The sequence below is a fragment of the Roseomonas sp. KE0001 genome, assembly GCF_016107285.1.
GTDB lineage: Bacteria > Pseudomonadota > Alphaproteobacteria > Acetobacterales > Acetobacteraceae > Pseudoroseomonas.
Genome location: NZ_RCVQ01000006.1, coordinates 222,941 through 278,247, shown reverse-complemented (window position 1 = coordinate 278,247; position 55,307 = coordinate 222,941). Strand labels below are relative to the sequence as shown.

At 73.1% G+C, this 55,307-nt stretch carries 53 protein-coding genes (2 of these 53 running past the window's edge); 17 read left to right on the top strand and 36 right to left on the bottom strand.

The window, feature by feature from the left end; all coding sequences use genetic code 11:
- Both D9598_RS14190 and D9598_RS14185 read left to right on the top strand, forming a co-directional pair.
- Positions 1–1,143, top strand: the 3' portion of a protein-coding gene (locus tag D9598_RS14190; RefSeq protein WP_198367179.1) for a CoA transferase. 1,290 nt of this gene lie to the left of the window's left edge; the window shows 1,143 of its 2,433 coding nt (coding positions 1,291–2,433); its start codon lies beyond the left edge, outside the window; it ends in the stop codon at positions 1,141–1,143.
- 38 nt (positions 1,144–1,181) lie between these two features.
- Positions 1,182–2,150 (top strand): tripartite tricarboxylate transporter substrate binding protein, encoded by a 969-nt coding sequence (locus D9598_RS14185; protein ID WP_198367178.1) that lies wholly within the window; start codon positions 1,182–1,184, stop codon positions 2,148–2,150.
- Positions 2,151–2,484: 334 nt separating this feature from the next.
- Here D9598_RS14185 and D9598_RS14180 read toward each other — a convergent pair whose 3' ends face one another.
- From D9598_RS14180 to D9598_RS14170, 3 genes are read right to left on the bottom strand one after another with little or no spacing between them, the layout of a single operon-like run.
- On the bottom strand, positions 2,485–4,098 hold the full coding sequence (locus tag D9598_RS14180; RefSeq protein WP_198367177.1) for a hydantoinase B/oxoprolinase family protein: 1,614 nt from the start codon (positions 4,096–4,098) through the stop codon (positions 2,485–2,487).
- A gap of 11 nt (positions 4,099–4,109) precedes the next feature.
- A complete protein-coding gene (locus tag D9598_RS14175) occupies positions 4,110–6,197 on the bottom strand; it encodes a hydantoinase/oxoprolinase family protein (RefSeq protein WP_198367176.1) in 2,088 nt (695 codons plus the stop codon).
- 36 nt (positions 6,198–6,233) lie between these two features.
- Complete coding sequence (locus D9598_RS14170; protein WP_198367175.1) at positions 6,234–7,217, bottom strand: tripartite tricarboxylate transporter substrate binding protein; 984 nt, start codon at positions 7,215–7,217, stop codon at positions 6,234–6,236.
- A gap of 203 nt (positions 7,218–7,420) precedes the next feature.
- Here D9598_RS14170 and D9598_RS14165 point away from each other — a divergent pair, with 203 nt between their 5' ends.
- Entirely contained in the window at positions 7,421–8,332 is a 912-nt protein-coding gene (locus tag D9598_RS14165) for a LysR substrate-binding domain-containing protein (RefSeq protein WP_198367174.1), read from the top strand.
- A 129-nt stretch (positions 8,333–8,461) separates the two neighbouring features.
- Here D9598_RS14165 and D9598_RS14160 read toward each other — a convergent pair whose 3' ends face one another.
- From D9598_RS14160 to D9598_RS14100, 13 genes are read right to left on the bottom strand one after another with little or no spacing between them, the layout of a single operon-like run.
- Entirely contained in the window at positions 8,462–9,409 is a 948-nt protein-coding gene (locus tag D9598_RS14160; protein WP_198367173.1) for a 2-hydroxyacid dehydrogenase, read from the bottom strand.
- Positions 9,409–10,848 (bottom strand): MFS transporter, encoded by a 1,440-nt coding sequence (locus tag D9598_RS14155; protein ID WP_198367172.1) that lies wholly within the window; start codon positions 10,846–10,848, stop codon positions 9,409–9,411. Before D9598_RS14155 ends, D9598_RS14160 begins: the two co-directional genes overlap by 1 nt.
- Positions 10,849–10,881: 33 nt before the next feature.
- Positions 10,882–11,976 carry an ABC transporter ATP-binding protein gene (locus D9598_RS14150; RefSeq protein ID WP_198367171.1) on the bottom strand — a complete coding sequence of 365 codons (1,095 nt, stop codon included), beginning with the start codon at positions 11,974–11,976 and terminating at the stop codon, positions 10,882–10,884.
- A 4-nt stretch (positions 11,977–11,980) separates the two neighbouring features.
- Positions 11,981–13,063: a PotD/PotF family extracellular solute-binding protein gene (locus D9598_RS14145; RefSeq protein ID WP_198367170.1), complete on the bottom strand. Its 1,083-nt coding sequence runs from the start codon at positions 13,061–13,063 to the stop codon at positions 11,981–11,983.
- Positions 13,064–13,103: 40 nt separating this feature from the next.
- On the bottom strand, positions 13,104–13,907 hold the full coding sequence (locus tag D9598_RS14140) for an ABC transporter permease (protein ID WP_198367169.1): 804 nt from the start codon (positions 13,905–13,907) through the stop codon (positions 13,104–13,106).
- On the bottom strand, positions 13,907–14,842 hold the full coding sequence (locus D9598_RS14135) for an ABC transporter permease (RefSeq protein WP_198367168.1): 936 nt from the start codon (positions 14,840–14,842) through the stop codon (positions 13,907–13,909). The genes D9598_RS14140 and D9598_RS14135 overlap by 1 nt, the downstream gene beginning before the upstream one ends.
- Positions 14,839–16,206: an acetyl-CoA carboxylase biotin carboxylase subunit gene (accC, locus tag D9598_RS14130; protein ID WP_198367167.1), complete on the bottom strand. Its 1,368-nt coding sequence runs from the start codon at positions 16,204–16,206 to the stop codon at positions 14,839–14,841. The genes D9598_RS14135 and accC overlap by 4 nt, the downstream gene beginning before the upstream one ends.
- Before the next feature lie 15 nt (positions 16,207–16,221).
- Positions 16,222–16,989, bottom strand: coding sequence for a LamB/YcsF family protein (locus D9598_RS14125; protein WP_198367166.1), 768 nt, complete (start codon positions 16,987–16,989; stop codon positions 16,222–16,224).
- Between the two features lie 2 nt (positions 16,990–16,991).
- On the bottom strand, positions 16,992–17,414 hold the full coding sequence (locus D9598_RS14120) for a hypothetical protein (RefSeq protein WP_198367165.1): 423 nt from the start codon (positions 17,412–17,414) through the stop codon (positions 16,992–16,994).
- Positions 17,414–18,418, bottom strand: coding sequence for a biotin-dependent carboxyltransferase family protein (locus D9598_RS14115; RefSeq protein WP_198367164.1), 1,005 nt, complete (start codon positions 18,416–18,418; stop codon positions 17,414–17,416). Before D9598_RS14115 ends, D9598_RS14120 begins: the two co-directional genes overlap by 1 nt.
- Positions 18,415–19,116 (bottom strand): allophanate hydrolase subunit 1, encoded by a 702-nt coding sequence (locus D9598_RS14110; RefSeq protein WP_198367163.1) that lies wholly within the window; start codon positions 19,114–19,116, stop codon positions 18,415–18,417. Before D9598_RS14110 ends, D9598_RS14115 begins: the two co-directional genes overlap by 4 nt.
- Positions 19,113–19,571, bottom strand: a complete 459-nt coding sequence (locus tag D9598_RS21165; RefSeq protein ID WP_198367162.1) for an acetyl-CoA carboxylase biotin carboxyl carrier protein subunit — start codon at positions 19,569–19,571, stop codon at positions 19,113–19,115. Before D9598_RS21165 ends, D9598_RS14110 begins: the two co-directional genes overlap by 4 nt.
- A 10-nt stretch (positions 19,572–19,581) precedes the next feature.
- Entirely contained in the window at positions 19,582–20,784 is a 1,203-nt protein-coding gene (locus tag D9598_RS14100; RefSeq protein WP_198367161.1) for a pyridoxal phosphate-dependent aminotransferase, read from the bottom strand.
- A 198-nt stretch (positions 20,785–20,982) separates the two neighbouring features.
- Here D9598_RS14100 and D9598_RS14095 point away from each other — a divergent pair, with 198 nt between their 5' ends.
- Both D9598_RS14095 and D9598_RS14090 read left to right on the top strand, forming a co-directional pair.
- Positions 20,983–22,209: a LysR family transcriptional regulator gene (locus D9598_RS14095; RefSeq protein WP_198367160.1), complete on the top strand. Its 1,227-nt coding sequence runs from the start codon at positions 20,983–20,985 to the stop codon at positions 22,207–22,209.
- 442 nt (positions 22,210–22,651) lie between these two features.
- Positions 22,652–24,091 (top strand): YncE family protein, encoded by a 1,440-nt coding sequence (locus D9598_RS14090; protein WP_198367159.1) that lies wholly within the window; start codon positions 22,652–22,654, stop codon positions 24,089–24,091.
- A 204-nt stretch (positions 24,092–24,295) separates the two neighbouring features.
- Here D9598_RS14090 and fabG read toward each other — a convergent pair whose 3' ends face one another.
- From fabG to D9598_RS14030, 12 genes are all read right to left on the bottom strand, one after another.
- Positions 24,296–25,015 carry a 3-oxoacyl-ACP reductase FabG gene (gene fabG / locus D9598_RS14085; RefSeq protein ID WP_198367158.1) on the bottom strand — a complete coding sequence of 240 codons (720 nt, stop codon included), beginning with the start codon at positions 25,013–25,015 and terminating at the stop codon, positions 24,296–24,298.
- Positions 25,012–25,455, bottom strand: a complete 444-nt coding sequence (locus D9598_RS14080) for a phosphotransferase (protein WP_198367157.1) — start codon at positions 25,453–25,455, stop codon at positions 25,012–25,014. The genes fabG and D9598_RS14080 overlap by 4 nt, the downstream gene beginning before the upstream one ends.
- Entirely contained in the window at positions 25,445–26,248 is an 804-nt protein-coding gene (locus D9598_RS14075) for a beta-ketoacyl synthase chain length factor (RefSeq protein WP_198367156.1), read from the bottom strand. Before D9598_RS14075 ends, D9598_RS14080 begins: the two co-directional genes overlap by 11 nt.
- Positions 26,248–27,474, bottom strand: a complete 1,227-nt coding sequence (locus tag D9598_RS14070; RefSeq protein ID WP_198367155.1) for a beta-ketoacyl-ACP synthase — start codon at positions 27,472–27,474, stop codon at positions 26,248–26,250. Before D9598_RS14070 ends, D9598_RS14075 begins: the two co-directional genes overlap by 1 nt.
- Positions 27,475–27,522: 48 nt before the next feature.
- On the bottom strand, positions 27,523–29,913 hold the full coding sequence (locus tag D9598_RS14065) for an MMPL family transporter (RefSeq protein WP_198367154.1): 2,391 nt from the start codon (positions 29,911–29,913) through the stop codon (positions 27,523–27,525).
- A 37-nt stretch (positions 29,914–29,950) separates the two neighbouring features.
- Entirely contained in the window at positions 29,951–30,553 is a 603-nt protein-coding gene (locus tag D9598_RS14060) for an outer membrane lipoprotein carrier protein LolA (RefSeq protein WP_198367153.1), read from the bottom strand.
- Entirely contained in the window at positions 30,550–31,443 is an 894-nt protein-coding gene (locus D9598_RS14055) for a hypothetical protein (protein ID WP_198367152.1), read from the bottom strand. The genes D9598_RS14060 and D9598_RS14055 overlap by 4 nt, the downstream gene beginning before the upstream one ends.
- Positions 31,440–31,754, bottom strand: coding sequence for a hypothetical protein (locus D9598_RS14050; RefSeq protein ID WP_198367151.1), 315 nt, complete (start codon positions 31,752–31,754; stop codon positions 31,440–31,442). The genes D9598_RS14055 and D9598_RS14050 overlap by 4 nt, the downstream gene beginning before the upstream one ends.
- A complete protein-coding gene (locus tag D9598_RS14045; protein WP_198367150.1) occupies positions 31,751–33,172 on the bottom strand; it encodes an AMP-binding protein in 1,422 nt (473 codons plus the stop codon). Before D9598_RS14045 ends, D9598_RS14050 begins: the two co-directional genes overlap by 4 nt.
- On the bottom strand, positions 33,165–33,797 hold the full coding sequence (locus D9598_RS14040; protein WP_198367149.1) for a hypothetical protein: 633 nt from the start codon (positions 33,795–33,797) through the stop codon (positions 33,165–33,167). The genes D9598_RS14045 and D9598_RS14040 overlap by 8 nt, the downstream gene beginning before the upstream one ends.
- Positions 33,798–33,816: 19 nt before the next feature.
- Positions 33,817–34,113, bottom strand: coding sequence for a phosphopantetheine-binding protein (locus D9598_RS14035; RefSeq protein ID WP_370592032.1), 297 nt, complete (start codon positions 34,111–34,113; stop codon positions 33,817–33,819).
- 186 nt (positions 34,114–34,299) lie between these two features.
- A complete protein-coding gene (locus tag D9598_RS14030) occupies positions 34,300–35,226 on the bottom strand; it encodes a MipA/OmpV family protein (protein ID WP_198367148.1) in 927 nt (308 codons plus the stop codon).
- A 343-nt stretch (positions 35,227–35,569) separates the two neighbouring features.
- Between D9598_RS14030 and D9598_RS14025 the strand changes: the two genes are divergently transcribed.
- A complete protein-coding gene (locus tag D9598_RS14025; RefSeq protein ID WP_198367147.1) occupies positions 35,570–36,568 on the top strand; it encodes a calcium-binding protein in 999 nt (332 codons plus the stop codon).
- 3 nt (positions 36,569–36,571) lie between these two features.
- On the opposite strand, the gene D9598_RS14020 is transcribed toward D9598_RS14025, so the two are convergent.
- On the bottom strand, positions 36,572–37,360 hold the full coding sequence (locus D9598_RS14020) for a class I SAM-dependent methyltransferase (protein ID WP_370592030.1): 789 nt from the start codon (positions 37,358–37,360) through the stop codon (positions 36,572–36,574).
- 279 nt (positions 37,361–37,639) lie between these two features.
- Between D9598_RS14020 and D9598_RS14010 the strand changes: the two genes are divergently transcribed.
- Positions 37,640–38,437: a 1-acyl-sn-glycerol-3-phosphate acyltransferase gene (locus D9598_RS14010; RefSeq protein ID WP_232477246.1), complete on the top strand. Its 798-nt coding sequence runs from the start codon at positions 37,640–37,642 to the stop codon at positions 38,435–38,437.
- Positions 38,438–38,445: 8 nt separating this feature from the next.
- Positions 38,446–39,237: a glycosyltransferase family 2 protein gene (locus D9598_RS14005; protein WP_198367144.1), complete on the top strand. Its 792-nt coding sequence runs from the start codon at positions 38,446–38,448 to the stop codon at positions 39,235–39,237.
- Here the strand turns inward: D9598_RS14005 and D9598_RS14000 are convergent.
- Positions 39,125–40,021 (bottom strand): polysaccharide deacetylase family protein, encoded by an 897-nt coding sequence (locus D9598_RS14000; RefSeq protein ID WP_198367143.1) that lies wholly within the window; start codon positions 40,019–40,021, stop codon positions 39,125–39,127. The genes D9598_RS14005 and D9598_RS14000 overlap by 113 nt on opposite strands.
- Before the next feature lie 162 nt (positions 40,022–40,183).
- On the opposite strand from D9598_RS14000, the gene D9598_RS13995 reads away from it, so the two are divergent.
- From D9598_RS13995 to D9598_RS13965, 7 genes are read left to right on the top strand one after another with little or no spacing between them, the layout of a single operon-like run.
- On the top strand, positions 40,184–41,419 hold the full coding sequence (locus D9598_RS13995; protein WP_198367142.1) for an ABC transporter substrate-binding protein: 1,236 nt from the start codon (positions 40,184–40,186) through the stop codon (positions 41,417–41,419).
- A 46-nt stretch (positions 41,420–41,465) separates the two neighbouring features.
- A complete protein-coding gene (locus D9598_RS13990; protein ID WP_198367141.1) occupies positions 41,466–42,380 on the top strand; it encodes a branched-chain amino acid ABC transporter permease in 915 nt (304 codons plus the stop codon).
- Entirely contained in the window at positions 42,373–43,338 is a 966-nt protein-coding gene (locus tag D9598_RS13985) for a branched-chain amino acid ABC transporter permease (protein WP_198367140.1), read from the top strand. Before D9598_RS13990 ends, D9598_RS13985 begins: the two co-directional genes overlap by 8 nt.
- Positions 43,335–44,093, top strand: coding sequence for an ABC transporter ATP-binding protein (locus D9598_RS13980; RefSeq protein WP_198367139.1), 759 nt, complete (start codon positions 43,335–43,337; stop codon positions 44,091–44,093). The genes D9598_RS13985 and D9598_RS13980 overlap by 4 nt, the downstream gene beginning before the upstream one ends.
- The gene (locus D9598_RS13975; protein ID WP_198367138.1) at positions 44,093–44,794 is read left to right on the top strand and encodes an ABC transporter ATP-binding protein; all 702 of its coding nucleotides are present in this window, start codon (positions 44,093–44,095) and stop codon (positions 44,792–44,794) included. Before D9598_RS13980 ends, D9598_RS13975 begins: the two co-directional genes overlap by 1 nt.
- Positions 44,795–44,835: 41 nt before the next feature.
- The gene (locus D9598_RS13970) at positions 44,836–45,678 is read left to right on the top strand and encodes an alpha/beta hydrolase (protein WP_198367137.1); all 843 of its coding nucleotides are present in this window, start codon (positions 44,836–44,838) and stop codon (positions 45,676–45,678) included.
- Entirely contained in the window at positions 45,678–47,159 is a 1,482-nt protein-coding gene (locus tag D9598_RS13965) for an alpha/beta hydrolase (RefSeq protein WP_198367136.1), read from the top strand. Before D9598_RS13970 ends, D9598_RS13965 begins: the two co-directional genes overlap by 1 nt.
- Before the next feature lie 10 nt (positions 47,160–47,169).
- Here D9598_RS13965 and D9598_RS13960 read toward each other — a convergent pair whose 3' ends face one another.
- Together D9598_RS13960 and D9598_RS13955 are read right to left on the bottom strand one after the other, a co-directional pair.
- Complete coding sequence (locus D9598_RS13960; protein WP_198367135.1) at positions 47,170–47,715, bottom strand: hypothetical protein; 546 nt, start codon at positions 47,713–47,715, stop codon at positions 47,170–47,172.
- Positions 47,712–49,526 carry a transglycosylase domain-containing protein gene (locus tag D9598_RS13955; protein ID WP_198367134.1) on the bottom strand — a complete coding sequence of 605 codons (1,815 nt, stop codon included), beginning with the start codon at positions 49,524–49,526 and terminating at the stop codon, positions 47,712–47,714. Before D9598_RS13955 ends, D9598_RS13960 begins: the two co-directional genes overlap by 4 nt.
- A gap of 114 nt (positions 49,527–49,640) precedes the next feature.
- Between D9598_RS13955 and D9598_RS13950 the strand changes: the two genes are divergently transcribed.
- Entirely contained in the window at positions 49,641–50,969 is a 1,329-nt protein-coding gene (locus D9598_RS13950) for an aspartate aminotransferase family protein (protein WP_198367133.1), read from the top strand.
- Between the two features lie 23 nt (positions 50,970–50,992).
- Here D9598_RS13950 and D9598_RS13945 read toward each other — a convergent pair whose 3' ends face one another.
- Both D9598_RS13945 and D9598_RS21645 read right to left on the bottom strand, forming a co-directional pair.
- Positions 50,993–51,904, bottom strand: a complete 912-nt coding sequence (locus tag D9598_RS13945) for a PhzF family phenazine biosynthesis protein (RefSeq protein WP_198367132.1) — start codon at positions 51,902–51,904, stop codon at positions 50,993–50,995.
- Positions 51,901–52,119 carry a DUF1127 domain-containing protein gene (locus D9598_RS21645; RefSeq protein ID WP_370592029.1) on the bottom strand — a complete coding sequence of 73 codons (219 nt, stop codon included), beginning with the start codon at positions 52,117–52,119 and terminating at the stop codon, positions 51,901–51,903. Before D9598_RS21645 ends, D9598_RS13945 begins: the two co-directional genes overlap by 4 nt.
- Positions 52,120–52,212: 93 nt before the next feature.
- Here D9598_RS21645 and D9598_RS13935 point away from each other — a divergent pair, with 93 nt between their 5' ends.
- Positions 52,213–53,577, top strand: a complete 1,365-nt coding sequence (locus D9598_RS13935) for a PLP-dependent aminotransferase family protein (protein ID WP_198367130.1) — start codon at positions 52,213–52,215, stop codon at positions 53,575–53,577.
- Positions 53,578–53,621: 44 nt separating this feature from the next.
- Here the strand turns inward: D9598_RS13935 and D9598_RS13930 are convergent, their stop codons facing one another.
- Both D9598_RS13930 and D9598_RS13925 read right to left on the bottom strand, forming a co-directional pair.
- Entirely contained in the window at positions 53,622–54,746 is a 1,125-nt protein-coding gene (locus D9598_RS13930) for an aminotransferase class V-fold PLP-dependent enzyme (RefSeq protein WP_198367129.1), read from the bottom strand.
- Between the two features lie 123 nt (positions 54,747–54,869).
- Positions 54,870–55,307 carry the end of an amino acid ABC transporter substrate-binding protein gene (locus D9598_RS13925; protein WP_198367128.1) on the bottom strand. 588 nt of this gene lie beyond the right edge of the window, so the window shows 438 of its 1,026 coding nt (coding positions 589–1,026); its start codon lies beyond the right edge, outside the window; the stop codon is at positions 54,870–54,872.

The following is a 55,307-nucleotide window of genomic DNA, read 5'->3' as shown; positions in this document are numbered from 1 at the left end:
TATCCGGACTGGTGGCGCGGCGTCGATCCGCGGCCGGCCTTCTTCACCGGGCGGCGCTATGAGCACGACCTGCGCTTCTGCGTGCAGAACCGCAACAAGCAGGGCATCACCCTCGACCTGACCACGCCCGAGGGCGCCGGCCTGCTGAAGCGGCTGGTGCGCGGGGCCGATGCGGTGGTCGAGAACTATGCGCGCGAGGTCCTGCCGAAGCTCGGCCTCGACTATCCGGTGCTGGCGGCGGAGCGGCCGGACCTCGTGATGCTGTCGATGCCGGCCTTCGGCGCCGAGGGCCCCTGGCGCGACGCCCGCGCCTATGGCTCGACGCTGGAGCACGCCTCCGGCCTGCCCACCGTCTCCGGCGAGGCCGACTGGCCGCCGACCACTAACCAACTCGCCTATGGCGACCCGATCGGCGGGCTGAACGCCGCCGCCGCCCTGCTCACCGCCCTGCTGCACCGGCAGGCCACCGGCGAGGGCCAGCACATCGACCTGGCGCAGGTGGAATGCATGTTCCCGCTGGTCGCGCCCTGGATCATCGCGCAATCGGCCACCGGCTCGCCCGGCCCGCGCCGGGGCAACCGCCATCCCGGCCAGGTGCCGCATGGCTGCTTCCCCTGCGCCGATGACGAATGGCTGGCCGTCGCCGTCACCGACGACCCCGCCTGGGCGCGGCTCTGCGCGGCCATCGGGCGGCCCGATCTCGGCGCCGATCCCGCCCTGGCGCGGCTGCCCGGCCGCCGTGCGCGCGAGGCGGAGCTGGAGGCGGCGCTGGCCGGCTGGACGCGCCGGCACGGCGCCGAGGCCGCCATGCACGCCCTGCAGGCCGCCGGGGTCGCCGCCGGGGTCGTGGCCTGGCCGACCCGGCTGCGGCGGGACCCCCATCTGGTGGCGCGCCGCTTCTGGCAGGCCACCACGCGCGCCTTCCTCGGCCCGCACGAGCAGCCCTCCGCGCCCTTCCGGCCGGCCGGCGGCGAACCCTTCGCGGTGCGCCGCCCGGCGCCGACGCTGGGCGAGGACAACGACGCCGTCCTGGCCGGGCTGGGCCTGGATGCCGGGGCGCGGGCCCGGCTGGCCGAGGCCGGGGTGATCGGCCGGCGGGCGGTGCCGGTCTCGGAGCGAAGGAAGCGCGCCCCCGCCGCATGAGAAGGGCGCGCCCGCAACAGGATGAGGAGTCCCCGACCATGTCCATGTTCACGCGGCGTGCCGGCCTCGGCGCGGCCCTGGCCGCCCTCCCCCTCCTGCCCCGCGCCCGGGCCGCGGCGGAGGCCTGGCCGGACCGGCCGATCCGCCTCGTCTATCCCTTCGCCCCCGGCGCCGGCGACGTGCTGGCGCGGCTGATCGCCGAGCAGCTTCACCAATCGCTCGGCCAGAGCGTGGTGCTGGAGAACAAGGCGGGCGCCAACACCATGATCGCCGCCGAATCCGTCGCCCGCGCCCCGGCGGACGGCTACACCATCGGCTGGGTGGCGACGAGCACGCTCTCGCTCAACCCGAACCTCTATCCAAAAATCCCCTACCGGCTGGAGGATTTCGCCCCGCTGCTGCGCGTCTATCGCGCGCCGCTCGCCTTCGCCGTCACGGCGAAGCTGCCGATCCACACCGTCGCCCAGGCGCTCGACCACATCAGGAAGAACCCCGACATCGGCTTCGGCAGCGTGGGCAACGGCAGCTCGCCGCATATCGCCATGGAGCTGATGATGGCGCAGGCGAAGGTCCGCATGCAGAACGTCGCCTATCGCGGCGAAGTGCCGATCGTCACCGACATGGGCGAGGGGCGCATCCCCTTCTATGCCGGCTCGGTCTTCTCCCTGCTGCCGCATCTGGAGAGCGGCCGGTTCCGCGTCCTCGCCGTCACCTCCGCCGAGCGCAACGCCGCGCTGCCCGATGTGCCGACCCTGCGCGAGACGGTGCATCCCGACGTCGTCTTCGAGTTCTGGCACGGGTTGGTGGCGCCCGCCGGCGTGCCGGCGCCGATCCTGCAGAAGCTCGCCACGGCGCTGGAGGCGGCGGTGAACAGCGAGGCGGTGCGCAGCCGCGCCACGCCCGACGTCACCCTCGACCCGCTGCCGCTCGACGACTTCGCCGCGCTGGTGCGGCGGGAGCAGGAGGTCTATGGCCGGTTGATCAAGGCGCGCGGCATCGTGTTGTGAAGGGCGAGGCCGGTCCGGCCCAGGTCGGGGACGCATTCAGATCGGCTGCGTGACGGCGGCGATGAAGGCGAGCGTGGCGAGGAAGCCCTGAGCCGGGCGGTCGTGGCGGGTGGCGACGCGCCGCCAGTTCCCGAGGCGGCAGAAAACGCCCAGCAGGTCGCTGCACGCTCCGTTGCAGGGCCGGCCCGCTGGCCCTGCCTGTTGCTAACAGCACGGGCCAGCACCTTCCCTTCCGTTTGCAAACGCCCCGCCATGCCCGCATCCTCCAGCACAATGCCGAACGGACCCGCGGATGGAGCGGCACCCTCCCTCGAGCGTCGAGCAGGCCTACTTCTCAGTACCCGTGCCTGGCGTCGGCCTCCTCCAACGTCCTATCCCGTTCTCCCGCGGATCCATGGCCGCCGCCGCCGGGCGTCGCCATCATGACCGTGTCGCCCGTCTGGAGCACATATTGCCGCTTGGGATCCACGGCCTTCCCGTTGATGTGCAACACGCCCGGCGCGCCGGCCTCGCCGCCTTCGATGCCGAAGGCCGGGAAGAGCGTCCGCTCCGCCAGGAAGGACACGGCGATGGGGCTGTCGGAGCGGCTTTCCATCAGCACCTCCTGCCCCAGTCCGCCGCGATGCCGGCCGCGTCCGCCACTGCCGGGGCGCAGGCGCTTATGGTGCACCCGGAGTGGCGCGATGTGCTCGGTGATCTCGACCGGCGTGGAGGACACGTTGGACGGCCAGGAGAGGCATGAGATCCCGTCGCCGCGCATGTTGGCGCCCATGCCGCCGTTGAAGAAGAACATGTTGGCGTAGGGCTTGCCGGCCGCCGTGACGCCGGATTGGTTCATGCCCCACATCGGCGAGCCGCAGGCGGCCATGACCCGATCCGGCACGATCTGCCCGAGGCAGCCGAAGACGAGCATCGGGATGTAGTGCCCGATCAACATGCGCGATCCGCCCGAGGCGGGGAAGACCGGGTTGACGATGCAGCCCGCCGGCGCCTCGATGCGGATAGGCCGCCAGGCGCCCTCGTTGTTCGGCAGGTTGGGGCTGGTGCAGACCTTCACCCCATACATCGTCATCGCATAGGTGTAGCAGAGCGCGCAGTTGATGGCCCGGTCCACCTGCGGGTCCGTCCCGGTGAAGTCCGCCGTGATCGTGTCGCCCGCGACGGTCATGGCCAGCCGCAGGGTGATCGGCCGGTCCATCAGCCCGTCGGTCTGCAGCGAGCTGGTATAGGTGCCATCCGGAAGCGCCGCGATGGCGGTGCGCATGGCGGCGTCACAGCGCGAATGGATCTCGCCCGCCAGGTCACGCAGATGCGGCAGCCCGGCCTGCTCCATCAACACCAGAAGCCGCTCCTCCATCAGGTCGAGCGCCACCACCTGCGCCCATAGGTCGCCCATGGTCTGGTCGGGCGTGCGGACGTTCTTGCGGATGATCGCGATCAGCGTGTCGTCCTGCTGCCCGGCGCGCAGCAGCTTCATCGGCGGGATCTGCAGGCCCTCCTCGAACACCTCGCGCGGCTCGGGGCTGCGGATCTTGCCGCCGATATCCGGCGCATGCGCGGTCGAGGCGCTGAAGGCGACCAGCCGACCCTGGCGGAAGATCGGCTTGGCCACGGTGATGTCGGGCAGGTGCCCGGTGCCGAGCCAGATGTCGTTGGTGATCAGCACGTCACCCGGCTGCAGCGTCTCCTCCGGGAAGTGGCGGATGAAGTGCTTGACCGTCTCGGGCAGGGTGCCGATGAAGCTCGGGATGCTTTCCGTCGCCTGCACCAGGGACTGGCCCCGGGCATCCGTCACCACGCAGGAGAAGTCGTAGCTCTCCCGCACGAGGGTGGAGAAGCTGGTGCGGACCAGCGCCGCCGCCGCCTCGTCCACCAGCGAGATCAGCCGCCGCCAGAGCAACTCGATCTCCACGGCGTCGAAGCGCCGCACAGCCTGCGTTTCGTTCATGCCCGTTTCGTTCATGCCACGCGCTCCGCCAGGATGGAGCCGTCGGGCAGCACGCCGATGCGCGCGCGGGGGCCGACGACGAAGGTGCTCTCATTCTCCTCGAAGACCGCCGGCCCCTCGAGCACGACGCCCGGCGCCAGGCCGTAACGGTTGTAGACCGGCGTCTCGATCTCTCCCGCATCGGGGAAGTGGACACGGCGATGTCCCTTCAGCGCCTCCCCGCCAGCCTCGCCGCCGCCGATCCGCAGCGTCGCGCCCGCGCCCGGCATCGGCGCGGAGGCGGACAGGCGCAGCGCCACGAACTGCACATTGGCGCCCGGTGGCGTGCGCCCGAACAGCTGCCGGTAGGCGCGTTCGAAGGCAGCCAGCACGCCCCCCGCATCGAGCCGCTCCGGCAGGGCCACGGTGATCTCCGAACCCTGGCCGACATAGCGCATGTCGGCGAGGCGCCGCACCGTGCAACGGGCCAGATCGGCGCCGGTGCCGCCGACGACCTCCAGCGCCTCCCGCTCCAGCGCCTCGAAGGCGGCGGTGATCTCCGCCCAGTCCACCGCCGCCAGCGCTTCGTTGCGGGAGGTGACGCGGTCGATCCGGGCCGGGGCCATAAGCATGCCGATGGTGCTGCCCGCTCCCGCGCCGGGCGGGCAGACGACGCGGGAGACGCCGAGCTTCGTGGCGACGTTCCAGGCATGAACCGGCGCCGCGCCGCCGGTGGCCAGGAGCGCGTAGTCACTCGGGATGCGCCCGCGCTCGGCGATGGCGACGCGCGCGGCGCCGGCCATGTTCTCGTTCACCAGGTCATGGATTCCCGGCGCGGCGCGCCCGGCCTCCAGACCCAGTTGCGAGGACAGGCCTCGCAGCGCGGCGACTGCCGGGCCGGGATCGATGCGCATCGTGCCGCCGAGGAAGAAATCGGGATTCAGGTAGCCCAGCGCCAGATCGCTGTCGGTCACGGTGGGCTCGGTGCCGCCACGGCCGTAGCAGACGGGGCCGGGCTGCGCGCCCGCGCTCTCCGGCCCGACATTGAGCGTGCCGAGTTCGGAGCGGCGCGCGATGGAGCCGCCGCCGGCGCCGATCTCGATCAGCTCCACCGTCGCGATCTGGATCGGAAGGCCAGAGCCGCGCAGGAAGCGCTTGGTGCGCGCCGCCTCGAAGCCCCAGGCCACCAGGGGCTCGCCATCGTCGACCAGGGCGAGCTTGGCGGTGGTTCCACCCATGTCGAAGGCCAGCACACGCTCGAGCCCCGCATGGCGCCCGAACCACGCGCCCGCCAGAGCACCCGCCGCCGGGCCGCTTTCCAGCAGTTGCACCGGCGCGCGCTTGGCCTCGGCCACATGCGTCAGGCCGCCGTTGGAGAGCATGAGGAAGAGGCCGCCCGGAATGCCTGTCTGCTTGAGCGCCGCCTCCAGCGTGTCGAGATAGGTTTCGGCGATGGGGCGGACATAGGCATTGGCGGCGGTGGTGGCCGTGCGAGGATATTCACGGATCTCCGGCGCGATGTCACAGGAGAGCGACAGCGAGAGCCGCGGGAAGCGCGCCGCGATGGCCTCCGCCGCCATCCGCTCATGCACGGGATTGGCGTAGGAATGCAGGAAGCAGATGGCGAGGCTGGTGACGCCCTGCGCCACGAGATCGGCTACCTCGGCGAGCGTCGCCTCGACATCCAGCGGCCGCTCGATGCTGCCATCGGGCGCCAGCCGCTCCTTCGCCTCGCGCCGCCAGGGGCGCGGAACGAGTGGCCTCGGCATTTCCAGGAACAGGTCATAGAGCTCGTACTTCCGCTCGCGCCCGATCTCCAGCACGTCGGCGAAGCCGGCGGTGGTCAGCAGCCCGGTGGGCGCGCCCTTGCGCTCGATCAGCGCATTGGTGAAAAGCGTGGTGGCATGAACCACCCGCCCGATCGCGCCGGCCGCGATCCTGTCGCGCGCCAGAAGCCGCTGCAGCCCGGTGATCGCGCCGCGCGACGGGTCGTCCGGCGTCGTGCTCTCCTTCCAGATGCTGGCCCGACCGTCGGCGGGATCGAGGATGACGAGATCGGTGAAGGTGCCGCCGATGTCGATGCCCAGGGAAAGGGGCGAGGATGAGGATGGCGCTGTCATGGTCTTTCCTGGATACGCGCGGAGCCGGGGCGGAGGTCAGTCCCCGCGGATGTTGTTGGCCTGCACGACCTTCTTCCAGCGCTCTCGGTCCTGCAGGATGCGCTGGCTGAAGGCTTCGCCGAACTCGCCGAGCGGGAGCAGGCCGCGCTCGACGAGGATCCTGGCTGTCTGCGGGTCATGGACGACGTCGCGGAACATCTGGCCGAGCCCGCCGCGGATCTCGGCCGGCAGGTTCGCCGGACCGGCCAGTCCGAACCAGTTGTTGATCTCCATCGCCGGGATGCGGCCGGCCAGCGGGGCGAGCTGCGGCGCCAGCGGCGTCGGCTCCCTGGCCGTCACGCCCAGGCCCTTGAGCTGGTCGGCGGCGATCTGCTGCGCCACCTCGGCGACATTGGCGACCATCATGTCGATCCGGCCGGCGGAGACATCGAGCGTCGCCGGCGCGCCGCCGCGATAGGGCACATGCGTCATCTCCACGCCGGTCGCGCCGCAGAACAGGGCACCGCCAAGATGGTTGATGGAGCCGTTGCCGGAGGAGGCATAGGTCGCCGCGCCCTTGCGCGACCGCGCATACTCGATCAGCCCGTCGATATCGGCGAAGGGCGCGTCCGGCCGCGCCACCAGCGCCATCGGCGTGCCGGCGAGCGCCACCACCGGCGTCAGCTCGCGGTCGAGGTCGAGCGGCACGGGAATGCCGGGGATGGCGGGCAGCACGCTCATCATGCCCATGATGGCGCTGCAGAGCGTGGCGCCATCCGGCGCCGCGCGGGCGGCCGTCTGCGCCGCGATGAAGCCATAGGCGCCACTGCGGGTCTCCGGCACGATCTGCACGCCACGCAGGCGCTGGGCCCCCTCCGCCACCACGCGGATCAGGATGTCCACCGCGCCGCCAGGGGGATAGCCCACCAGCACCTGGATGGGGCGGGGTGGCGCCCAGGAGGCCCTGGCGAGCGGCGGAGACAGCGCGGTGGCCGCGGCGGCGCCGGCGAGGGCGCGGCGCGGAAGGTGGACGAACGGCATCGACCTCACTCCATGGGCATGGCGAGCGAGCTGGCGAGATCTTCCCCGGCCGCGCGGTCCAGTGTCCGAGCGGTCCGCTTCCCGTCGCGGCGGTGCCGTTCTGGCGCCGCGCATCCGGTCGCCTCGCAGGTTCGACAGGATCGGGCTCTCCGGCAACTGAAACTCCGGCATGCGCTCATGACGGAATGGAATAAACTCCGGCGATGCGACGCCATGTCCCGCCGACCGCCGCGCTGCAGGCCTTCGAGGCCTGCGCCCGCCATCTCAGCGTCTCCCGCGCCGCCGAGGAACTGCGGCTGACGCAAAGCGCGGTCAGCCGACAGCTCGCGGGGCTCGAGGCGCTGCTGGGATTGCGGCTCTTCCAGCGGGTCCGCCAGCGCTTGGTGCTGACCCCGGCCGGCAACGCCTATGCCCCGCGCGTGCGCGTCAGCCTCGCCCGGCTGGAAGGCGCGACGCGCGACCTGCTGGCGCATCGCGGCACGGGCGGCACGCTGAACCTCGCCGTCTCGCCCACCTTCGGCACGCGCTGGCTGACGCCGCGCCTGCCCGCCTTCCGCACCGCCTATCCGGGCGTGCTGCTGAACTTCATGAACTACACCACGCGCCTGGCGCCGATGGACTTCGCGGCGGAGGATGTGGATGCCGCCATCATGATGTCCGAGGAGGCCGTTCCTGGCATCCGGCGGCACCCTCTGATGCCGGATGCCCGCCTGCCCGTCTGCACGCCGGCCATCGCGGCGCGGTTGCGCGCGCCGGCCGACCTGGGGCGGGAGATCCTGATCCAGCAGACCACGCGCCCGCGCGGATGGGTGGAATGGCTGGACCAGGCGGGGGTGAAAGGCATGGACGGGCTGCGCGGCCCGCTGATGCAGCACACGGCCATGGTGGCCGAGGCCTGCGCCGCCGGCCTCGGCGTCGCCCTGCTGCCGCGCTTCCTGGTGCAGCAGGAGATCGGCGCCGGGCGGCTGGCGACGCCGTTCCGGCAGACGCTCGGCGGCGAGGCGGCCTATTGCCTGGCCTATCCCGAGGCGGCGGAAGACATCCCTACGCTGCGCGCCTTCCGCGACTGGGTGATGGGACAGGCCATGGCGGCGGCGCGGCGCCCCTCGGCATAGTTGGCGCTGGCGGGGCCTGATCCGGTCTAGGTCGGCGCCGCTGCCACGCCGGAAAGGTTCGCGGACAGCGATCCCTGCGGGCATCGGATCTTCGCGTCCGAAGCGGGCGTCAGGCCCCCGCGCGACCGTTCAGCGTCCCGCCGTCATCTCCGGCACGGGCGTCAGAACGGGCTCACCGGCGAGGAAGCGCAGGATGTTCCGCCGCACGAGATCGGCCGAGGCCTCCAGGATCTCGGGCGCCCAGGAGGCGACATGCGGCGACAGCAGCAGGTTGGGCGCATCCAGAAGGGCCCGCGGCACATGCGGTTCATCCTCGAAGACGTCGAGCGCGGCGCCCTGGATGGTCCGGGCCGCCAGCGCCTCGACCAGCGCCGCGGTATCGACCACGCTGCCGCGGCCGACATTCACCAGGAAGCCCCGCGGCCCCAGGGCCTGCAGCACCTCGCGGCCGACGATGTGCCAGGTGGCCGCGCCGCCGGGCGCGGCGATGACGAGGATGTCGGCCTCCCGAGCCAGGTCCAGCAGGGTGGGCACGAAGCGCCAGGGGACATCCGCCCGCGGCTGGCGCTTATGATAGGCGATCGTCATCTCGAACGCCTCCGCCCGCCGCGCGATCCGCTCCCCGATCGCGCCAAGGCCGACCAGCCCCAGGCGCTTGCCGCCGGGAATCGGCCGGGCCTGCAGCGCCTCGCGCCAGCGCCCCTCGCGCAGGGCGCGGTCGAAGCCGCCGAGATCGCGCATCAGGGCGAGCAGCATGGCCATGGCATGATCGGCGACGGCCGAAGCATTCAGGCCGGAGCCGTGCGTCACCGTCACGCCGCGCTCCAGCGCCGCCCGCACATCGACATTCTCGTAGCCCGTGCCGCTGCAGCAGATCAGTTCCAGGCGTGGCAGGCCGGCGATGACCTCGCGGTCGAGGCCGATGAAGCCGGTCGTCACGGCGACGCGAACCTCCTCGCGCACCGGGGCGGGTGGCGGCGCCTCGCCGGGCGCCATGCGATGCAGGCGGAAACCTTCCGCCTCGAGCGCCGCCTGGATGACCGGCGAGGTCGATCGCAACAGGATGTCGATCGTCATCACGGACTGCTCCTCTGTTCAGCACCGCCGATTCCGGCTTCGGTTACCGCCGCCGCGGAGGCCTGCTTCGGCGCGGCGTGGCGCATGGTGAGCCGGGAGGCACTCGCCAGGGCCGCGCACAGCGCGATGGCGGCGCCGAGGGCCAGCGAGATCTCCAGCGCGAGCGCGACGGGGGCGGCCAGCGCGACCGCCGCCAGCGTGCCGCCCAAGGACTGCCCCACCAGCCGGGCGGTGCCGAGCATGCCGCTCGCCGCCCCGCTGCGTGCCCGGGGCGCGGTCGCCATCAGGACGCGGTTGTTGGGCGACTGGAACAGGCCGAAGCCCAGGCCGCAGAGCGCCATGCGCCACGCGATGCCGACCGTCCCCGTCTCCGCCGTCATGCCGGCGAGGGCCAGCAGCCCGGCGGCGAGCACCGCCAGACCCGCCGTGCCCAGGATGGCGGCGGAAAAGCGGTCCGCGAGGTGGCCCGCCACCACGGCGATGGCCATGGTGCAGGCCGGCCAGATGGCCAGTTCGATGCCCAATCGGGCGGCGTTCATGCCGGTCAGCCGCTCCAGGTGGAAGGGCAGCACGACAAGGGCCAGCATCTGCGCCGCGAAGGATAGGACAGAGGTCAGCACCGAGAGGCGGAACAGCGGAATCCGCAGCAGGTCGAGCGGCATGACGGGCGGCGCCACGCCCTGGCGGCGCAACAGCAGCCTGGCGCCGGCGGCCGCGCTCAACGCCAGGGCACCGACCGTCAGCCAGGCCGGATAGCCATGCGCCAGTCCGTTCGCCGCCGTCAGGAACAGGCCGAGCATGCCCGCGCTGCAGGCGCCGCCGCCGAGGTCGAAGCGATGCGCGGCCAGAGGCGTGCGCGGCACCGAGCGCAGCGCCAGCAAAAGCGCCGCGCTGCCCAGCGGCACATTGACCACGAAGAGCAGCGGCCAGCCGCCGAGTTCCAGCAACAGGGCGCCGACCGGCGGGCCTGCCGTCATCGACACGCCGGCGATCACCGCATTGACGCCGATGCCCCGGCCGAGGTGCGCGGCGGGATAAACGAAACGCAGGATGGCGATGTTGACGCTGAGGATACCCGCCGCGCCCACGCCCTGGGCGATGCGCCAGACCACGAGCGCCGCCAGCGAGCCGGACAGCGCCGCGCCGGTCGAGGCGATCAGGAAGACCACGAGTCCGGCGAGATAGACTCGGCGATAGCCATGGATCTCGCCCAGCGCGGCGAAGGGCAGCAGGCAGACCGCCATGGCGAGCTGGTAGCCGCTGACCAGCCAGGTCGAGCCGCTGGGGCTGGCGCCGAGGTCCCGGGCGATCTCCGGCAGCGCCAGGTTGACGATGCTGGTGCCGAGGCCGCTCAGGGTCACGGCGCAGGCCATGGTGAGAATGGCGAGGAGGCGGCGCGGGAGTGGCAGCCCGTCCTCCCCGTTCACAAGGGGGATCATGGTTGTTCTGGGCGCTTCCCGGAGCGGTCCGGTTCAGGCGTCGGCGATCATGGTGGCACTGGCGCTGGACCAGCTGGCGAGCATGCGGTCACCGGGGCGGAACCCCTGCCGCGGCACCGCCTCGTCGCCATTGGAGAGATAGGCCAGGAAAGATTCGCCATCGTCGAGCCGCAGGTGGATATGCGTGGACTGGCCACGATAGCGAACCTGCTCGACGGTCCCCGGGATGCCGTTCTCGACCGGCGCCTCGGCGGAAGCCGGCTGCAGGCGAACGGCCTCCGGACGGATGGCGATCAGCGGTCCGCCGGGGCCCGCGCCGGCGCGCACCCGCGCCAGCCCGCCGCCGTCGAGCCGCATCACGACTTCGCCGCCCTCCCGGCCCAGCGCGCTGCCGCGCAGGAAGTTGGAGGCGCCGAGAAAGCCTGCGACGAAGCGGTTTGCCGGGTGGCTGTAGACCTCCTCCGGCGTGCCGACCTGCTCCAGCACACCGCCACGCATCACCACGATGCGGTCGGCCATGGTCATGGCCTCTTCCTGGTCATGCGTCACCATGACGGCGGTGATGCCCAGGCGCTTCTGGATGGCACGGATCTCGCCCTGCATGGCCTCGCGCAGGCTCTTGTCGAGGGCCCCGAGCGGCTCGTCGAGCAGCAGCAGGGAGGGTTCGATGACGATGGCGCGCGCCAGCGCCACGCGCTGCTGCTGCCCACCCGAAAGCGCCGAGGGCAGGCGCTCGGCGAAGGGGTCGAGCTGCACCAGGCGCAGGGCCGTGGTAACACGCGAGGCCACTTCGGCCCGTGACACCCGCCGCATCTGCAGACCGAAGGCGACGTTCTGCGCCACCGTCAGATGTGGGAACAGCGCGTAGTTCTGGAACAGCATGCCGATGTTCCGGCGATGCACCGGGATATGCGTGACACGGTAGCCGTCGATCAGCACGTCGCCCGATGTCGGCTGGACCAGGCCGGCCACCATGCGCAGCGTTGTCGTCTTGCCGCAGCCGCTGGGTCCAAGCAGCGCCACCATCTCGCCGGCGGAGATGCGCAGCGTCACATTGTCCACCGCCAGCGTGCCGCCGAAGGACTTGGTCAGGCCGGACAGCGCCAGGTCGGTTGGATTGGCGGTCACGGTCTCAGCCTCCGAAGATCTGATTGAAGCGGTCGACAATCGCGCTGCGCTGCGGATTGATGTGATCCCAGTCCAGCACATAGAGCTTCAGGTCACGCATGCGGCTTTCCGGATAGGGCGCCACCGCCGCGACATCCCTGTTCAGTTCGATGCCGGTGACGGCAGGGGCGGCATAGGTCGCCTCCGCCAACCCTTTCTGCGCCTCGGGCGAGAGGATGCGGTCGATCAGCGCGGCACCCAGATCGGGCTCCGGCGCATCCTTCACCAGGGTCAGGCAGTTGACCCCGGCGAAGGAGCCCTCGGCCGGCTCCATCAGGCGCAGCGGCGCGCGGCGGGCGACATAGGGAAGCACCGATTTGGAGAAGTCCGGGCCGGCGATGTCGCCCTGGCCCTGCTGGATCTGCAGGGCGACGGCACCGACGATCTCGTAGATGGTCTGCACGTTGGGCCTGAGCTCGGCCATCTTGTCCCAGCCCTTCTCCAGCTCGTATTGCGCCTCCAGCACCGGCTTGCCGGTGGCCAGCGAGGCGGCCATCACCAGAAGCTGCACGCTCTGCGTCTGCTTCGGCGTGATCATCATGTAGCGGCCGCGGTAGCGTTCGTGCCAGAGGTCAGCGAAGCTGGCCGGCGGATGCGCCATCTGCGCGTTGAACCAGGGTGCCACCGAGGAGATCGCGAAGGCGGCGCCGTGACTGTCGTTGTAGAGGAAGTTGGGGAAGACCTTCGCCAGGTTCGGGATGCGATCGGCCGGAAGCTTCTCGATCAGCCCCTCGGCCTTGGCGATAGGGATGCCGACGTCGTCCATCATCATGACGGAATAGGCCGGGCTCGCCTTCTGCGTGCGCAGGATGGCGATATTGCCGAGCGTGACGTTCTCCGTCTGCAGCACGCGGCAATCGAAGTCGCGCTGGAACTTGGGCACGATCTGCTTCCGCACGTATTCGCCCTGCACGCCGCGATAGGTGCCGAGCTGCACCGTCTTTCCGGCGGCCCAGGCATTGCGGACGAAGAAGAGCGGAGCGGCCAGCCCGGGGGCGCCGAGCAGGACGCTGCGGCGGGATGCGGCCGGGGGGGCGGTGTCGTCCATGGCGGTCATTGTCCTTTGCGTTGCGGTGTGGGGCTCCCGGTCACACGCCCATCGCCTTGCGCAGGCCGACGAGCTTCTCCAGGGCGAGGACGGCGAGAACGCCGGTCACGATCATCAGGCTCGATGTGGCGGCGACGGAGGGATCGAAGACGCGCTCCATCAGGCTGTGCAGGTAGATCGGCAGCGGCATGGTCTCGACATCCGCCAGCCAGAAGGAGATCGGGAAGTCGTCGAAGGAGATCATGAAGGCGAAGAGGCAGCCGGCGGCGATGCCCGGCAGGATCTGCGGCACGGTGACGCGCCAGAAGACGGTGAAGGGGCTGGCGCCGAGGGTCAGCGCCGCCTCCTCCAGGGAGCGGTCGACCTGCTTCAGGCTGGCGGTGATGGTGCGGATCAGATAGGGCAGCGTGATCAGCACATGGCCGATGAAGAGGTTCACCGAGGCCTCCATCATCCTCATCATCGACATGAACTGCAGCAGCGCCAGGCCGGTGATCAGGATCGGCAGGATCAGCGGCGAGAGCAGCATCGCCTCGATGGCGCCGCCGCCCGGCACGCGCCAGCGATCCAGCGCATAGGCCGCCGGCATGCCGAGCGCGAAGGCGGTGAGCGCCGCGGCCAGCGCCAGGAGGGTGCTGACCAGGAAGGAGTGCTGGAACTCGGGATCGTTCAGCACCGTCTCGTACCAGGAGAAGGTGAAGCCGACAGGCGGGAAGACCGCGAAGGCCGCCTCGGAGAAGGACAGCGCGACCACGACCACCAGCGGCGCCAGCACAAAGAGCAGGATCAGCACGGCCATCGTATAGGTCACGAACCCGCCCAGCCCGGACAGACGTCCCCGCATCATGCCTCTCCCTGCGCGGCCGGGACCGCAGCCCGGCGCCGGTTTAACATCCAGGTCACGCCGATATGCGCTCCGAGGGCGATCACCACCATGAGCGTGGCGATGGCCGAGCCCATGGGCCAGTCGAAGACCGTGGTCACCTGCTGCTCCAGCAGGATGCCCAGCATCAGCCCGCGCGGCCCGCCCAGCATCTGCGGCGTGACATAGGAGGCGGCGGTCAGCGAGAAGACGATGGTCAGACCGACCGCCAGGCCCGGCACGCTGAGTGGCAGCGTGACGCGCAGGAAGGCGCGGAAGGCCGAGGCGCCGAGCATCCGCGCCGCCTCGTTCAGCGACGGGCTGATGCGCGACAGCGAGGTGGCGATGGGCAGCACCATCAGCGGCAGGAAGACATGCACCGAAGCAACGACCACCGCCCATTCGGTGTAGAGGATCTGCAACGAGACCTGGCCCAGGCCGAACAGGCCGAGCGCCCAGTTCACCACGCCGTTCGGCCCGCTGCCGAGCAGCAACTGCCAGCCATAGGTCCGCACCACCACGCTGACCACCAGCGGTGCCACCACCAGCATCATGGTCAACCGGCTGAGCGCCGAATGCCCATAGGCGATCACCATGGCCAGCGGATAGGCCAGCAGCGCCGTGAACAGCGATGTCAGCAGCGCGATCTTCAGGGTGAGCACCGTCACCCGCTGATAGGCGGGTGTCAGCAGCAGGCGGCCATAGCCCGAGACGCTGAAGGGCAGGCCAACATCGCCGGCGGCCGACTGCGTCAGCACCGAGTAGCTGAGCAACGTCAGCGAGGGGATGACCAGGAAGACCACCAGGAAGGCCACCGCCGGCAGCAGGAGGAACAGCCCCACGCTCCAGCGTGGCAGCCGGATCGGTCGCGCCGCCACAGGGGCGTCCAGCGTCGCGGAGGAGCCGGAGGCCATCATGCGCCCTCCTCCGTCGTGAGGCGGTGGGCGAGGCGCCTTTCCAGGTGGTGGATCGTCGTCTTGCCGCGCCGGAAGTCGGGATCGTCCAGGATGAGGCGATGCAGGCCGATATTGGTCGCGACGCCCTCGATGCGGATCTCATTCAGCGCGGTGGACATGCGGCGCAGACTCTCCTCGCGATCCTTGCCATGGGCAATGACCTTGGCGATCAGGGAGTCGTAGTGCGGCGGCACCTCGCTGCCCGGCGCCATGTGGCTGTCGACGCGAATGCCCGGCCCGCCGGGCGCGTGCCATTCCGTCACGCGTCCCGGCGAGGGCAACCCGCTGAACGCATCCTCCGCATTGATGCGGCATTCCAGCGCGTGGCCCTGGATGGCGATGTCGTCCTGATCAAAGGCAAGGCGCTCGCCCATGGCGACGCGGATCTGCTCGCGCAGGATGTCGATCCCGGTGATCGCCTCGGTGACCGGATGCTCCACCTGGATGCGGGTGTTCATCTCGATAAAGGCGAAGAGGCCGTCCTCATAGAGGAACTCGAAGGTACCGGCGCCGCGATAGCCAATGGCGCGGCAGGCCGCGGCGCAGCGCTCCCCGAGTGCTGCGATCTCAGCGCGCGGCAGGCCTGGCGCCGGCGCCTCCTCGACCACCTTCTGATGGCGCCGCTGCAGCGAGCAGTCCCGCTCGCCGAGCCACAGGGCGGCCCCGTGCTGGTCACAGAGCACCTGGATCTCGATATGGCGGGGATGCTCCAGAAATTTCTCGAGGTAGAGCTCGGGATTGCCGAAGGCGCGTCGGGCCTCCTCCCGCGTCATCTTGATGGCCTCGCGGAGCGCCGCGGGCTCGCGCACCACCCGCATGCCGCGCCCGCCGCCACCTCCCGCCGCCTTGACGATGAGCGGATAGCCCGTCGCCTCAGCGATGGCGGCGCAGGCGGCGTGGTCTTCCGGCAGGGCGCCCTCGCTGCCGGGCACGCAGGGGACGCCGGACCGGCGCATGGCCGCCTTGGCCTCGATCTTGTCGCCCATCATGCGGATCACCGGCGCGGTGGGGCCGATGAAGACCAGCCCCGCCCGCTCCACCGCCTCGGCGAAGCCGGCATTCTCCGACAGGAAGCCGTAGCCGGGATGGATGGCCTCGGCGCCGGTGGCATTGGCGGCAAGCAGGATCAGCCCGGGATCGAGATAGCTGGCGGCCGCCGGGCCGGGTCCGATGCACAGCGCCTCGTCGGCCAGCGCCAGATAGGCGGCGCCCGCATCGGCGGCCGAGTGCACGACGATGCTTCGCAGTCCCAGGCTGCGGCAGGCACGGATCACGCGCAGGGCGATTTCCCCGCGATTGGCCACCAGGACGGTGCGAAACGTCATGTGCCGGCGCGCCCGTCAGGAGGCCAGTTCGGTCAGCGGGACGATCTGCCCCCCGCCCTTCTCGACCGTCTCGCGCACCGTGCGGGCGATCTCCACCGAGCCGGCCGTGTCGCTGTGCACCAGCACGCACTGGGCATCGACCTTGATGCGCTTGCCGGACTGCGCCGTGACGGTGCCATCGTCCATGAACTGCAGGATGCGGGCGCGCACCACCTCGAGGTCGGTGATCACCGAGTTCGGCAGCTTGCGGCTCACCAGCTGTGCCTCGTCGTCATAGGCCCGGTCCGCGAAGATCTTGCCGACGGTGCGCAGCCCGATGGACTTGGCGTACTTCTCGCCATGCGTCTTGACCGAGACAGCGACAATCATGTCTCTGTCGAAGGCCTTGTAGATGTCCATCATCAGCTCGGTATAGACTGGGTTGGCGCGCGACATCTCACCGAAGGCGCCATGCGAGCCGGCATGCGTCACTTTCCAGCCGCCGACCTGCGCGATCGCCGCCAGCGCGCCAAGCTGGTAGAGCGCGTGCTTCTGCATGTCGCGCGGATCGATGTTCATCGGCACGCGGCCGAAGCCCAGCAGGTCCGGCAGGCCGATATGCGCGCCCACCGCGACGCCGTTCTCCTTCGCCGCCTCGACCATGCGGGTCATGATCACCGCGTCGCCGGCATGGTAGCCGCAGGCGATATTGGCCGAGGAAATGATCTTCATCAGGGCCTCGTCATCGCCCATCCTCCAGCGGCCGAAGCCCTCGCCGAGATCCGAGTTCAGGTCGATCTTCATGCTCATTCCTTTGTGTCCGCGGCCAGCGGGAGGATGTCGAAAAGCGGCGCGCCGAAGCCCGCGATTTCGCCATCCCGGCCGCGCACGGCCTCGATGGCACCGTTGCAGGGCGCGACGACCGGTTGCAGCAGCGGACCCACGGCCAGGTAGGCGAGAATGTCGCCGCGGGCGACGGTGTCGCCCGCCGCCGGCGGATCGCGCGTCTCCGCCGGATGCCGCAGCAGCAGGATGCCGAAGGCCACCGCATGGACGGTCTCCACGGCAGGGGCCGCGCGCGGCGTCGCCTCCGGAACCGCGCCAGCCAGGGGGCGCGACGGCAGCGAAAGCCGGAGCGCCGTGTCGCCCTCGGCCAGTTCCAGCTCGGTCACGCCTGTGGCGCGCATCAGGGCCAGGAGCCCGGCGAGGCTGCCGGTCAGGTCGCGCATCACGCCGCGCTCCCCAGCTCGCGCCTACCAAGCCCGGCCAGGTGCCGGAGTTCGCCCAGATAGGCCGCCGCAGCGCGCTCCGCCGCCCGCGCCGCGGCGGCATCGCAGGGCGCGAAGCGCAGCGTGGCGCCCGGCGCGGCCTGAGCGATGCGCCAGAGATCCGCCTCGATCACGGCGCCGATCTTGGGATAGCCGCCGGCCGAGTTGCCGTCCTCGAGCTGGATGATCGACTGGCCCGAGGGCGGCACCTGGATCACGCCGGGGACGATGCCGTGCGAGCGCATCTCCACCAATTCGGTGCGCCGTAGCGGCACCGCGCCTTGCAGCCGGTAGCCCATCCGGTTGCTCTGGCTGGTGACCGCCCAGCCCTGCGACCAGAGCAGCGCCTGCGAGGCCGCGTCGAACTGGTCGTATTCGGCCGCGGGGATGACCCGCAGCACGACATCGCCCGGCCCGGCGTCCGGCGCCTCGCCGCCAGGCAGCACGTCACCCGGCGGCCGCGCGCCGAGGCCGGCCGGGTCGCGTGGCGTGAAGGCCGGGGCGTCGCCGAGCGGCAGCCTGTCGCCTTCTGCCAGGGCACGCCCGTCCAACCCGCCGAATCCGGCGCGCAGATGCGTCGTCCGCGAGCCGAAGACGAGGGGCACGTCGATGCCGCTGGCGACGGTGAGGTAGCCGCGCATTCCGCGCCGTGGCGCGCTCAGCACCAGTTCCTGACCGGCGCGGACAGAGACCGCCCACCACGGCGGCATCAGGCGCCCGTCCAGCCGCGGCATGGTATCGGCGCCGGTGAGCGCGATGGCCGTGTCCCGCGTGAAGCGCAGCCTCACGGGGAAGAGCTGGAACTCGATACCGGCCGCGTCCGGCGGGTTACCGAGCAGGGCATTGCCGGCGGCCAGCGCCAGGCGATCCATCGCGCCGGTGCGGGCGATGCCGTGGCACCGGAAGCCGGTGCGGCCCAGGTCCTGAACCATGTTCAGCGGCGGGGTGAGCAGGACCTCGATCATCGGATGACGCGCTCCACCCGGAAGCGGATCCGGTCGCCGAGTTCCAGCAGATTGGGCGGGTCGCGCCCGAGGTCGAAGGGCTCCGGCACCTCCGGCGCCCGGCCGATCACATGCCAGCCGGTCGGCGAGGCGGTCGGGCGGTCGCTGCGGCGCGGGCCGCCGAGATTGGCCTGCGCGCCGCCGATCGAGACGATGCCGCCGGCCTCGCGCATCACCGGCACCGGGCGTCGTGGGGTGAACAGGCGGGGGTCCAGCCCGAAGAGATAGCCGAAGCCCGGCATGACGCTCGGCGCGAAGACGACGTACTCGCCGGCCGCGTGCATGGCGACGATGGTGTCGATCTCCACCCCGTGATGCGCCGCGACGGCAGGCAGATCGCCGCCCCCCTCGCCACCATAGACGACGCCGACCTCGAGCAGCCGCCCGGTGCCGTGGCGCGGCTCGGCGCGCGACCAGGCGGCGAGCAGACGCGCCGCCATCGCCTCGGCATCGGCGGTCAGGGGATTGATCACCACCAGCAGGCTGTTCATGCCTGGCTGCAGGTCGACCACGCCATCCCAACCGCGCACCGCATCGCTGAGGCTCCAGATGCGCTGCTGCGTCGCCAGCGCCAGTGGCCCCTCGGCATCCAGCAGCAGGGCGGCGCTGCCGCAAGGCGTGACCCGTGGCGCCGCCAGTTCCATGACGCCGGAATTCATGCCTCCAGCCCCTCCGGAAGCAGGGTGAACAGACGCTGGCCGGCCGCCACGTCCTGTCCGTCCTCGGCATGAATCTCGCCGATGATGCCATCCGCATCCGCGCGCAGCGCGGTGAAGACCTTCATCGCCTCCAGGATGCAGATCTGCTGCCCGGCCTGAACCTTCGCGCCCGGCGTGACGAAGGGGGCCGCGCCCGGGGCCGGCGCCCGGTGGAAGACGCCGTGCATCGTCGCCAGGATTTCCCGGGCGGGGGTGGCCGGTGCCTCCGCCGGAGGCGGCGCGGGGTGGCGCCGGGGCGCCGATGGCGATGGTTCCAGCGCCGGCCGGGACGCCTCGCCGCGCGGCATCGCCACGCGGATGCGCAGCGGGCCGTCGGTGACCTCCACCTCGCCGCCGCCTGCCTCGGCGACAAGCTGCATCAAGGCGCGGATCGTGTCGAAATGAGACTGGTTCACGGGAATGCGGCTATCGCAGCCGGGCGACGGCATCGGCGATCCGGGCGCAGGCCTCCTCCAGCCGGCCGATCGCCGTGGCGATGGACAGCCGGATGCAGGGCGAGAGGCCATAGGCGGCGCCAGCCACCGTCACCACCCGCGCCGCATCGACGAGATAGGTCGCCACGTCGGCATCGCTCGCCAGCACAACGCCTTCCGGCGTCCGCCTGCCGAACAGCCCTCCGCAATCGACAAAGAGATAGAAGGCGCCCTCCGGCCGGTGGCAGCGCAGCCCTGGGATGCCATCGAGCAGCGGCATCACCCGGTCGCGCCGGGCCTGGAAGTCGGCGGCGCGAGTTGCCAGGAAGTCCTGCGGCCCGGTCAGCGCGGCCACCGCCGCGGCCTGGCTGATCGAGGAGATGCCGCCGAGCGACTGCGACTGCACCTTGCGCATCGAGGCGATCAATTCGGCCGGACCGCCGGCGAAACCGATGCGCCATCCGGTCATGGCATAGGCCTTGGAGACGCCGTTGACGGTCAGCGTGCGGTCCTTGAGATCGGGCGCCACGGCGGCGAAGCTGTGGAAGCGGGTCCCGTCGAACAGCAGATGCTCGTAGATCTCGTCCGACATCATCATGATATGCGGATGGCGGCGGAACACCGCGGCAAGCGCCTCCAGCTCGGCGCGGGTATAGACGGCGCCGGTGGGATTGTTCGGGGTGTTCAGCATTACCCAGCGGGTGCGTGGCGTGATCGCCGCCTCCAGGGTGGCGGCATCGAGCCTGTAGCCGCTGTTGCCGCCGCAGGAGACGACGACCGGGGTGCCGCCCGCCAGCCGTGTCATGTCGGTGTAGGAGACCCAGTGCGGCGCCGGGACGATAACCTCGTCGCCTGGATTCAGGCTGGCGGTCAGCGCCAGGAAGATGACGTTCTTGGCGCCCGCGCTGGCCAGAACCTCGGCCAGGTCATACTCGATCCCATTGTCGCGGCGGAACTTCTCGACAATGGCGCGGCGCAGCGCGGGCGTGCCGCCGACCGGGGTATAGCGCGTCTGGCCGGCCCGCATGGCGGCAATGGCGGCCTCGATGACGTGCGGCGGGGTCTCGAAATCCGGCTCGCCCGTGGCCAGGCTGATGACATCGATCCCCTGCTCGGCGAGTTCGCGCGCGCGGCTGGAGGCGCGCTCGGATGCCGATGGCTTCACAAAGGCCAGACGCTCGGCCGTGAGCTGCATGATGGGCCAACACCTTCCGCTAAAGCTCTTCGGAATGCTGGCCGTGTGGGACGCGAGGTCGCGTCAGTTCTGGAATTCCTGACCGGACATTGCCGGACCACCGGTTGCTTCGTGCCACTCGATGTATTCGATACTTTACACACCGCCGATGCGCATGCGCGATGGAAAAAGGCGATCATGTGATTAGATTTGGCTAATATGCCCTACTTCCTCGACGCCGATGACCGCGACGTGCCGAACCTCAGGCACCTCCGCCTCCTGGCGGCTGTGGCCGCGGGCATGAGCCTGCGCCGGGCCGCGTCGGAGCTGCACATCTCGCAATCCGCAGCGACCCTTAGCCTGACAGCCCTCGAGGCGCGTTACCGGGTGACGCTGTTCGAAAGACGCCCATCTGGCCTGGTGCCGACCAAGCACGGAGTGGCTCTGGCGGCCAGGACGGAGCGTTGCCTGGCCTATCTCGGCGCGGCGCTTCAGCGCCTGGGCGGACGAAGCCAGGGTGTCGGCGTGCCGGCGCAGCGGCTCTCCCTCCTCCGGATGCCGCAGCTTCTCGCCCTGGTCGCGATGGAGGAGGCGGGCGGCTTCACCGCGGCCGCCAGACGGCTTGGCCTGCGCCCACCCTCCATTCACCGGGCCATGGGCGAGCTGGAGGATGCTTTGGGTCTGGAGCTGGTGCTCCGCGGCCAGGGTGGAGCCCGCCTCAACGCTGCGGGGCTGGACATGGCGCGCGGCTGCAGCCTGGCCCTGAGCGAATTGCGCGCGGCGCGGGCGGAATTGCGGGAACTCGATGGAGAGACCTCTGGCCGTGTCGTCGTGGGCGCGGTGCGCCTCACCGCTTCAGGCATCATCCCGCAGGTCATTCAGGAGATGTACCGCCAATGGCCGGGCGCCCGTTTTGCCGTGGTGACCGGAGATTACGAGGACATGGTGCACGGCATCAGGACCGGGCGTATCGACTACCTCTGCACGACCTTGCGGGCAGACATCCCCGATGGCGTCGAGGCGGAGATCATCTTCAGCAGCGCCATCCGGATCGCCTGTCACAAGGCTCATCCCATAGCCGGGTCGGTCGATCCACCCGCGCGGGAACTGGCGCGTTGGCCCTGGGTTGTACCGGCCGCCGGAACGGGAGCCGCGGCACGGTTCAGAACCATCTTCGAAGCCGAAGGGGTCCCACCACCGAATGCGCATGTCACATCCGCCTCCTTCGATCTGACACGAAGCCTGCTTCTGGGCGGCGAGTTCCTGGCGCTGATTGTCGAAGGCGGCTCCGCCACGGACTTTGGTGTCAGCGACCTGCACGTCCTGAGCAAGGCGATCCCCAACGACCGGCGGCCGGTCTACCTCCTGTGGCGTAAGAACTGGAGCCCGACCCGTCTGCAGCAGCAGTTTCGCGCCACTATCCAGAAGGCCAGCCGGCAGGCATAGGAGCGCCTTGGGGCCAAAGCGACTGCGACGAGCAGCGGGATGATCCCGGATGCGCCGGTGTGGATGTCCGCTTGTCGGACGAGGCGTGGACCGCCATCGAGCCACACCTGCCGCGCGGCAGGCCACGCAGGCCTCGCGTGGCTGAACCGGGACATCACGATGATGCCGCCCGCGCCCTGCGCCCGTTGGAGCGATGAACCCGCCGCTGATCGGTTGACAGCACCGCTGCCCTCGGGGGCCAGCGGCCACGTGCGTCAAGGGGCAGGTTTCACCGGGTAACAGCCCCGCTTGCGCATTGACGGATTGTCATGCCTTCGCCATAGATGCGAACGCTTCGCAATAACGTGCGCCCAGGCGCGGTGGGCTGCCTTCGTCTGTGGCCCCGCCTCCCTGCAAGGATGCCGCAAGGCCGCCCTTCACCACTTCAGCCCAGGAAGCAAGCATGACACGCTTCGACCCGAAAATCCGCCGGACCTTCTCCGGCCTCCTGCTCGCCGGCTCGCTCATCTTCAGCGCCGGCATGCCGGGCACCGCGCTGGGCCAGTCCACCTTCGGCGCCCTGGACCAGACGTCCGACGTCCAGCTCCGCTTCTCGGCCGCCGAGCAGAACCGCCCTATCCTCGCGGGCGGCGAAGTGGTGGTGGCCGGCCAGGGCTTCCGGCCCGGTCAGCAGGTGACCCTGCTCTACGGAACGACGCCCCTTCTGGGCAGTGCGCTGGTGGCGGACGGGGAAGGGAAGATCTCCGGGCGGATCACCGTCCCGGCCCAGGCCGTGCCCGGCAACCATCCCATCGTCGTGGTGGCCCAGGGGCCCTACAGCGCCACGGTCGCCCCGCTCAAGGTCTCGCCCCAGATCCCGCTCTCCGGGCAGGAGCGCTTCGAGATCACCGAAGGCCGCGTGGCGCGCGGCCTGTACCAGTCGGCTTTCAGCCCCCGCAACAACGCGCTGTTCGTTACCGCCGCCATCGGCCGCCCGCCGGTGCGGCAGTCGGAGCTGCTGCGGGTGAACCTGGAAACGCTGGCCGTCGTCGCCCGCGTCACGCCACAGGCCGCTCCCGCACCGGCCCCGCGCCCCGGCGCCTCCGCGCCGGCCGATGGTGGCGTCTATGCCGTCTATGGCGTGGGCGTGGACGATGTGAACGACACCGTCTGGGTGACCAACACGCGCCAGAACACCGTCGCCGTCTATCGCCAGGCGGATCTCTCGCTTGTCCGGCAGTTCGAGCCCGGCACGGTGAACCACGCGCGTGACGTCGTCATCGACGCGACACTCGGCAAGGCCTATTCCAGCGCCACCTTCAAGCCGGAAGTCGTGGTCTTCAACACGCGGAACCCAGAAGTGGCATCGCGGATCGGGATCGCGTCGCGCGTGCGGGGCGGCACCTTCTCGGCCGCCAGCCTCTCGCTGAACGCCGAGGCGCATCGCCTCTACGTCGTCAGCAACACCACCAATGAAGTGGCGGTCATCAACACCGAGACCGATCAGGTGGAGAAGATTATCCCGGTTCCGGGCGCCCGCTCCGCCATCGGCGTGTCCCATGACCCGCGCACCAACCGCATCTTCGTGGCCTCCCAGGGCAGCGACAACCTGGTGGTGCTCAACGGCGAAACCGGTGCCGTCGTCGCCGATACGCTGGTCGGCGCGGGCGCGTTGAACGTGGTGTTCGATCCGGTGCGGCGCCGCGCCTATGTCGCCAGCCGCGCCGCGGGCACGGTCACCGTGACTGACGCCGACGGCAAGATCATCGCCAATCTCGGCCCCGCGCCGCTGGCCAACCACGTGGCCGTCGACCGCAACGGCACCGTCTTCGCCGTCGACAAGTCTGCTGCCGCCCGCAATGAGGAAGGCGACACCATCCTGCGGATCCGCCCGCGCTCCTGAGCGCCTGAATTGCGCCGGGCGCCTGCCAGCGAGGCAGGCGCCCGCCTGATTCGGAACGATCCCGGCAGGCTGCCCGGAACGATGGTGGCCACGAGCGCGATCACCGAGGGAAGATCCGCGTGCCGAAGCCAGGGCTATACGCCCGGGCGATGCAGCGACGCGGTATCAATCCGGCACAACCAACAAGTTGCAGGGGATCTCTCCCTAGGCCAGCCCGCCATTGATCGAGATGGTCTGGCCGGTGATGTAGGCGGCGCGGTCGGAGGCCAGGAAAGCGACCAGCTCGGCCACCTCCTCCGGCCTGCCGGCGCGCCGGGCCGGCACCAGGGCGCGCACCTGCTCGGGCGTCATCGCCGCCGCCACCGCCGGGCTCTCGATCACGCCCGGCGCCACCGCGTTCACCGTGACGCCGCGCGGCGCGCATTCCAGCGCCAGCGACCGGACGGCGCCGCCGAGCCCCGCCTTGGCCGCCGCGTAGTTCGCCTGCCCCCGGTTGCCCATGATCGCCGAGACCGAGCTGATGGCCACGATCCTGCCCCAGCGCGTGCCGATCATCGGCAGCAGCAGCGGCTGCGCCGCATGGAAGAAGCCGTTCAGCGAGACGTCGATGACGCCGTGCCACTGCGCCGCGCTCATCCCGGCCATGGGCGCGTCGGCATGGGTGCCGGCATTGTGCACCAGCACCTGCACCGGCCCGCCCTCCAGCACCGCCGCCAGGGCGCCGGCCGTCGCCGCGGCATCGGTGAGGTCGAAGGCCAGCGCCTCGGCCGCGCCGCCCGAGGCCGTGATCTCCGCCGCCAGCGCCGCCACCCCGGCCCGGTTCGCATGGGCGTGCAGCAGCAGGTGCAGCCCCTCCCCGGCCAGACGGCGGGCAATGGCGGCGCCGAGCGGGCTGCCCGCCCCGGTGACGAGAGCCCGCCTCACGCCCCGGCCTCCGGCGGCAGGATGACCGTGGCCTGGCCGGCGAGCAGGGTCCGGCCCCCTTCGGCGATGCTGAAGGCATAGGTGAAGCCGCGCGCCTCGCGCGCCAGGGCGACCGCCTCGATGGCGAGGTCGCCGGCGATGTCGTCCAGCCGGTCCACCGCCAGGTCGAGGCCGCGCAGGCTGGCCAGGTAGCCCGGCCGGCTGGCCCGTGCCCCGCCCTCCGCGTCCCCGCTCAGCGCGCCGTGCAGGGCCATGGCCTGCAGCGCGTATTCGACACCGCACACCGCCGGCAGCAGGCCGCCCCGCCGCAGCGGATGGTCCGCCGCGCGGTGCGAGGCGGCGCAGCAGAGGATGCGGTCCGCCGTCCAGCTCTCCACGCGGTCGAGCAGGCACATGGCGCCCTGGTGCGGCACCAGGGCCAGGATGGCGTCACGCCGCATGGCAGGGCTCCAGGCGCAGGGTGATGGCCAGCCCGTCCAGCAGCGGCCAGCCGATCCGCGCCGGGCGGCCCGCCGCCAGCGCCTCCAGCAGGGGCAGCGCGCGCGCGATCGGGTTGACGCCTTCCAGCGCGCGGCGCAACGGCCCGGGCTGGACCTCCGGCGGCAGCGGCCCGCCATGCGCCACCTCGATGGCGGCCAGGCTGCGCGGCCCGGGCTCCGGCGCCAGGACCAGGGCGGTGGCGAAGGGGATGGCGGTGGGGCGGACGGCGGCCAGGGGCTCCGGCAGCGGCGCGTCATAGCCGCAGAGGAGCAGCGGCCGGCCCCAGGCGGCGACCTGCGCCACCCCCTGCAGCAGCCCGGCCGGCCAGGTGTCGTCATGGCAGCCGATGCTGACCGAGCCGAGCCGCGCCCCGGCGCCGATGCTCCAGTAGCCGGCCGCCGCATTGTGCACGGAGTTGTGGAACTGCGTCGGCGAGACATCGCCGCCCGGCGTGGCGAGCGCCTCCAGGATGGCGCCCACCACACCGCCATCGCCGTTCGAGCTGGCGAAGAGGCTGTCCAGCGCCGCCGCCTCCCGCCCGGCCGCGGCGATCGCCTCCGCCGCCGCCGCCAGGGCGAGCCGCACCACCAGGCTGGCGCGCCGCCGCTCGGTGGCGGCCAGCAGGGCGGGCGGCGGCACCAGGGTCGGCGCCTCCAGCCAGGGCGCCTCGCCCGTCAGGATGGCCCGGCTCGCCGGCCATCCCGGCAGGCCGGGGCCGAGCACGGCCGCCCCCTCGATCCAGCAGCGCGGCATCAGGCGGCCCGCCCGAGCAACAGGCTGCAATTGCTGCCGCCGAAGCCGAAGGAGTTGCTGAGAACGCGCCCGACCGGCCGCCGCCGGTTGTCCGACGCGACATCGGCACGGAAGCCGGGGTCCACCGCCGCCACGCCGAGACAGCCGGGGATCAGCCCCTCCTCGATGCAGAGCAGGGATACCACCGCCTCCAGCGCGCCCGAGGCGCCGAGGGTATGGCCGCTCCAGCCCTTGGTGGAGGAGCAGGGCACGGTGGAGCCGAACAGGGCGGCCACCGCGCGGTCCTCCATGGCGTCGTTGGCGCGGGTGCCGGTGCCGTGCAGGTTGATGTAGTCCACCGCCGCCGGTGGCAGGCCGGCGGTGGCCAGCGCGGCGTGCATGGCGGCCTGGGCACCCAGCCCCTCGGGCTGCGGCGAGGACATGTGATGGCCGTCGCTGCTGGCCCCGGCGCCGAGCAGGGCCAGGGCGCCGGGCGCCGGGGCGCGCTCCAGCAGCAGCAGCCCCGCGGCCTCGCCGATGGTGATGCCGTCGCGGTCGGCGGCGCAGGGGCGGCAAGGGCCGTGCGCCAGCAGGGAGAGGGCGTTGAAGCCCTGCAGCGTCATGCGGCAGAGGGTGTCGACGCCACCCGCCACCACCGCGTCGGCCACGTCCGCGCGCAGCAGGGCCGCCGCCTCCAGCAGGCTGCGCGCGCCCGAGGTGCAGGCGGTGGAGACGGTGAGCGCCGGGCCCCGCAGGCCGAGCCGGGCGCGGAGGTAGCGCGGCAGGGCGTAGAGGTCGTGCGTGCCGCCGAAGTCGAAATCCGCCGGCAGGGCGCCGCCGGCGCGGCGGCGGTAGGCCGCCTCGGTCTGGGCGATGCCGGCGGTGCTGGTGCCGAGCACCACGGCGACACGCGCCGCCCCGTGCCGCGCCCGTGCCGCCGCCACGGCCGCGGCGAAGCCGTCCGCCTGCAGCGCCATCTCGGCCAGGCGGTTGTTGCGGCAGTCGTAGCGCGCGAGGTCGGCCGGCAGGGCGACCAGATCGAGGCCCGGCACCCGGCCGACCCAGATCCCGTCCGGCAGGCCGGCATCCTCCGGGTCCTGCGCCGGCCGCAGTCCCCCCTGCCGCTCCAGCAGGGCCGCCCGGGTGGCGGCGAGGCCATGGCCCATGGCGCTGACCGCCGAGAAGGCGGTGATGGCCAGGGGCGTGAAGCCCGGATCGGGGCGGGAGGTGGTCGTTCGGTCCAGCATCACACCGTCAGATATGGGATTGCGGGCAGATATGGGATCGCGGGCAGTTCAGCGCGCCGGGCGAGGCGCCAGGGCCAGGGAGAGCAGGAAGGCGGCGGTCACGCCGATCGCCACCGTCAGCCCGATGCCGCGCAGCACCGGCGTGGCGCAGAGGGCCAGCAGGCCGAAGGTGAGCAGCGTGGTGACGGCGCAGGTCAGCACCGCCTCCAGGCCGCGCCGCGCCTCCGCCGGGTCCCGTGCCGGCCGGGCCAGGAACAGCGCATAGTCGATCCCCACCCCCGCCGACAACAGCAGCGCCGCGAGATGGAAGGGTGTCAGCCGCTGGTCCAGCAGGGCGAGGGCCGCCAGGGTCACCAGCAGGGCGGCCAGGATCGGGGCGCCACGGCGCAGCGCCGCGAGCGGCCCGCCGCCGCGCAGCCCGAGGGCCAGCAGGGCCAGCACGCCGAGCGCGCCGGCCGCCGCCCAGAACAGCGCCTCGCGGCTGGCGGCCAGCACCAGCCCCGTGGTCTCCGCCTTGACGTCGATGAACAGGATCGCCGGTTCGCCGAGCGCCGTCAGCGCCTGGCGCAGCGCCGCCGGATCGCTCACCCCGGCCGGGATGACCAGGCCCTGCCAGGCCGCGCCACGCGGCGCCAGCATCGGGCTGAGGCGGGCGGCGAGCACCGGCGCCGTCGCCAGATCCGCGACCGTCAGCGGCGGCAGGGCGCGGCTCTCGGCCAGCCCGTCCAGGAAGGGGCGGAAGGCGTCGGGCCGGAAGGGCAGCCCGGCCGCCGCCTCGGCCAGCCTGGCCCGCAGGCTCTCCGGCGCGGGCAGCGCCGCCTGGCGCGCGCGCTGGGTCGCGGCGCTGGGCAGGTAGCGGCTGGGCGAATCGAAGCCGGCCAGGGCGCCGCGTGCGACCAGCGGCGCCAGGGCGGCGTCGATCCGCTCGGACAGGCGCAGCACGGCCTCGGCGTCCGGCGCCGTGAAGGCCACCAGGAGATTCACGTCCGGCGCGCCGAGCTGGCCGCGCAGCTCCGCATCCAGCGCCCGCTGCGCCTCCGGCACCGGGCTGAGGCGGGCGAGATCGTCCTCCCAGCGCGGGCCGCCCGTCGCCAGCAGCGCCAGGCCGGCCAGGGGCGCGGCCAGCAGCAGGCGGCGCCGGCCGCGCAGCGGCGCCAGCGCCGCCAGGACCGGTCCCGGCAGGGGCCGCAGCGGCGGCGGCGTGGCGGGCAGCAGGCTTGGCAGGAGCCAGCGCGTCACCGCCACACCGGCCAGCAGGCCGGCGGCGCCGAACAGCCCGAGCTGGCGCAGCAGCGGGACGTCGGAGGCCAGCATGGCGGTCAAGCCCAGCGCCGCGCTGCCCGCCGCCAGCAGCAGGCTCGGGGCGATGCGCCGCGCCGCGCCCGCCACCGCCTCCTCCTCGCCCTCCCCCTTCGGCCGGCGCTGGCCGAGCAGCAGCAGCGGGTAGTCCACCACCACCCCCAGCATCGTCATGCCGAAGCCGAAGGCGGCGCCATGCACGGCGCCGTGCCAGGCGGCCACGGCGGCGAGGCCGGCCAGCATGCCGGCCAGCAGCGGAACGGCCACCGCCGCCAGCACCAGCGCCGAGCGGAAGCGCCAGAGCAGGAAGCCCAGGATCAGCAGGCCGGAGAGCAGCGCGATCATCTCGACATCGGCGCGCACCGCCGCCGCCGCCTCGGCGGCGAAGACGCCCGGCCCGCTCAGCAGCAGCCGCGCCTCGCCCGGTCCGGCCCCACGGCCGGCCCCACGGCCGGCCCTGGTGAAAGCCTCGTGGAACACCGCCATGGCGGCGGCCTGCGCCTCGGTGTCGCTGCCCGTCCCCGCCAGGCGGGCCAGCAGCAGGGCGCGCGGCGGACCGGCCCCGTCCTGTCCGGCCCCCTCCTGTTTGGTCCCCTCCTGCCCGGTCCCGGCGAACCAGACGCCGTGCCGCAGCTCCACCCGGCTCTCGCCGAGCCAGCCGCGCATGGTGTCGAGGAAGACGCCGGCCGGGTCGGCGAAGCCGAAGCGCGCCACGAGCGGCGCGGCCGCCGAGCGCAGCCCGGCCAGCAGCCGCTCCATCCCGGCGCGCAGCGCGGGCGCCTCGAAGAGCGGCGGTGCCGTCGCCGCCGAGAGCAGGTAGCGGTAGCGGAAGAGCAGGTCCCGCTCCGCCTCGCTGAAATCCTGCGCGCCGTTGCCGACGAAGGAGAACCGGCCGGATTGGCGCAGCGCCTCGCCCAGGTCGCGGCTGAGCCGGGCCAGCTCCGGCTCCGGCGCGCCCTCGATGGCCGCCAGCATCAGCGTAGTGGCGGCGCCATTCCGCAGCTCGCCGAGCAGGAAGGTGGTGGCCGGGCCACGGGCCGGAGGCAGCAGATCGGTCAGCTCCGCCCGGAAGGCGACCAGCCGCGACAGGCCGAGGCCGAGCAGCGCCAGCGCCAGCAGGACGAGGAGAAGCCGCCTCACGACGCCGCCGGGCGCCGCGGCGGCGGAGCCTGCCGGCTCATGGGCGCGGCGTGATGGCGAGCCGCGTCACGCCCTCGCTGGCCCGGGTCACGACGTGGCGCAGGCCGCCGCCCTGGCCGGTGATCTCGATCCCCTGCACCGCGACGCGCAGCCGGGCCGAGAGCGGCGTCAGCACCATGCGCCACCGCCCCGCCTCGCCCTCCGGCCGGAAATCGATCTCGAAGTACCGCCGCAGCACCGGCAGGTCGCCCGCCAGGGTGGCGCGGACGGATTCCACCAGGGGTCGGATCTCGGGCGACTGGTCGAGGCTCAGCTCGCGCCGGATGCCGCGGCCGGGCTGCGCGAAGAGCAGCCGGTCGCCATCGGCGCGCAGGATCTCCTCCTCCGGGAAGGTGGTGTGCTTCTCCAGCCGGTCGGGCGGGGTCCAGGACAGGGTGCCGCTGCTCGGGAGCGGGATGTCGAGCTGCGGGATCGCCTTCTCCTCGGTGAACGAGGCGGTGCCGCCGGGCTCGGCCGCCAACGCGGCCATGGCCCCCTCCAGCGTCAGCGGCGCGGCCAGGGCCGGGGGAGCGGGCAGCACCAGGGGCAGCACCAGGGCCAGCACCAGGGCCAGGAGAGCGCGGCGGCGCGGCGAGTTCATGCCTCCATCTCCTCCCAGAAGTCGTAGAAGTTGAACCAGTTGTAGGGGAAGGCGCGGGCCACCGCCTCGATCCGTTCGGCGTAGCGCCGCGCCGCCAGGGCCAGTGCCGCCCGGCGGTCGCGGCGGTCGAGCGCGATGCGCTCGGCGAAGGGCTGGAAATGCACCTCGTAGCGGCGCGGCCCGGTCCAGACCGCGAAGGCGATCATCACCGGCGCGTCCAGCACCCCGGCCAGGATATGCGGCCCCTCGGGGAAGGCGGCCTCGCGGCCGAGGAAGGGCACGCGCGTGACCCTGCTGCGCGTCGGGTTGCGGTCGGCCAGGATGCCGACCAGCCCGCCGCGCTCCAGGCACTCCTTGGCCCGCAGCATGGCATCGGGCCGGCCGAGGGAGACGACGTCGCTCGCCGTGCCGCGGCCCCAGCGGGAGAAGAAGTCGGCGCTGATCGCGGCATGGTCGCCATGCATCAGCGCCATCACCTCCACCGGGCAGCCGGTATCGGCCACCGCGCGCATGGCGTCGAAGCTGCCAATATGCGCGCCGAGCAGGATGCAGCCGCGCCCCTCGGCGATGTGCCGGTTCAGCAGGTCGAGGCCGGTGACCTCGATGGTATAGCCGGCGCGGCGCCCGTCGAGCAGGAAGACCCGGTCGAGCAGGGTGGCGGAGAAGGTGAGGAACTGGCGGAACCGTTCCGTCAGGCGCGGCTCGCGCCCCAGCGCGCGGCGCAGGAAGGCGCGGCCGGCGGCGCGCTGCCGCGGGGCCGAGAGGAAGAAATAGGCGGTGATGGGGTAGAGCAGCGCATAGGCGACCCGCCAGCCGAGGCGGGTGATGATCCAGCCCATCAGCCGCAGCGCCGCAGCACTGCCGCGCTCGCGCTGCTCGCGCCAGCTCATGCCGGCCCGGCCAGGGGCGCCACCGCCGCCTCGCCGGCCAGCACCAGCGCCGCGCCGCTGTGGCAGCGGAAGGCGAAGCGGCCGGGCGCGGCGGGCCACAGCACCACCTCGACCGCCTCCTCCGGCGCCACCGGCGCGCTGAACTTGGCGCGCAGCAGCCGCGCCACACGGCCCCCCGCCGCCGCCCCGAGCCGCTCCAGCACGGCGTCCAGCAACACCACGCCCGGCACCAGGGGGCGGCCGGGAAAATGCCCCGGCAGGCAGGGATGCCCGGCAGGCAGCCGGAAGAGGAAGCGGATCTCCGCGCTCATGCCTGTTCCGCCTGGCGCCGGCGCAGCGCCGCCAGGGCCGCGGCCGGCAGCTTGCCCACCCGGTCGCGCGGCAGGGCGGGCAGCAGGGTCACGCCGCGCGGCAGGAACACCGGATCGACCTGCCCGCGCAGCGCCCCCAGCACGGCCGCGCCGCTCATCCCCGGCGCCACGGCGAAGGCCAGCAGCCGCGCCGCCGGATTGCGGTCGAGATCCTCGGGCACGAGGAAGACGCCGTCCTCCACCCCCGGCACCGCCTGCAGCAGCCGGTTCAGGCTGGCGAGCGAGACGCGCTTGCCGCCCAGCTTGACGATATCGGCATGGCGGCCGAGCAGGCGGAAGGCACGGCCGCCCGCCGCCAGGGTCACGGCATCGGCCAGCGGCACCGGGCCGGGCATCCCGGCGACCAGCGCCTCCATCCGCCCGCCCGCCCCGTCTGCCGCCCCGTCCGCCGCCCCGTCCGCCGCATCGGCCGGCGCCTCCACGGGCCGCAGCGCGACGCTGTCGTAGAGGTGCCAGGCCTCGCCCTCCACGGTGCGGCGGCTGGCGATCGAGCCCATCTCGGTGGCGCCGTAGATCTCCAGCACCTCGGTGGACCAGGCGGCCTCGGCCTCGCGCGCGAGGTCGGGGTCGAGCGGGGCGGTTGCGGAGATCACGGCGCGCAGCGGCGGCAGGGCGGCGCCGGAGCGCAGCAGGGCGCGCATCTGCAGGGGCGTGGTGACCAGCAGGCGGGGGGTGGGCGCGGCGTGCAGCGCCTCGGCCACCTCCACGGGGTAGAAGAAGGGCCCGGCATGGCTGGCCGTCGCCGCGTGCAGCGGCAGGGCGAGGGTGGTCTCGAAGCCGTACATGTGCTGCGCCGGCACGGTGGCGACCAGCGTGGCCGCGCCGCTCTCCCCCGCCGGCCGCTCCAGCCCGAAGCGCGCGGCGGCGGCGCGGCTGGCGGCGACCAGCGCGCCCCAGGGCTTCGGATGCGCCCCCGGCTGGCCGGTGCTGCCGGAGGTGAAGCCGATGATGGCGACGCGCCCGGCCGGGATCAGCGGATTGGTCGGAACCGCGAGGCCGGCGCCGGCCTCGCCGCCGACGCGGATGGCGCCCTCGGGCACCGCCCAGGCCGGGTCGTCCTGCACCGCGTCGGCCATCGGGTAGAGGCCGGGGTAGAGGGCGGCGATCTCGCGCTGGCGGCGCTCCGTGCGGTCGGCGGAGAGCAGCATCACCTGCCCCCGGCTGAGCGCGGCGGCGAGGCCGAGCAGCGCGTTGTAGCGATCGGCGCAGAGGTTCAGCACATGCGGCCGGTCGGGCAGCCGCGCCGCCAGCACAGCGACCTCGGCCAGGAAGCGGCGGACGGTGATGGCCTCGGCGCCGCGGCGGAACAGGATGGCCTCCGGCGCCCGGTCGGTCAGCGGGAGGGCGATGTCAGACATGGCGGATGCTCCCGGCGGCGCTCGCCTCCGCAGCGATGTCCCGGTGGGCGGCGATGATGGCCCGCAGCGTGCGGGCCGGCGTGGCCGGGCCGAGATGCGGGAAGCAGCGGTCGCGCAGCGCGTGCTCCGCGAGGAACAGGCCGAGCATCAGCGCCGAGCCCGCCGCCGCCACCGCGCCCGGCGCCAGCCCGGCGAGCGGCGCCGCGGCCTGAAGCGGCGCGGCCAGCGCCAGCAGCGCGGCCCAGAAGCCGGTCAGCCGACGGGTGTAGCCGGCGCATTCCGGCGGCAGGCGGCCGAAGTCGAAGCGGGTGTAGTGGGTGATCAGCGGCTCACGCCCGGGCAGCAGGGTGGCGGCGAAGCGCGCCGAGAGCATCAGCAGCCCGAGCGCCGGCAGCAGGGGCAGCAGCGCCGCCGGCGCCACGCCGCCCGCCGCGCCCGCCGCGAGCAGCCCGAGGCCCGTCAGCGCCAGGGCGCCGGCGCCGGCCAACCGTGCCGGCCAGCGCCGGCCCATGGCCATCCCCAGCGCCCCGAGGCCGAGGAGCAGCGTCGCCCCGTGCCAGCCCAGGAGCCGCGCGCCGAGCGCGGCGGCGGCCAGGAGCAGGGCGGGGATCAGCGCGCCCGGCATGGTCCGGCCCCGCCGGGCGTCAAGCCTGGCGGTTCCTCTGGACATGCGCGCAGAGATTGCGGAGCGAGGCGAAGATCTGGCCATTGCGCTCATCGTCCGAGCGGAGCTGGAAGCCGTAGCGCCGCGAGATGGCGAGCGCGATCTCCAGCGCGTCGATGGAATCGAGGCCCAGGCCCTCGCCGAAGAGGGGGGCCTCGGGGTCGATCTCGCCGGGCTCCATCTCTAGGTGCAGCGCCTCGACGATCAGCGCCGCCACCTCGGGCTCCAGCGCCCGCGCCGCCTGGCCCTCACCGGAATTCTCGATCGTAGACGTCACGGGGTGCCTCCCTGCCGGTGCCCAGGCCAGATGCCATCCGCCTGCATCCCAGCAGGGCGGCCTTGCCGCAAGGGGCGAAATACCGCCGCGGCTTTGTCTCCGAAACAGGATTCCTTCGCCTTCCCGGCAAGAAAATGGCTCCGCTGATGCCGTTCCGCGCCGCAATCGGCCGGTGGCCAGCGGCCCTCAGTCGAACGGACTGGCGCTGGAGGCGACGCTGGCCTCGGAGCGGTAGAGCGACCAGGAGAGGCCCAGCGCCGCGCTCAGGTTCCAGTCGCGGCGGAACAGCGGGCTGTCCTCGTTGCGGGCACCGTGGAAGGATTCCACCCGCCCGCCGGCCACCGCCGAGAGCCGCCCGGTCAGCGGGAAGCGGTAGGAGAACTGCATCCGCGTGCCGAGATAGCCGCCCTCCGCGTCATAGGCCGGGCGGTCGGCCCGGACGTAGCGCGGCTCGACGCGATAGAAGTAGTCCATCATCCGGTCGGTGGCGAAGACCGGGCCGAGGCCGATCCGGAAACGGTCGCCCTCGCGGGCCAGGGCGCGGCGCTCATAGGCCAGCTCGGGCGAGAAGGTCAGCCCGCGGTAGCGGACCGAGGACAGGTCGGTGGAGAAGACCGCGCGCAGCGGCAGTTCCAGGTTCAGCCGCTGCGGCCGCGCCGGGTCGCGCCAGAGGGTGATGCGCAGCGAGGGGCCGACCTCGCCCTGCCAGTCGAGATCCGGCATGCCCTCGCGCGCCCGGTTGTCCCTCGACGAGGAGGGGAAGGCGCCGGAGAAGCTGAGGTCGAGGCCGATCGCCTCGTCATTGTAGAAGCGGCCGCGCACCCCCTGGCCGTCGCTGCGCAGGATCTCGCCGCGATAGATCAGGTAGGGGAAGGCCAGACCCTGGAAATGGTTCTGCCCGGCGGCCGGATAGTCCGGCAGCCAGCCGGCGCCGGCGGCCAGCCCGGCCTCGAACTTCGGCAGCCTGACCTCGCGCGCCGCTTGCATGGCCGCGCCGGTAACGGCCTCCGGGACCATCCCCGGTTCCGCCTCCTGGGCGGAGGCGCGGCCGACGGCCAGGGCGAGCGCCCAGGCCAGGACCAGGCCCAGCAGGTTACAGCCGGCCCGGATCATGCGGGGCGCTCCGCCAGCGGAAGCAGGCTGGGCAGAGGCGTGCCGGCCCGGCAGGGGGTGACGCGGGTGCTGAAGCCCGACGCCGGCGGCACAGCCCGCCGCTCCAGCGGCAGCGGGTCGGTGTCCCGGGCCGGCAGGCGCGCCCGGGTTCCGGGCGGCGGATGCGGATGCGGACAGGGCGCCTCTCCCCCGTGGTTGGCATACAGGACATCAGTAAGGGCTGGCGCGGCCGAAGCAAGCGCCCAGGCTGCCTCGCACGGACCGGCGCCTCGCGCGAACGTGGGACGACACGGGCGCTTCCGTCAGGAATTGTTCGCCTTCTCCAACGAACCGGACAGTCAGCATGCGACGAGCGAAGGATGGCGCCGAGAGTTGCCCGAATGCCTGGTGGGCGGGCTGGGAAGGGCCGGTCGCGATCGGCAGCCACTGCGCCGACGGGATCACGCTGGAGGGCGACGGCTGGCTGGTGCTGGGCCGCGGCGGCGACGACCGGATCGAGGTGACCGGCTCCGGCCTGTTCGAGGGCGCCAGCAGCATCTTCGGCGGCGGCGGCGATGACGTCATCCAGGTCCAGGGCGGCGGCAACTATGTCTCGGGCGGCACGGGCGACGACGAGATCCAGATGGGCTTCTTCACCGCCCCGAGCTTCAACAACCGCGTCTTCGGCGACAGCGGCAATGACGTGATCGCCATCTCCGGCTCCGGCAACCTTCTCCGCGGCGGCGACGGCAACGACCTGCTCTTCGTGGATGGCTTCCGCACGCATGGCAATGACCTGTTCGGCGAGGCCGGCGACGACCTCCTGATCGCCTGGACGCGGCAGGCGCGGATGGATGGCGGTGACGGCGACGACGTGCTGGAGGCGAACAGCCCCGGCGACAGCCTGTTCTACACCGACGACATCGGCGCCGTGATGACCGGCGGCAGCGGCCGCGACAGCTTCTCCGCGCGGCCCGGCAATATGGTGCTGGTCGATGGCGGCCATGACGGCCTCGTTTCCGAGGGCGACCGGCTTACCGGTATCATCGACATCATCACCGACTACGAGGCGGGCGAGCGGCTCTCGCTGGAGGCGGCGGCGGAGCGGGTGGAAACGGTGCGCCTTTCCCAGGCCGAGCCGACCTGGGCCGGCGCTCATCCCGCCCTGCTGGAGCCGGGGCAGCATGCCGTCTTCCGCGGCCGGCTGGACGAGAGGGAGGGCTTTTTCGTGCGGGCGGGCGGGCCGGACCTCCTGCTGCTGCATGGCGGCGGCCCGGACGGCTTCTACGGGCTGGACGAGTCGATCGCCCATGGCCTCCTGGTCCTGCGGTCCTGGCCGGGGGAGGCGCCCGTCATCGGCTGAGCCTCACCCGGCCTCCGGCCGGCGCGCCGTATAGGCCTTGAACAGGCCGAGCGAGGTCTCGCAGGCGACCGCCTCGAAGCCGGCCGCGCGCAGCCGCGCCAGGATGGTCTCCGCCGGGACGCAGGCCTCGATCGTGTCCCAGTAGTAGCGCATCAGCAGGTCGTCACGGCCCCGCGGGGCGGTCAGGCGGCAGAGTGCCGGCACCACCCGCCCCAGATAGGCGCGCGCCAGGGCCCGGCCCAGGCGCCCCTCCGGCCGGCCGATCTCCAGCAGCAGCAGCCGCCCGCCCGGGCGCAGCACGCGGCGGTATTCGGCGAAGGCGATGCCGAGATCGGCCACATGGCGCAACGCATAGCCCATGCTGAGGAAGTCGGCGCTGGCATCGGCCAGCGGAAGGGCCTCGGCGCGCCCCTGCACGAGGCCGATCGGCAGCTCCCGCCGCGCCGCCGCCAGCATGCCGGCGCTGGGGTCGAGGCCGGTGACACGGCCGCCGGCGCCGGCCAGCCGCGCCGCCTCGCGCGCCACCAGCCCGGTGCCGGTGGCCACGTCCAGCACCCGGTCCCCGGGGCGCAGGCCGGCGCGGCGCAGCGCCTGCCGCCGGTACCAGGCGCCGGTGCCGAGCGAGAAGACGCGGTTGATGCGGTCGTAATGCGCGGCGGTGTCGTCGAAGAGGCGGCGGACGAAGCCGGCGCGGGCTTCCGCCATGCCGTAATACTGCGGCAGCACGGCATGCGGGGCGAGATCCGGGGGGGCCTCCGAGGGGGCCTCCGGCGGGATCGTGGTCTGCGGCACGGGCATCCTCCTGCGCGGTCACGGCGGCCTGGCTGGCTGCCCGGTTGGCTGCCCGGTTGGCTGCCCGGTTGGCTGCCCGGTTGGCTGATGGACCGCCCGGCACCGCCTCGGCTAGGCTGGGCCGCGCCGCCAGCAGGCCCAAAGACAAGAGGAACGTCAATCCTGGCCAGCCCCGATCCCCGCGCGCCCGGCGGACCCCCGGGGGACTCCCCGGACGAGGCCGGGCGCCCCCTCGCCGCGCCGCTGCTCTTCCCGGTCCTTCTCATCCTCTTCGTGGGGATGTGCCTGGCCTGGAGCCTGCCGGCGGGCGTGGCGCACTGGCTGCTGCCCGAGCGCCACCGCCGGGGCTTCGGCCGGCGCCTGGGGCAGGCCGGCATCTCCGGTGGCTTCCGCCTTTATCTCGCCCTGCTGCGCGGCACGGGGCTGCTGCGGGTCGACACCTCGGCGCTCGATCCGCTGCGCGACGAGGCCGGGCTGATCATCGCCTGCAACCACCCCTCGATGATGGATGCCGTGCTGATGCTCTCCCGCCTGCCGCGTGCCGCCTGCATCACCAAGGCCTCGCTCTGGGGCAATCCGCTGCTCGGCGGCGGCGTCCGCCTGGCCGGCTATGTGCGCAACGATGCCAGCGGGCGGATGATCCGCGAGGCCGCCGGACAGTTGCGCGAGGGCCGCCAGCTCCTGGTGTTCCCGGAAGGCACGCGGAGCGAGCCCCGCCGGCCCGGCGCGGCGGAGCCGACACCGCCGCCCGGACCCTTCTCGCGCTCCTTCGCGGTCATCGCGCGCCGCGCCGGAGCGCCGGTGCAGATCGTGGTGATCGAGAGCGACAACCCCTATCTGCGCAAGGGCTGGTCGCCCTGGCGCCGGCCGCCGCTGCCGCTGCGCTACCGGCTGCGGCTGGGCGCGCGCTTCGCCCCCCAGGAGGGGAGCGAGGCGCTGAGCGCGCGGGTCGAGGCGCATCTGCGCCAGGCCCTGCAACCGGCCGGAGCCGGCACCGGGGCCGGGGCCGGCCCCCAGCCGCAGGCAGGGTCGCCGCCCGCGGTCAGCCGCCGCTCCGCCGTGCGGCACCCGGCCTGAGTCGGGCCGTGCCGCACCCCTCGCGCAGCCACCTGGTGCTGATCCCGAGCTACAACACCGGCCCGCTGGTGCTGCGCACGGTGCGCGCCGCCCGCGCCGCCTGGAACCCGGTCTGGGTGGTGGTGGACGGCAGCACCGACGGCACCGGCGCCGCGCTCGACGCCCTGGCGCGCGACGACACCGGGCTGCGCGTGCTGCATCTGCCGCGCAACCGCGGCAAGGGCGCGGCGCTGCTGCACGGGATGGACCAGGCCGCCGCGGCCGGCTTCACCCATGCGCTGGCGATGGATGCCGACGGCCAGCATCCGGCCGGGGCCATCGCGGGCTTCATGGCCGCCTCCGCCGCGCGGCCGGAGGCGATGGTGCTGGGCCTGCCCCTCTTCGGGCCGGAAGCGCCGATGCTGCGGGTCCGCGGCCGGCGCATCTCCAACTTCTGGACCAATCTGGAGACGCTCTGGGCGGGGGTGGGGGATTCCCTCTTCGGCTTCCGGGTCTATCCCATCGCGCCGCTGCGCGCGGTGATGCGGCGGCAGATCTGGATGCGGCGCTACGATTTCGACGCCGAGGCGGCGGTGCGGCTCTGCTGGCGCGGCGTGCCGCCGGTGAACATTCCCGTCCCCGTGCGCTACCTGAGCGCCGAGGAGGGCGGCGTCTCGCATTTCCGCTACCTGCGGGACAACGCCCTGCTCAGCTGGATGCACCTGCGCCTGATGCTGGGCTTCCTCGGCCGCCTGCCGCGGCTGCTGGCACGGCGGGCCCTGGCGAGGGAACCAGCGTCTCGGGCAGCGGCACGGCGCTGAGGCCGGCCGCGGCCACGGCGCCCAGCAGGCCCGGCAGCACGGCGAGCACCACGGGCCGCCCCGCCGCGTCCCGCCGGGCGTTGCCGTCATGCAGCAGCAGGATCTCGCCGGCGCGCGGCGCGGCCAGCCGGGCGGCGACGCGCCGGGCATCGCCGCTGGCGCCATCCAGCCCCCGCCGGCTCCAGGAGACCAGGCCGAGCCCCGCCCCGGCCAGCACCGGGTCGAGCAGCGGGCTGCGCAGGCCCATCGGCGCGCGGAACAGGCGCGGCGCCTCGCCGAGCGCCGCGCCGATCGCCGCCTGCGCCGAGAGCACCTCGCGCCGCATGCCGAAGGGGCCGAGCGCCGCGAAATGGCGGGGATGGGTGTGGGTGTGGTTCTCGATGCTGTGGCCGCGCCGCCGCATCTCGCGCAGCAGCGCCGGATGCCGCGCGGCGCGCTCGCCGATGACGAAGAAGCTGGCCCGCGCGCCGTGGCGCTCCAGCAGGTCGAGCACCGCCGGGGTCACCGCCGGGTCCGGCCCGTCATCGAAGGTCAGGGCAATCTGGCGGCGCGCCGCGCCGGCCGGCGGCAGGCGGCGCAGATTGGCGCCCAGCCAGCCGTTGCGCGGCGCCATGCCGGCGGCGGTCAGCAGCGCGTGGTTGGCCAGCAAGCCGCCCGCCAGCCAGGGCCAGAGGCCGGGCTGCGCCGCCAGCGCGGCGAGGCCGCCGGCATGCAGGCCGAGCGAGGCGCCCACCAGGGGCGCCGGCGACCAGCGGCGCCAGGAGAAGGGGGGGGCGGGGGACATCCTGCCGCCGCTTGTGCCGGGTTTCCCGCCGGCGGGAAAGCGGCCTCGGCGGCGGCCGGGCGTTTGACCGCCTCTTCCGCCCGGTGAACAATTCCGCCACAGGATGGACCGGCGACAGAATGGTCCGGCACGGGTTGCCGGCGCAGATCGGGGAGAGGGCGCATGATCGGCAGGCGGGATGTGTTGCGGGGCGGCGCCGGTCTGGCGTCCCTGCCGCTGGCGGCGGGGCTGGCGCGGCCGGCGCTGGCCCAGGGGAGAGGGGCCCAGGGGAGAGGGGCCCAGGGAACAGCCGGTGACGCGCCGCTGAAGATCGGCATGGTGACGACCCTCTCCGGCCCGGGCGGCTATCTCGGCCAGGACATCCGCGACGGCTTCGCGCTCGCCATGGCGATGCGGGAGGGCAGGCTCGGCGGCACGCCGGTCACGCTGCTGGTCGAGGACGACGCGCTGAAGCCCGGCCAGGGCAAGCAGATCGCCGAGCGCTTCGTGCAGAACGAGAAGATCCGGCTGCTCACCGGCATCGTCTTCTCCAACGTGCTGAACGCCGTGGCGCCGGACGTGCTGGATGCCGGCTGCCTCTATGTCAGCCCCAACGCCTCGCCCTCCAACCTCGCCGGGCGCGAGTGTCACCGCAACTTCTGGTCCGTCGCCTGGCAGAATGACGGGCTGCACGAGAGCGCCGGCCAGGCGGCGGTCAACCTCGGCTACAGGCGGATGTTCATCCTGGCGCCGAACTACCAGGCCGGGAAGGATGCCATCACCGGCTTCAAGCGGCAGTACAGGGGCGAGATCGCCGGCGAGGTCTACACCCGGCTCGACCAGACCGACTACGCCGCCGAGATGGCGCAGATCCGCGCCGCCGCGCCGGATGCCGTCTACCAGTTCCATCCCGGCGGGCTCGGCATCGCCTTCCTCAAGCAGTATGTGCAGGCCGGGCTGCTGGAGCGCGTGCCGATGGTGCTGGCCTCGCCCTCGATGGATTCCAACACCCTCGCGGCGGTGGGCGAGGCGGCGCTCGGCGTGCATGTCACGGCGCAGTGGAACAGCGACCTCGACAACGCCGCCAACCGGCGCTTCATGCAGGCCTTCACGGCGAAGTACGCGCGCATGCCGACCTATTACGCGCAGCAGGGCTACGACACGGCGCTGGCCATCGGCGCCGCGCTGGAGGGCACCGGCGGCCGGATCGACGACACCGAGGCCTTCCGCCGCGCCATGAACCCGGCGAAGTTCGAGAGCCCGCGCGGCCGCTTCGCCTTCGGCCCCAACCAGCACCCGGTGCAGGACTGGTACCTCATCAAGGTGGCGCGCGGCGCGGATGGCCGGCCCGCGCTGGTGACGCAGGGCAAGGTGCTCGAGAACCACGGCGACGCCTACGCGGCGCAATGCCGGCTGTGATGCCCCCTGGGACGCCCCCTGGGACGCCCGCCGCGGCGGCGCGCTGATGGCGCTGTTCCTGGAGCAGGTGCTCAACGGGCTGCAGCTCGGCGTCACCCTCTTCCTGCTGGCGGCGGGGCTGACGCTGGTCTTCGGCATCATGGGCATCATCAACCTGGCGCACGGCTCGCTCTACATGACCGGCGCCTTCGCCGCCGCCTGGGTGGCGGCCGAGACCGGCTCGGCGCTGCTGGCGCTGCCCGCCGGGCTGGCGGCGGCGGGGCTGGCCGGCATGGCGATGGAGGCGCTGGTGCTGCGCCGCCTCTATGGCCGCGACCATCTCGACCAGGTGCTGGCCACCTTCGGGCTGATCCTGTTCTTCAACCAGGGCATGGTGCTGCTCTTCGGGCGGCAGCCGCTCCTGGTGGAGATCCCGCCCGCCCTGCGCGGCACGGTGGAACTGCTGCCCGGCCTGCCCTATCCGGTCTACAGGCTCGCCATCATCCTCGTCGGGCTGGCCGTCGCCCTCGGCCTCTACGTGCTGATCCGCCACACCCGCACCGGCATGCTGGTGCGCGCCGGCGCCACGCACCGCGAAATGGTGCGCGCCCTCGGCGTCGATGTGCGGCTGCTCTACACGCTGGTCTTCGGCCTCGGCGCGCTGCTCGCCGGGCTCGCCGGGCTGATGGCCGGGCCGCTGTTCTCGGTGCAGATCGGCATGGGCGAGCAGATCCTGATCCTGACCTTCGTCGTCACCGTCATCGGCGGCGTCGGCTCGGTGCGCGGCGCGCTGGCGGGCGCGCTGCTGGTCGGCCTGGCCGATACCCTGGCGCGCGCCTATCTCCCCGCCCTGCTGCGCGGCTGGATGCAGGGCCCCGACGCCGACGCGCTGGCCGCCGGCCTCGCGGCGATGAGCGTCTACGCGCTGATGGCCGTCATCCTGCTCTGGCGCCCGCGCGGCCTCTTCCCCGCCCATGCGTGAGCGTCTCGTCGCGCTCGCCGCGCTGCTCGCCGCCCTCGCCCTGCCCTGGATCGCCGAGGCGGCCGGCAGCCCGGCGAGCATCGGCCTCGCCACCCGCATGGCGATCTACGCGCTCGCCGCCGCCTCGCTCAACCTGGCGCTCGGCTTCGGCGGCATGGTGAGCTTCGGCCACGCCGCCTTCTACGGCATCGGCGGCTACGCGGTCGGCATCCTCTATGCCCACTGGTCGTGGCAGGAGCCGCTGCTCGGCCTGATCCCCGGCAGCGTCTCGCTCGCCGCCACCCTGCTGGCGGCCATGGCGGCGGGGGGCGTGGCGGCGGCGGCGATCGGCGCGCTGTCGCTGCGCACCGGCGGCGTGTCCTTCATCATGATCACCCTGGCCTTCGCGCAGATGGTCTTCTTCCTCTTCGTCTCGCTGAAGGCCTATGGCGGCGACGACGGGCTCAGCATCCGCCGCCGCGGCGAGCTGCCGGGCCTCGACCTGCGCGACCCGGCGCAGCTCTACTGGCTCTGCCTCGGCCTGCTGCTCGCCTGGCTCCTCCTGCTGCGGCGGGTGACGCGCGCGCGCTTCGGCCAGGTGCTCTCCGCCGCGCGGCAGAACGAGCGGCGCGTGGTGGCGCTGGGCATCTCGCCCTATCCCTACCGGCTGGTGGCCTTCATCCTCTCCGGCATGGGCACGGCGCTGGCCGGCGCGCTGATGGCCAATGCCACGCGCTTCGTCAGCACCGACATGCTGCACTGGACCAAGTCGGGGGAGCTGATGGTCATGGTCATCCTGGGCGGCGCCGGCACGCTGATGGGCCCGGTGCTCGGCGCCGTCGCGCTGGTCGGGCTGGAATACGGGCTGGCCGGGCTCACCGAGCACTGGCAGTTCATCCTCGGCCCACTGCTGGTCCTGGTCGTGATCTTCGCGCGCGGCGGGCTGATGGCGGCGCTGCGCCGGCTGCGCCTCGCGTGAGCGCGCCGCTGCTGGTCCTCGACGACCTCCGCAAGAGCTTCGGCGGGCTGCGCGCCACCGACGGGCTCAGCCTCGACGTGCGCCCCGGCGAGCTGCACGCGCTGATCGGCCCGAACGGCGCCGGCAAGTCCACCGCCATCGGCCAGATCACCGGCGAGATCCGCCCCGATTCCGGCCGTATCCGCTTCGATGGCGCGGAGATCACGCATCTCTCCGCCGCGCGCCGCGCCCGGCGCGGGATGGTGCGCAGCTTCCAGGTGGTGCAGCTGCTGGAGGAGGCCAGCGCCGAGGACCACCTGGCGCTCGCCGTGCAGGCGCGGCAGGGCCATTCCTTCCGCTTCTGGCGCGCGGCGCGGCGCGACCGCGGGCTCCGCGAGCCGGCCCGTGCCCTGCTCGACCGCTTCGGCCTCGACCCGGCGCGGCGCGGCCTGCCGGCCTCCGCGCTTTCGGCCGGGGAGCGCAAGCAGGTCGAGCTGGCGCTGGCGCTGGCGCTGCGGCCGCGCCTGCTGCTGCTGGACGAGCCGATGGCCGGGCTCGGCGCCGGCGAATCCCAGGCCATGACGGAAACGCTGCGCCGGCTGAAGGGCGAGGTCGCGATCCTGCTGGTGGAGCACGACATGGAGGCGGTCTTCGCGCTGGCCGACCGTGTCTCCGTGCTGGTGCGGGGCCGCTGCATCGCCAGCGGCGCCCCGGAGGCGATCCGCGCCGACCCGGCCGTGCGTGCGGCCTATCTCGGCGAGGGAGAGGAGGCGTGATGCTGGAGGTGCGCGGCCTCACCGCCGGCTATGGCGCCAGCACGGCGCTGTTCGACGTCTCCCTCGCCCTGGGCGAGGGCGAGGTGGCGACCCTGCTCGGCCGCAACGGCATGGGCAAGACGACGACGATCCGCGCCATCCTGGGCCTCACCCCGCCGCGCGGCGGCGAGATCCGCTTCCGCGGGGAATCCCTGGCGGGCCTGCCGCCCGAGGCCATCGCCCGGCGCGGCATCGGGCTGGTGCCGGAGGGGCGGCAGGTCTTCCCGACGCTCTCGGTGCGGGAGAACCTCGTCGCCACCGCCGCCAACCGCGCCGGCCATGCGCAGCCCTGGACGCTGGAGCGGGTCTACGGCCTCTTTCCGCGCCTGGGCGAGCGCGCCGGGCAATCCGCCCGCACCCTCTCCGGCGGCGAGCAGCAGATGCTGGCCATCGGCCGGGCGCTGATGACCAATCCGCACCTCCTGATCCTGGACGAGGCGACGGAGGGGCTGGCCCCGGTGATCCGCGCCGAGATCTGGGCGACGCTCGCCGCGCTCAAGGCGCGCGGCCAGTCGATCCTGGTGGTGGACAAGAACCTCGCCGCGCTCGGCCGCCTGGCCGACCGGCACCACGTGCTGGAGAAGGGCCGCACCGTCTGGTCCGGCAGCGGTGCCGCGATGATCGCCGAGGCGGAGCGGATCAGGGGCTGGATCGGGCTGTAGCACGGGCTTCCCCGCGCCGCGCATTCGAGCCACCATTCGGCATGACACAGCTCTACCGGGGCATGGACCGCGCGGCGCTCGACCGGGAATACGATGCCCGCGCCACCGTGCCGGACATCGCGCCCTTCCTCGCCGCCTATCGCTCGGGCACCGCGGCGGCGCGGCGCGACCTGCCCTGCCGCATCGGCCTCGCCTACGGGCCGACGGAGCCGGAGCGGCTGGATCTCTACCTCGCCGCCCGGCCCGGCCCGGCGCCCGTCTTCCTCTACATCCATGGCGGCTACTGGCGCCTGCTGGATGCCGCCGATTCCGGCTTCATGGCGCCCTTCCTGACCCGCGCCGGGGCCTGCGTCGCGGTGCTGAACTACGCGCTCGCCCCCGCCGTGACGCTGGACGAGATCGTCCGGCAGTGCCGCGCCGCCCTGGCCTGGCTGCGGGCGAATGTCGCGGCGCATGGCGGCGATCCCGCGCGCATCCATGTCGCGGGCGCCTCGGCGGGCGGGCATCTGGCAGCGATGCTGGCCTCGGCCGAGCCTTGCGTCGCCGGCGCCACCCTGCTCTCCGGCCTTTATGACCTGGAGCCGCTGCGGCACTGCCACGTCCATGACTGGCTCCGCCTCGATGCCGCGGCCGCCGCGCGGAACTCCCCCGCCCTGCTGCCGCCGCCGCGCGCCGGCCTGCCGCTGGTCTTCAGCGCCGCCGCCACCGAGACCGGCGAGTTCCTGCGCCAGACCGCCGGGCACGCGGCGCGCTGCGCCGCCGCCGGCTGCGCCGTCACGACCGTCGCGCCGCCGCCCGGCTCGAACCATTTCGACCTGCCGCTGCAGCTCTGCGCCGACACGCCGCTGTCGCGCGCGGTGCGCGCCGCCATGGGGCTCGGCTGATGCCGGTGCGGCGGCTGTTCGGCTGGGGCGGCCGGCAGGTCCGGCGCGCGCTGATCCTGGTGGGCGCCTGCCTGCTCACCCTGCTCGTCGTGCGCGCCTGGGATTCGCAGCGCGGCGCGCCGCTGGAGGCCTGGCACATCCTGGTGCCCCGCGAGCTGCCGCGCGAGGCCATCGAGGAGGCCGGCTGGAACGGCTACCTCGCCGCCGAGGAGCGGCTTCTGCGCGAGATGCGCGAGACGGTCAGCCGCCGCCTCGACCCCAAAGACCGCATTCCCCTCAACCGCTATTTCGAGGGCAGCCCGGCCTATCCGGCGCACCTGCCGCGGGACTGGAACCGCTCCTACGTCCTGGAGCCCGAGGGACCGGCACAAGGCGCGGCCGTCTTCCTGCATGGGCTGACGGATTCGCCCTACAGCCTGCGGCATCTGGCGCGCCGCTACGCCGCGCGGGGCTTCGTCGCCATCGCACCGCGCCTGCCCGCCCATGGCACCGTCCCCGGCGCGCTGACGGCGGTGGAATGGGAGGACTGGATGGCGGCGACGCGGATGGCGCTGCGCGAGGCGCGCCGCCGCGCCGGGCCGGGGGCGCCGGTGCATCTGGTCGGCTTCTCGAACGGCGCCGCGCTGGCGCTGATGCAGGCGCTCGACATGCTGGAGGCCGGCGACCCGGAGCCGGTGACCCGCATCGTGCTGGTCTCGCCCATGGTCGGCGTCACGGCCTTCGCGCGCTTCGCCCGGCTGGCCGGACTGCCGGCGGTCTTCCCCGCCTTCGCCAAGGCCGCCTGGCTCAGCATCTCGCCCGAGTTCAACCCGTTCAAGTACAACTCCTTCCCGGTGAACGGCGCGCGCCAGTCCTGGCTGCTCACCGATGTCCTGCAGCAGCGCCTGGCGCGGCTGGCGCGCGAGGGCCGGCTCGGCCCCCTGCCGCCGGTGCTCACCTTCCAGTCGGTGATGGACGCCACCGTCAGCACCGCCGCCGTGCTGGATGGGCTTTACGCCCGGCTCCCCGCCAATGGCAGCGAGCTGGTGCTGTTCGACATCAACCGCGCGACGCGGCTCGGCCCGCTCTTCCGCCCCGCCTCCGAGACGGCGCTGGAGCGGCTGCTGCCGCCTCCGCCGCGCCGCTACCGCGTCACCGTCCTCAGCAACCGCTCGCCCGATGAGGCCGGCATGGCCGAGGAGAGCCTCGCCGCCGGGGAGACCGCCCCCCGCCGCCAGCCCCTGGAGCTGGACTATCCGCCCGACATCTACTCCCTCTCCCACATCGCCCTGCCCTTCCCGGTGACCGACGCGCTCTACGGGCTGAAGCCGGATCCGGAGGAGGATTTCGGCATCCGGCTGGGCGACATCGCGCCGCGCGGCGAGCGCAACACCCTGGTCGTCGACCTCGACAGCCTGCTGCGCGTCTCCTCCAACCCCTTCTTCCCCTATCTGATCGGCCGGGTGGAGGAGGGCATCGCGCCCGCCCCGCCGGCCCGCTGAAGGCGGCGGCTCAGGCGCCCAGGCGCAGCCGGGTCTCCTCCCCCGCCACCTCGGCCGGCATCCCGGCCGCGGCCAGCAGCGGCAGCGCCGCCTCCGGCGCCGGCCAGCTCGCCGTCAGCAGCCGGCCCTCCAGCCGCAGCCGGCGCGGCGCCGAGGCGGGCAGCCCGCGCACGCCCTCCGCCAGGGCCAGCAGGGCGATGTCGGCCCGGGGACGGGCCGGGCGGACCGGCGCCGCCGCCGCCACCTCCAGGGTCAGCGGCTTGCCGGCGGCGAGGTTCAGCACCGGCAGCACCGCCTCCAGGAAGCGCGCGGAATCGATCTCGCCCTGCTCCTCCGGCCGGCCGAGGCGCAGGTAGGAGCGCAGCAGGGCCTCCGCCTGCCGCGCCCCCTGCAGGGCCCGGCCGAGGCGCACGGCGTTGCGGTCCTCCGGCGGCAGGCTCCCCTGGATCGCCTCCAGGTTCATGACCAGCACCATGAACAGGTTGTTCACCGCGTGCTGCATCGGCCGCGCCAGCCCGGCCATGCGGCGGCCCGCCTCGCCCTCCGCCTCGCTCATCGCAATCCCTCCTCGACGATGCTTCGGAACAGCTGCGCCGGCAGGCTGCCGCCGCGCACATCGGCCATCGGGCCGGCATCGTCATTGCCCAGCCAGACACCGATCACCAGCGGCCCCGCCAGGCCGATGAACCAGGCATCGCGCGAGTCCTGCGTCGTGCCGGTCTTGCCGCCTGGGGCCAGGCCCGGCACGGCGGCGGCGCGGCCGGTGCCCTCCCGCACCACCGCGCCCAGCATGCGGCGCATCATCGCCGCATGCTCGGGCGCGACGGCCCGCTGCGGCGCGGTGCGCGGCACGGCCAGCAGGCGCTCGGCGGATTCGGCGCGGCTGACGCCATAGGGCGTGACGCTGTAGCCGCCATTGGCGAAGGGGGCGTAGCCCGCCACCAGGTCGAGCAGCGTCACCTCCGCCGTGCCCAGGGCCAAAGAGGGCGCATCGGGAAAGCGGCCCTGGATGCCGAGGCGCCGCGCCACCGCCGCCACCGCGCGCGGCCCGCCGCCGCGCTGCATCACCCGCACGGCGGCGGTGTTGACGCTCTGCGCCAGCGCCTCCTCCAGCGTGATCGCGCCGCGTGCCCGCCAGTGGCCATTGCCCGGCGACCAGCGGCCGAGGCTCAGCGGCGCATCCGACACCATCTCCTCCGGGGTGGCCCCGGCCTCCAGCGCCGCGAGGAAGACGAAAGGCTTGAAGGCCGAGCCGGGCTGCCGCCGCGCCGCCGTGGCGCGGTTGAAGGGGCTTTGCCGGTAGCTGCGCCCGCCCGCCAGGGCGCGCACCGCACCGTCCCGCGCGTCGAGCACCACCACCGCCCCCTGGCCGGCCCGCGCGGCGGCGCCGGGCCCGGCCAGCAGCGCCTCCAGCCGCGCCTCCACCACCGCCTGCAGCCGCAGATCGAGCGTGGTGCGGAGGATGAGGTCGCCGGCGCCGGGATAGGCCTCGGCCAGATCCTCCTGGACCCAATCGGCGAACCAGCCGGCATCGCCGGAGGGCCGGCGCGGCAGCGCCATGCGCTCGGCCTCCTGGGTGGCGCGCGCGGCGGTGATCAGCCCGACCTCGGCCATGTCCCGCAGCACGTCGGCGCCCCGGTGCATGGCCGCCGCCGGGGCGACGCGCGGGTTCAGCCGGGAGGGCGCCTTGGGCAGCCCGGCCAGGATCGCCGCCTGCCAGAGCGTCACGCGCCGCGCCGGCACGCCGAAATAGAGCCGCGCGGCCGCATCCATCCCATAGGCGCCGCTGCCGAGGTAGACGCGGTTCAGGTAGATCTCCAGCAGCTGGTCCTTGGTGAAGCGGCGCTCCAGCCAGAGCGCCAGCATCGCCTCCTGCACCTTGCGGCGCAGGCTGCGCTCGGGCGTCAGGAACAGGTTCTTGGCGAGCTGCTGGGTCAGGGTCGAGCCGCCCTGCACCACCCGCCCGGCGCGCAGGTTGGCGATGGCGGCGCGCGCCAGTCCGAGAGGGTCGAGGCCGAAATGGGCCCGGAAGCGGCGGTCCTCCACCGCCATCAGCGCGCCCGGCAGGTAGGGCGGCAGGTCGGCCAGCCGCACCGCCTCGCCATAGAGGTCGCCGCTGGTGGCGAGCAGGCGCCCGTCGGCGGCCTCCAGCGTCACGGAAGGGCGGCGGGTCGTGGCCAGCGCCTCCTCCGGGCGGGGCAGGTCCCAGGCGAAGGCGAGCAGCAGCGCCGCCAGCGCCAGCCCGCCCCAGATGAGCAGCAGCAGGAGCAGCCGCAGCAGCCGGGCCGGCAGGCCACGCCGGCGCGGCCGGGCCTGCGGCGCGGGGCGGGGCGGCAGGGCGGCGGCGCGGGCTGTGGAGCGAGCCATGGCAAAGGCTTAGAGCAGATCGCGGGGGGATGAAAACATCCCCCGCCGCGTCGCCCTGTCGCCGGCTCCCGATCCGACCTAGGCTCTCCCCGCCACGCCCGGGAGAGAGGCCGCATGAGCCACCTGATCCATCGCAGCCTGCGCAGCGACCCCCCTCTCGCGCTCTCCGGCCAGGGCATCCACCTGCGCGACCAGGACGGCCGCGCCATCATCGACGGGTCCGGCGGCGCCGCCGTCGCCTGCCTCGGCCACGGCCACCCCCGGGTGCTGGAGGCCATGCGGGCGCAGATGGAGACGCTCTGCTACGCGCATACCGCGCTGTTCGGCTGCGAGAGCGCCGAGGCCCTGGCCGATGTGCTGGTCGGCCATCGGCCGGGCGGGCTCAGCCACGCCTATTTCGTCTCCTCCGGCAGCGAGGGCAACGAGGCGGCGCTCAAGATCGCCCGGCAGTACTTCCTGGAGATCGGCCAGCCGGAGCGGCGCCACGTCATCGCCCGCCGGCAGAGCTATCACGGCAACACGCTCGGCGCGCTGGCCGCCGGCGGCAACGCCATGCGCCGCGCGCCCTACGCCCCGCTGCTCTCCGACGCCTTCAGCCATGTCTCGGCCTGCTATCCCTATCGCGGCCGCGCCGAGGGCGAGAGCGACGCGGACTATGTCGCCCGCCTCGCAGCCGAGCTGGAGGCGGAGTTCCGGCGCCTCGGCCCCGGGACCGTCATCGCCTTCCTGGCCGAGACCATGGTGGGCGCCACGCTCGGCTGCGTCACCGCCCTGCCCGGCTATTTCCAGGCCATGCGCGAGATCTGCGACCGGCACGGCGCGCTGCTGATCCTGGACGAGGTGATGTGCGGCATGGGCCGCACCGGCACGCTGCACGCCTGGGAGCAGGAGGGCGTGGCGCCGGATATCCAGGTCATCGCCAAGGGGCTGGGCGGCGGCTACCAGCCGATCGGCGGCATCCTGGTGGCGGAGAAGGTGGTGGCGGCGCTGCGCGACGGCTCCGGCGCCTTCAAGCACGGCCATACCTACCAGGCGCATCCCATGGCCTGTGCCGCCGCGCTGGCGGTGCAGCGGGTGATCGCCGAGGAGGACCTGCTGGCCAATGTCACGCGCCAGGGCGCGCGGCTGGAACAGGCCCTGACCGAGCGCCTCGGCAACCATGCGCATGTCGGCGAGATCCGCGGGCGCGGCCTGTTCTGGGCGGTGGAGCTGGTGCGGGACCGCGCCACCAAGACCCCCTTCGACCCGGCGCTGGCCGTGCACGAGCGGGTGCGCGACCTCGCCTATGAGGAGGGGCTGGCCTGCTATCCGATGAACGGCACGATCGACGGCCGCCTCGGCGACCATGCCATCCTGGCGCCGCCCTACACGGTGACGGCGGCGCAGGTGGACGAGATCGCCGCGAAGTTCGCCCGCGCCGTGGAGCGGGCGGTGGCGGGCTGAGCACCTGCCGCGGCCGGGCCCCGTCACGGGAGCCGGAGGCGCCCTTCCATCACCGGCACGCAATTCCCGCCCACCGCGGCGAGGATGCCCTCCGCCGTGCGCCAGGCGCGGGCCGTGAGCCGGCTGGGCCGCCCCATCTCCACCCCCTGGCGGACGTCGAGCTCCAGCACCGCGCCGCCCTCGCGGTCGAGCAGCAGCGCCACGGCCGCGGCGGTGGCGCTGCCGGTCGCCGGATCCTCCTGGAGCCGGCGGGTGAACATGCGGGCGCGCAGCGCGCCCGGGCCATCGCGCCGGAAGACGTAGAGCCGCCCGGCCCCCTCCTCCTTCGGCAGCCGGTCCCAGGCGGCGGGATCGGGGACGAGTCGCGCCATCGCCTCCGCCTCCGCCAGCTCCACCAGCAGGAAGGGCGTGCCGACGCCGGCGATCTCGGCCGAGGCCAGCGCCGCCTCCGGCAGGGAGAGGCTGGCCGCCACCGCCGCCCGCGATACCGCGCCGAGGCGGCGAAGCGGCTGCGGCGCGCGAAGCTCGCCACCGACGACCACGCCGTCCCGCCGACGCGGCACCACCACCGTCAGGCCGGCCGGCACCTCGAAGCGGATCTCCTCCGGCACCGCGAGGCCCCGCGCGGCCAGATCCCAGGCCAGGGCGCAGGCACCGCCCAGCGTCGGATGGCCGGCGAAGGGCAGTTCGTGCGCCGGGGTGAAGATCCGCAGCCGCGCGGTGTTCGCCGGGTTCTCGGGCGGCATCAGGAAGCTGGTCTCGGAGTGGTTGAACTCGCGCGCGAGGGCCTGCATCGTGGCCCCGTCCAGCCCCCCGGCTTCCGGCAGCACGGCCAGCGGATTGCCGCTCAGCGGCCGGTCCGTGAAGACGTCCAGAACAGCGTAGCGGTGCTCCGCAGGCCGTCCGGGCCCGGCACACGTGGCCGCGGCGCTCATGACCAGAAGGGCCGGGCGGCCTCACGGGCCGCTTCCGCCCCGGTCATGCCGAGGTCACGCAGCCGCTCCGGGGGCAGATCGCGGAGTTCGGCCCGGGTGGCGGCGCGCCGGCGCCAGAGGCGCAGCCTCGCCTCGCAGGCGGCGAGGAGGAAGCGGACGCTCCCGACGATGCCTTGCGAATTGTACCGACACGACTGCCCTATTGATCCGATCAAAACGGTGGGCTCCTTCAAATTGACCCGAATCAATTCATGGCATGGAGCAAATTACCGCTTCAATAGCGGAATTGTTCTCGGTACAATCGCCCGATGACCGACTTTCGCGCCATCGCCGACGCCCTGAGCCAGGAACTCGCCGCCGATCTCGCCGCCGGGCGCCGCCGGGCCGGCGACCGGCTGCCGACCAGCCGGGACTTCGCGCACCGGCGCGGCATCGCCGCCTCAACCGCCAGCCGTGTCTATGCCGAGCTGACCCGCCGGGGCGTGACGGTGGGCGAGGTCGGGCGCGGCACCTTCCTACGCGCCGCCGGCACGCCACTGCCCAGGCCGCCCGCCCGCGAGGCGGGAGGGGCGGAGGTGACGGATCTCGAGGTGAATTTCTCGGTGCTGCCGGATCAGGCGGCGTTGCTGGCCCCCGGCCTTGTCGGCCTGACCGGGCCAGAGGCGCTGATGGATGCGCTCGGGCGCGGCGCGGTGCGTGGCACGGCCGAGGCCCGCGCCGCCACATCGGCGCTGATGGCCCGCGGCGGCTGGCGGCCGGATACCGAGGGGTTGCTCTTCGCCGGGCGCGGGCAGCAGGCGATCGCCGCGCTGTTCACGGCCCTGGTCGCGCCGGGCGAACGGATCGGCTTCGAGGCCATGACCTATCCCATGGCCAAGGGCATGGCCCTGCGCCTCGGCCTGCAGTCCGTGCCCCTGGCCATGGACGCCGAGGGGCTGCGGCCGGAGGCGGTGGCGGCCGCGCACCGTGCGCATCCGCTGCGGCTGATCTACCTCCAGCCGGATCTGCACAACCCGCTCGGCGTCACCATGCCGCCGGCGCGGCGGGCGGCGCTCGGCGCCCTGCTGCGCGAGCTGGGCATCCTGGCGGTGGAGGATGTCGTCTATGCCTTCCTCGCCGGCGAGGCCGTCGCGCCGCTCGCCGCCCATGCGCCGGATCACGTCGTGGTGGTGGACAGCCTGTCGAAGCGGGTCGCGCCGGGGCTGACCCTGGGCATGATGGCGGCGCCCGCCGCGCTGCGTCACCGCCTGGCCGCCGCGCTGCGGCTGGGCGGCTGGTCCGCCCAGGGCTTCACCCTGGCCGCCGGCACCGCGTGGATGGAGGATGGCAGCGTGGCCACCCTGGTCCGACGCAAACGCGCCGATGCCCTGGCGCGCAACGCGCTGGCACGCGGGATCCTCGGCGACGCCGGGCTGCGGCTGCGCGGTGACCCGCGCGCCTATCACCTCTGGCTGGAACTGCCGGCGGGCTGGCGGGCCGAGACCTTCGTCGCGGCGGCGGCCCGGCGGCGCATCGCCGTCTCCCCCGCCGCCGAATTCGCCGTCGGCGCCGGGCATGCGCCGGACGCGGTACGGCTGGCCCTGGCCGCGCCGCCGGAGGCCAGCCTGCGGCCTGCCTTGGAAACCCTGCGCGACCTGGCCCTGGCCGGGCCGGACTCCGGCAGCGTGGGCTGAGGCCGGAAGCCTCCGGCCCGCCGCCGCGCTTTCCCGGAAAAGCCTCAGCCGGCGGCCGCGTGCCGGATCAGCGCCGCCGCCACGCGTTCCATCTCCGCCGCGCCGTTGTAGCCGTGGAAGCTGACGCGGATGCGGCCGCGCCCGTTCCAGGCATAGATCCCCTCGGCCTCCAGCCGCCGCACGATCGCGGCGGCGCGCGGCGTCTCGACGCAGACGCTGGCGCCGTGCCGCGCCGGATCCGCCGGCGTGGTGCTGGCGATCCCCGCCGCCGCCAGCCGGCCGAGCAAGGCCGTGGTCAGGCCCTGCACATGCGCCCGCACCGACGCGGTCCCGAAGCCGTCCAGGTAGTCGAGCGCCGATCCCAGGACATAGAGCGAGACGTAGGAGGGATTGCCGCGGCTGAAGCGCATGGCGTCCGGGCGCAGGGCCGGGCGGGCGCCATAGTCCGGGCGCTTCTGCGAGGCGAGCGAGTACCACCCCGCCGTGCGCGGCTGCCAACCCGGCTGGCGTTCGCGGTTCCAGTAGGCCACGGCCGTGCCGGTGGTGCCGAGCAGCCACTTGTAGCAGGCGCAGAAGGCGAAGTCGGCGGCGGCGGCATCGTCGAGCGGCAGGTATCCCGCCGCCTGGGTGTGGTCCACCACCAGCATCGCGCCCCGGCGGTCGGTCGCGGCGCGCAGGGCCGCGAGGTCGTGCCGCGCGCCGTTCAGGTAGGAGACATGGCTGACCGCGAGCAGCCGCGTCCGCGCATCCATCCGCGCCGCCACCGCCTCCGGGTCGCGCACCGGCACGGGGCGGATCTCCACCCCGTCCGGCAGGCCCAGCATGGCGGGCGCGGCCAGGGAGGGATACTCGTCCGGATCGAGGCAGACATTGTCGCCGGGCTGCCAGTCGAGGCTTTCCACCAGCATCGACATCCCTTCGGCGACGCTGGAGACGAAGCCGGTGGAGTCGTGCGGGATGCCGAAGCGTCGTGCGACGAGGCCGCGCACCCGCTCCACCTCCGCCTCCTGCGCCTCGCGCCCGGCGGGCCCGTTGCTCTTGTTCACGGCGTAGCGGCGGAAGGCCTCGTCATGCCGCAGCAGGAAGGGCGGCTCGCCACCGGCGCAGAGATGCGCGACGCCCTCGGGGATGCGGAAATCGGCGGGGTCGAAGAGCGGATCGCCGGACATGCGGACTTCCCTGGCGCCCGGTGCGGAGAGCCGCGGCCGCCCGGCGCGCGGCGGCCGCGGCAACTCTGGGGCAGCCTCCGGTCGAATGGAACCGCCCGCGGATTCTCCCGACCGGGCCCGTCTTCAGCGCATCGGCGGCGCGTACTGGATGCCGCCCTTGTTCCAGAGATTGTTGATGCCCCGCTCGACGCCGAGCGGGCCGATGTTGCGGTCCCACATCTCGCCGAAATTGCCGACCTGCCGGACGATCTGCACCGCCCAGTCCGGCTGCAGGCCGAGCATCTTGCCGAGATCGCCGGTCCGGCCCAGGAAGCGCTGCACCTCCGGGCTGTTGCTGTCGGCGAAGCTGTCGAGGTTCTTGCTGGTGATGCCCAGCTCCTCCGCCGTCAGCTGCGCGAAATGGGTCCAGCGCACCACGTCGAAGAACTTGAAGTCGCCCTTGCGGACGACGCTGCCGAGCGGCTCCTTCGAGATCACGCCGGGGATCAGGAAGTACTTGTCCGCGTTCGGACCCTGCGCGTAGCGGAAGGCGGCGAGCGAGGAGGCGTCGGTGGTGAAGGC

Coding starts and splice junctions, on each gene's coding strand:
- D9598_RS14185 (WP_198367178.1), top strand. CDS start 1,182: ATGTCCATGTTCACGCGGCGTGCCGGCCTCGGCGCGGCCCTGGCCGCC.
- D9598_RS14180 (WP_198367177.1), bottom strand. CDS start 4,098: ATGAACGAAACGCAGGCTGTGCGGCGCTTCGACGCCGTGGAGATCGAG.
- D9598_RS14175 (WP_198367176.1), bottom strand. CDS start 6,197: ATGACAGCGCCATCCTCATCCTCGCCCCTTTCCCTGGGCATCGACATC.
- D9598_RS14170 (WP_198367175.1), bottom strand. CDS start 7,217: ATGCCGTTCGTCCACCTTCCGCGCCGCGCCCTCGCCGGCGCCGCCGCG.
- D9598_RS14165 (WP_198367174.1), top strand. CDS start 7,421: ATGCGACGCCATGTCCCGCCGACCGCCGCGCTGCAGGCCTTCGAGGCC.
- D9598_RS14160 (WP_198367173.1), bottom strand. CDS start 9,409: ATGACGATCGACATCCTGTTGCGATCGACCTCGCCGGTCATCCAGGCG.
- D9598_RS14155 (WP_198367172.1), bottom strand. CDS start 10,848: ATGATCCCCCTTGTGAACGGGGAGGACGGGCTGCCACTCCCGCGCCGC.
- D9598_RS14145 (WP_198367170.1), bottom strand. CDS start 13,063: ATGGACGACACCGCCCCCCCGGCCGCATCCCGCCGCAGCGTCCTGCTC.
- D9598_RS14140 (WP_198367169.1), bottom strand. CDS start 13,907: ATGCGGGGACGTCTGTCCGGGCTGGGCGGGTTCGTGACCTATACGATG.
- D9598_RS14135 (WP_198367168.1), bottom strand. CDS start 14,842: ATGATGGCCTCCGGCTCCTCCGCGACGCTGGACGCCCCTGTGGCGGCG.
- accC (WP_198367167.1), bottom strand. CDS start 16,206: ATGACGTTTCGCACCGTCCTGGTGGCCAATCGCGGGGAAATCGCCCTG.
- D9598_RS14125 (WP_198367166.1), bottom strand. CDS start 16,989: ATGAAGATCGACCTGAACTCGGATCTCGGCGAGGGCTTCGGCCGCTGG.
- D9598_RS14120 (WP_198367165.1), bottom strand. CDS start 17,414: ATGCGCGACCTGACCGGCAGCCTCGCCGGGCTCCTGGCCCTGATGCGC.
- D9598_RS14115 (WP_198367164.1), bottom strand. CDS start 18,418: ATGATCGAGGTCCTGCTCACCCCGCCGCTGAACATGGTTCAGGACCTG.
- D9598_RS14110 (WP_198367163.1), bottom strand. CDS start 19,116: ATGAATTCCGGCGTCATGGAACTGGCGGCGCCACGGGTCACGCCTTGC.
- D9598_RS14100 (WP_198367161.1), bottom strand. CDS start 20,784: ATGCAGCTCACGGCCGAGCGTCTGGCCTTTGTGAAGCCATCGGCATCC.
- D9598_RS14095 (WP_198367160.1), top strand. CDS start 20,983: ATGCCCTACTTCCTCGACGCCGATGACCGCGACGTGCCGAACCTCAGG.
- D9598_RS14090 (WP_198367159.1), top strand. CDS start 22,652: ATGACACGCTTCGACCCGAAAATCCGCCGGACCTTCTCCGGCCTCCTG.
- D9598_RS14080 (WP_198367157.1), bottom strand. CDS start 25,455: ATGCGGCGTGACGCCATCCTGGCCCTGGTGCCGCACCAGGGCGCCATG.
- D9598_RS14075 (WP_198367156.1), bottom strand. CDS start 26,248: ATGCCGCGCTGCTGGATCGAGGGGGCGGCCGTGCTCGGCCCCGGCCTG.
- D9598_RS14070 (WP_198367155.1), bottom strand. CDS start 27,474: ATGCTGGACCGAACGACCACCTCCCGCCCCGATCCGGGCTTCACGCCC.
- D9598_RS14060 (WP_198367153.1), bottom strand. CDS start 30,553: ATGAACTCGCCGCGCCGCCGCGCTCTCCTGGCCCTGGTGCTGGCCCTG.
- D9598_RS14055 (WP_198367152.1), bottom strand. CDS start 31,443: ATGAGCTGGCGCGAGCAGCGCGAGCGCGGCAGTGCTGCGGCGCTGCGG.
- D9598_RS14050 (WP_198367151.1), bottom strand. CDS start 31,754: ATGAGCGCGGAGATCCGCTTCCTCTTCCGGCTGCCTGCCGGGCATCCC.
- D9598_RS14045 (WP_198367150.1), bottom strand. CDS start 33,172: ATGTCTGACATCGCCCTCCCGCTGACCGACCGGGCGCCGGAGGCCATC.
- D9598_RS14040 (WP_198367149.1), bottom strand. CDS start 33,797: ATGCCGGGCGCGCTGATCCCCGCCCTGCTCCTGGCCGCCGCCGCGCTC.
- D9598_RS14030 (WP_198367148.1), bottom strand. CDS start 35,226: ATGATCCGGGCCGGCTGTAACCTGCTGGGCCTGGTCCTGGCCTGGGCG.
- D9598_RS14025 (WP_198367147.1), top strand. CDS start 35,570: ATGCGACGAGCGAAGGATGGCGCCGAGAGTTGCCCGAATGCCTGGTGG.
- D9598_RS14010 (WP_232477246.1), top strand. CDS start 37,640: ATGTGCCTGGCCTGGAGCCTGCCGGCGGGCGTGGCGCACTGGCTGCTG.
- D9598_RS14000 (WP_198367143.1), bottom strand. CDS start 40,021: ATGTCCCCCGCCCCCCCCTTCTCCTGGCGCCGCTGGTCGCCGGCGCCC.
- D9598_RS13995 (WP_198367142.1), top strand. CDS start 40,184: ATGATCGGCAGGCGGGATGTGTTGCGGGGCGGCGCCGGTCTGGCGTCC.
- D9598_RS13990 (WP_198367141.1), top strand. CDS start 41,466: ATGGCGCTGTTCCTGGAGCAGGTGCTCAACGGGCTGCAGCTCGGCGTC.
- D9598_RS13985 (WP_198367140.1), top strand. CDS start 42,373: ATGCGTGAGCGTCTCGTCGCGCTCGCCGCGCTGCTCGCCGCCCTCGCC.
- D9598_RS13975 (WP_198367138.1), top strand. CDS start 44,093: ATGCTGGAGGTGCGCGGCCTCACCGCCGGCTATGGCGCCAGCACGGCG.
- D9598_RS13970 (WP_198367137.1), top strand. CDS start 44,836: ATGACACAGCTCTACCGGGGCATGGACCGCGCGGCGCTCGACCGGGAA.
- D9598_RS13965 (WP_198367136.1), top strand. CDS start 45,678: ATGCCGGTGCGGCGGCTGTTCGGCTGGGGCGGCCGGCAGGTCCGGCGC.
- D9598_RS13960 (WP_198367135.1), bottom strand. CDS start 47,715: ATGAGCGAGGCGGAGGGCGAGGCGGGCCGCCGCATGGCCGGGCTGGCG.
- D9598_RS13955 (WP_198367134.1), bottom strand. CDS start 49,526: ATGGCTCGCTCCACAGCCCGCGCCGCCGCCCTGCCGCCCCGCCCCGCG.
- D9598_RS13950 (WP_198367133.1), top strand. CDS start 49,641: ATGAGCCACCTGATCCATCGCAGCCTGCGCAGCGACCCCCCTCTCGCG.
- D9598_RS13945 (WP_198367132.1), bottom strand. CDS start 51,904: ATGAGCGCCGCGGCCACGTGTGCCGGGCCCGGACGGCCTGCGGAGCAC.
- D9598_RS13935 (WP_198367130.1), top strand. CDS start 52,213: ATGACCGACTTTCGCGCCATCGCCGACGCCCTGAGCCAGGAACTCGCC.
- D9598_RS13930 (WP_198367129.1), bottom strand. CDS start 54,746: ATGTCCGGCGATCCGCTCTTCGACCCCGCCGATTTCCGCATCCCCGAG.